This window comes from Microbacterium shaanxiense, from assembly GCF_054779995.1.
On record NZ_BAAGXE010000002.1, the window covers coordinates 219,725 to 276,044 of the forward strand.

Genomic DNA, 56,320 nt, shown 5'->3' on the forward strand with positions numbered 1-56,320 from the left:
TCAGTCCAGATCTCCGCCCATGGGTGAGATCTCCGCCGGAAGCGGAGAACCGTCCGCCGGTAGCAGCTGCGCGAGCCGAACCGCCGGTTTCCGGTACCGCAGGTCGGGATCAGCCGAACAGCAGCGACAGCACGGTCGAGCCGCCACCGATGAGGATCAGCGACACGATCGTCACCCAGGCCACGATGCGCATCCGGCGGGTGCGACGCTCGCCGAGCCGTCCGTAGTCCTCCTCGCCGGGCGCGGGGGCAGGGCTGCCCTGTCCGTGCCGCTCGATGTCGCTCACACAGGCTCCGAGACGGTCGGGCCGAAGGCTGCGGGAAGAGTCGCCTGCGAGCGCTCGCGCAGTTCGGATGCCGAGACCGTGAAGAGTCCGGTGACCTCGAGGTCGGAGACCGTGTCGGTCACGCCGATGCGCAGCACCGGGTAGCCGCGGCCTTCGCACAGGCCCTGGAACTTCACGTCGTCCTCGCGCGGCACCGTCACGATGACACGCCCCGTCGACTCGGAGAACAGAGCGGATGCCGCATCCACACCGTCGCGATCCATGAGTTCGGTGAGCCAGACGCGGGCACCGACGCCGAAGCGCATGACGCCCTCCGCGAGAGCCTGGGCGAGCCCGCCCTCCGACACGTCGTGGGCGCTGGAGATGAGCCACTCGTCGCGTGCCGCGGCGATGAGCCCGGCGAGGCGCTTCTCGCCTGCGAGGTCGACCTTCGGCGGCAGCCCGCCGAGGTGGTTGTGCACCGTCTCCGCCCAGGCCGAGCCGGACAGCTCGGTCGAGGTGGTGCCGAGCAGGTAGATGTTCTGGCCTTCGTCCTGCCAGCCTGACGGGATGCGCCGCGAGACGTCGTCGATGATGCCGAGCACGCCCACCAGCGGGGTGGGGTGGATCGGAGTGTCGCCGGTCTGGTTGTAGAACGAGACGTTGCCGCCCGTGACGGGGGTGCCGAGCTCGTAGCATCCGTCGGCCAGGCCGTCGACCGTCTGGCCGAACTGCCACATGACCTCGGGGTTCTCGGGGGATCCGAAGTTGAGGCAGTCGGTGATCGCCGTCGGGGTGGCGCCGGTGACGGCGACGTTGCGGTACGCCTCGGCCAGCGCCAGCTGTGCACCCGCGTACGGGTCGAGCTGGCAGTAGCGGCCGTTCGCGTCGGTGGAGATCGCGAAGCCGAGGCCGGACTCCTCGTCGACGCGGATCATCCCGGCGTCGTCGGGGAAGGCCAGCGCGGTGTTGCCGAGCACGTAGTAGTCGTACTGGTTGGTGATCCACCTCGTGTCGGCGAGGTTCGGGGAACCGACCAGGGCGAGGAACTGCTCACGCAGCACCTCGGCGTCGTCGGTGCGCGGCAGCAGCTCCGCAGCATCCGCCTGCAGCGCGTCGATCCACGTCGGGTACGCGACCGGACGGTCGTAGACGGGGCCGTCGACCGCGACCGTGGACGGGTCGACGTCGACGATGCGCTCGCCCTGCCAGTCGATGACGAGGCGGCCGTCTCCGGTGACCTCGCCGAGCACACTGGTCTCGACCTCCCACTTGTTCACGACAGCCATGAAGGCGTCGAGCTTCTCTGGGGCGACGATGGCCATCATGCGCTCCTGCGACTCCGACATGAGGATCTCCTCAGCGGTCAGGGTGGGATCGCGCAGCAGCACGTTGTCGAGCGACACCTTCATACCGCTGTTGCCGTTGGCCGCGAGCTCGGAGGTCGCGCACGAGATTCCGGCGGCACCGAGGTCCTGGATGGCCTCGACGAGCTCGCCCTTGTAGAGCTCGAGGCAGCACTCGATGAGCACCTTCTCGGCGAAGGGGTCACCGACCTGCACCGCGGGGCGCTTGGTCGGGCCGCCGTCGTCGAAGGAGTCGGATGCCAGGATGCTGGCACCGCCGATCCCGTCGCCGCCGGTGCGGGCGCCGAAGAGGACGACCTTGTTGCCGACGCCCTCGGCGTTGGCGAGTTTGAGGTCCTCATGACGGAGCACTCCGACCGCGAGCGCATTGACGAGCGGGTTGGCCTGGTAGACGGAGTCGAACACCGTCTCGCCGCCGATGTTCGGCAGGCCGAGGCAGTTGCCGTAGAAGCTGATGCCGGCGGTGACGCCGTGCACGACGCGCGCGGTGTCCGGGTGATCGATGGCACCGAAGCGGAGGGCATCCATCACGGCCACAGGGCGAGCGCCCATCGAGATGATGTCGCGGACGATGCCGCCGACACCTGTGGCCGCACCCTGGAACGGCTCGATGAAGGAGGGGTGGTTGTGCGACTCGGCCTTGAACGTGACGGCCCAGCCCTCGCCGACGTCGATGACGCCCGCGTTCTGGCCCATGCCCACCATGAGACGTTCCTTCATCTCGTCGGACACCTTCTGGCCGAAGCGGCGCAGGTAGTTCTTCGACGACTTGTAGGAGCAGTGCTCCGACCACATCACGGAGTACATCGCCAGCTCGCCCGAGGTGGGACGGCGACCGAGGATCTCGCGGATGCGCGCGTACTCGTCGGGCTTCAGCCCCAGTGCCGCGTACGGCTGCTCCTTCTCGGGAGTCGCCTCTGCGTTCGAGACGGAGTCGGGGACATGCTGACGAGTGGATGCTTCGGGGGTGGGGGTGGTCACGCGCACTCCAAGATCAGGGCCGGCGGGGCATGGTCAAGTCTACCGGCGGTCGCGGCAGCGATCGGCGGGGACGAGCACCCCTGCTGCACGACCGGACTAGAGGGCGCCGCCCTGCTGAGGAAGAGTCGCGTACGCGAACCGGACGAGGTAGTCGTTGAGGGCGAGCGACGCCTCTGCGGCGGCATCCACATCGCCACCGGCGACCGCATCCAGCACCGCCGCGTGCAGGGTCGCCGCTTCGGCGACGTCTGCGACAGGCTGCGACAGGTGCGAGAACCAGAACCGTCTGGATAGTCCCTGCAGTGGGGCCATCGCCACGGACAGGAATTCGTTGTGCGCCGCGGCGACGATGAGGTCGTGCGCATCGCGCAGGAACTGGGGGAAGTCCTCGAGCGGTATGTCGAGCGAACGGGCGCGCGTCATGAGGGCGGTGGCCCGGTCTCGCTGCTCGGCCGAGGCGCGCTCCGCCGCCAGTCGCACGGCGAATGGCTCGAGATTGCGCCGCAGTTCGAGCAGCTTCAGCTGGGCTTCGATGCTGCTCGGGGGGACGAGAACACCTCGTTGCGGGTGGATCTCCACCATCCGGTCCCGCGCGAGGCGTTGGAGGGCCTCGCGCACCGGTGTGCGCCCGATGCCGGTCGCCTCGGTGAGCTGCTTCTCGGAGATCAGGCTCCCCGGTGCGATCTCCTGCAGGACGATCATCCGCTCGATCTTCTCGAACGCGTCATCGGTCATGTTCCCAGCCATTTTCGCCTCCCTTATAGACAGTAGTCGAACAACCGATGTACGTTTAATACATGACTGATATCTCAGTTGGGCATTGGAGCCTCACCACACCCGTCATCGACACGGATCGCCTGCCGGTGATCGCCGACGTCGACGTGCTCGTCGTCGGAGCCGGCGCCGCGGGCGTCGCAGCCGCCACGGTCGCCGGCGAAGCCGGAGCGCGCGTGCTGATCCTCGAGAAGTACGGCTTCGCCGGTGGCGCGGCCGTCGCGGGAATGTCGGGGACCATCTGCGGCATGTACCTCGCGTCCGACTCCGGCGCCGCGCCCGAACAGGTCGTCCAGGGCTTCACGGAGCGCTTCGCCGGCGAGCTGCGGCAGCGCGGCGGGCTCACGGTTCCCCAGAAGTACGGCAAGACGTACACCAGCGCGCACGACCCGCTGAAATGGCGCGAGACGGCGGATGCGCTGCTCACCCGCGCCGGCGTCGAGATCCTGTTCCACACCGATGTCGTCGGGGTCATCAAGGACGCCGACGTGTATCAGGGCGTGGTCGTCGCCTCCAACGCGGGCCTGGGCGTCGTGCGTGCCGCACGCATCATCGATGCCTCGGGTGACGCCGCCGTCGTGGCCCGCGGAGGCGGTTCGTACCGGTTCGGTGCCAACGGCCGCATCCAGAACCCCACCATGTTCTTCCGGCTCGGCAATGTCGATCTTCCGGCCTTCTGGGACGCGTGGGGCGACGACACGATCAGCCCCCCGTGGGTCTCCGACCGGATCAGGGAGGCGCGGGTCGCAGGCATGGAGCTTCCGCGCGACAAGATCTGGATGTTCGACACCGGTCGCCCGGATGAGCTGCTCGTGAACGCCACCCGGTTGATCGGCGACGCCGGGCGAGTGCTCAACGTGATCGACCCGGCCGACTTCACGAGCGCCGAGGTGCGGGGTCGCGAGCAGGTGCGGGCGTATGAGGCGTTCCTGCGCCGGAACGTCCCCGGTTGCCGCGATGTCTTCGTCGTCGACACGGGCGTGGAGGTCGGCATCCGTCAGACGCGCACCGTCGAGGGCATCGCGACGCTCACGAACGATGATGTCGTGGGCGCGCGCAAGGCGGCCGACGGGATCTGCCGGTCGCCGTGGCCGATCGAGCTCCACGACGGCGAGCGGCCGAAGCTGCACTGGATCCTCGACGACTACTACGACGTGCCCTACGGCACCCTCGTGCCGGTGACGGGCGAGAACGTCATCGTCGCCGGTCGCTGCCTGAGCGCCGAGCATGAGGCGCTCGCATCCGCGCGGGTCACCGCGCAATGCTTCGAATACGGTCACGCCGCCGCCCAGGCGACGCTGCTCTCCCTGAGCACCGGCCGCGCATACCGAGACCTCGACGGACGCGAGGTCGCCACCAGAATGATCGCCGAGGGCAGCGCGCTGAGCGTTGATGCCCCGGCAACCGACAAGGAAGAAGTTCGACGATGAGCCAGGCGACACCGACCGAGACGCTGCGGAGCAACTTCACACCCGGCACCACGAGATGGGCGGTCCGGCGCGCGCAGTGGAGTGCCATGGGCATTCCCCTCGCGGATCAGGACAAGCCCAAGATCGCGATCGTGAACACCTCGTCCAAGCTGTCGGTGTGCTTCGCGCACCTCGACGACGTGGCGGTGCGCGTGGCCGACGCCATTCGCGAAGCGGGCGGCCTGCCCTTCGAGATCCGCACGACCGCCCCCAGCGACTTCGTCACCAGCGCGGGCCGGAAGGGCCGCTACCTGATGCCGACGCGAGACCTGATCGTCAACGACGTCGAGGCCGCGGTGGAGGGTGCCGTGCTCGACGGCATCGTGTTCCTCTCCTCGTGCGACAAGACCACGCCCGCCCACTTGATGGCGGCCGCACGGCTCGACCTGCCGAGCATCGTCGTGATCGGCGGATACCAGCGCGGCGGCACCTGGAACGGCTGCTCGGTCGACATCGACACGGTCTACGAGTCGGTGGGCGCGATCTCCGCCGGTGAGATGACGGCGCCGCAGCTCGGCGATCTCGCCGACTCGGCGATCCAAGGACCGGGGGTCTGCGCGGGACTGGCCACCGCGAACACGATGCACTGCATCGCCGAAGCGCTCGGGATGACGGTGGCCGGCTCCGCTCCGACCCGCGCGAACTCCGAGCAGATGCTCGGCAACGCGACAGCGGCCGGTCATCGCATCGTCGACATGGTCACCGAGGGCATCACCGCCCGTCAGATCATCACCGCCGAGTCGATCGAGAACGCGGTGGAGGTCGCGCTCGCCCTGGGAGGGTCCGTCAACTGCGTCCGCCATCTCACCGCGATCTCGGCCGAGGCCGATCTCGATCAGGATGTCGTCGCACTGTTCGAGCAGAAGGGGCGCGATGCCGTGCAGCTCGCCGCCATCCGCCCGAACGGCGCGCACCAGGTCTGGGATCTCGATGAGATCGGCGGGGTGCAGACCGTGCTGCGCACGCTGATGCCGCGACTGCACGGTTCGGCGCTCACTGTCGAGGGCGTCAGCGTCGCCGAACGCGCAGAGCGTGCGCGCGATGCCGACGGCGACGTGCTGCACACGCTCGACGATCCGGTGAAGCCGGAGCCCGGTCTCATCATCCTCCGCGGATCCGTGGCTCCGGACGGCGCGATCGTCAAGGTCGCCGGCGTCGGTGCGGCGCGGCGTCAGTTCGACGGCCCCGCGGTCGTCTTCACCGCTGAGGACGACGCCATCGACGCGCTCGGCGCGGGCGAGATCCACCCCGGCGACGTCATCGTGCTCCGCGGCATGGGCCCGAGGGGCGGCCCCGGCACCGTGTTCGCCGCGAGTTTCGTGGCGGCGCTGAACGGGGCGGGGCTCGGCGGTCAGGTCGCTGTCGTCACCGACGGCGAGCTGTCCGGTCTCAACCACGGCCTCGTCGTCGGCCAGGTCATGCCCGAAGCCGCCGACGGCGGACCTCTCGCCGGTATCGAGCAGGGCGATCTCATCCGCATCGACCTCGACGCCCGCCGCATCGACGCCGACCCCGCGCGGAACGGGGCGCCGGTGCGCGCCGGAGATTCCCGCGTCGAACGCGGCTGGCTCGGACAGTATGCGGCGCTCGTCGGACCGATTCAGAAGGGCGCCGTGCTGCGTCGCCCTGCTTCCTGAGGTCGCAGTGATGCGACCAGGAGTTCCCTCAACCAACGAAGGAGATGGACCAGTGACAGTAACCACCACTGCTGCGCCAACGGCGGCGCAGCGCAAACAGGCGAGGAAGGCCGGCATCGCCGCGCTCGTGGGCACCACCCTCGAGTGGTACGACTTCCTGATCTACGGGACCGCGGCGGCACTCGTGCTCAACTCGCAGTTCTTCCCGGGGACGGATCCCGTCGTGGGAACCCTGGCGGCGTTCGCGACGTACGCGGTGGGCTTCCTCGCCCGTCCGTTCGGCGGGATCATCCTCGGCAACATGGGCGACAAGGTGGGTCGCAAGAAGATGCTCGTCTTCACCATCGTCCTGATGGGGATCGCGACCACGCTGATCGGCGTCCTCCCCACATACGCGGCGATCGGGGTCGGCGCGCCGATCATGCTGATCGTGCTGCGCCTTCTGCAGGGCTTCGGTGCCGGTGGCGAGTACGCGGGTGCTGTCGTGCTCTCGGTCGAGCACGGCGACCAGCGCCGTCGCGGTCTCGCCGGGGCATGGGCGCCGATGGGTTTCGCTGTCGCGACGCTGCTGTCGACGGGCGTGTTCCAGCTGATGACGACCATCCTCTCGGAGGAGGACTTCCAGGCGTGGGGCTGGCGCGTGCCGTTCCTGCTCGGGGCTCTCCTGCTCGTCGTCGGGTACTTCATCCGCCGGACGATCGATGAGACCCCCGCCTACGAGGAAGCGGTCAAGGCCGAAGCGCAGGGCGTCGCCAAGCAGACGAAGATCCCGGTGTTCGAAGCCATCCGCCGCCACCCGCGGAACTTCCTGGTCGTCGTCGGCGCGCGGTTCGCGGAGAACGGGTTCGCGTACCTGTTCCCGGTCTTCGCCGTCGGCTTCGCGGTGAACTCGCTCGGTGTGCCGACCTCGGTCACACTGATGGCCGTGGTGATCGCCTCGGTCGTGCAGGTGATCGCGATCCCGCTGTGGGCGGCGCTGAGCGACAGAGTCGGTCGTCGCCCCGTGTACGCAGGAGGAGCGATCGCCTCGATCGTCTGGCTCGTGCCGTTCTTCATGCTCGTCGAGACGATGTCGCCCCCGCTTCTGGTGCTCGGGTTCGTCGTCGGGCTCGGAGTGCTGTACCCGGCGATGCTCGCCCCGCAGGCGGCCTACTTCGCCGAGCTGTTCGACACCCGCACGCGATTGTCCGGGTTCGCTTTCGCCCGAGAGATCGGATCCGTGCTCGCGGGAGGATTCCTCCCGCTGATCGCGACCGCGCTGCTCGCCGCGGTCGGGCACTGGTGGATCATCGTCGTGTACCTGCTGGTGCTCACGATCCTCACCCTCGTCGCTCTGGCCTTCGGCCCGGAGACGAGCAGCAACGACATCGAGGCGGTGCCGGAAGAGGCGCGCTGACGATGAAGAACGGGGCCGTTCGAAGCCAGATGCTTCGGGCGGCCCCGTTCTGCGTGGGCGCGGACGGATGCTGCGCGCATCCGGCATCCACCGGTCATGGTCAGCGGATCAGCTGCGCTCTCCCGACCGGTCAACGAGGCGCCAGGTCGCGGGCAGCAGGCCCGCCATCGCGACGATCTTCACGGCATCGCCGATGAGGAAGGGCAGCACGCCGAGGGTGAATGCCGTGACGAGGTCGATGCCAGCGAAAGCGGCAAGCCACGGCACTCCAAAGGCGTAGATCGTGAGTGACCCGATCGCGGCGAGGCCGAGCGTCGACCAGACCGAACGGTCGGATCGCCGCCGGGCGAGCGCACCGACGATCAACGCCGCGACGACGTAGCCCACGATGTAGCCGAACGACGAGAACGCCCAGCCGGCTTCACCGTGCGCGAACAGCGGCACACCGACGAGGCCCAGCACGAGGTAGAGCCCTGCGCTCGCCGACCCCCGGAGCGGGCCGAGCGCCGCACCGGTCAGCAGCACCGCGAAGGTGGCGAGGGAGATCGGGATCGGCGTGAACGGCAGTGGGATCGCGATGTAGCCGGCCACGGTGATGAACGCCGTGCCGATGATCGTCAGGACGACGTCGCGCACTCGTGCGCCGGGAATGAGGTCTGCCAGCACCGGGAAGGTGCGGCGCGGGGCTGTTGCGGTTGACATCGGTCTCCTTGGGGGAACTTCCTGAACAGTGCTCACTAGAACAGTGCTCACTAGAACAGTGTTCACCTGAACGGTGTTCTGTAGAGTAGCAGGATGAACGCCGTGCCTGCATCCGCCCGTAATGACCGCACCGGCGTCGTCGACGCCGCGATGCGGGTGCTCGCCGAGAACGGACTGCCCGGCCTGTCGATGCGGCGGATCGCGGACGTGCTCGACGTGCAGGTCAGCGCGCTGTACTGGCACTTCCCGAACAAGCAGAGCCTGCTCGCGGCGGTCAGCGCGCGGGTCGTCGCGCTGGGTGATTCGGATGCTGACGCAGACCTCGCCGCCATCGCGACGGGCCTGCGCGAGAGGCTACTCGCGCACCGCGACGGTGCGGAGCTCGTGTCGAGCTCACTCGCGCTCGGGCTGCTGGAGCTGCCGAGCCGGATGCGACTCGTGGCGGCAGCGGAAGCCTCGGGACTCGACGCGGTGTCGGCGCGGATCGCGGCCGACACCGTCGTGCACTACGTGATCGGCTACACGTTCCACGAACAGCAGCGCGTGCATGCGGCTGTGGTGGGCGCGGCGGATGCCTCGGCCGATCTCACGCCTTCGCAGATCGACGACGACGGCGACGCCTTCGACGCTGGGCTCGCGATGGTGGTCGCCGGTGTGCGGGCTGCGGCGGGAGCGCCGGCGCCCGGCCGTTAGTCGGCATCCGCCTCGCAGGCAAGGGGGTTCGCTGGTCGCCCGCGCCGTCGTAAGAAGGAAGCACCACGACGGAGGAAGGCGACATGGCTGCAGGAGACATCGAGACGTTCCGCCAGGACGGGCTGTGGTTCAACCGCATCGAAGGCGAATCGCGCACGCTCGGCCCCGGCTTCGAGAAGGAGAAGGAGGCGATCGCCGCGGGGCGTGAAGCCGCCGTCGCGCGGCAGGTCGAGCACAACCTCAAGTTCTCCGAGGGCCCGACCGACGACCGCGCCGCCTACGGCACGAACCCCCGCGACCTCGTCTGAGGCCGCGGGGGCGCGGTGCTTACTGCACCGACCACCCGCCGTCGCTCGCGACGATCGCGCCGTTGATGTTCACGGCGTCGTCCGAGAGAAGGAACGTGATCGAGGCGGCGAGCTGCTCGGCTGTCGCGACGGTCGGGATGGCCTGCTGGAACGGCGCGAGTCGCGCAGAGCCGACCTCGGACATGTTCGGCGGCATCGGGATGCCGGTGGCCACGCCGCCCGGAGCGACCGAGTTCACGCGGATGCCCTTCGGCCCGTACATGAACGCCGCCGACTTGGTGACGCCGATGATGCCGTGCTTGCTCGCCGTGTAGGCGTTGCCCGACGCGTTGCCGCGCAGACCCGCTTCGCTGGCGACGTTGAGGATCGCGCCGCGGCCGGCGGCCTCCATGAGGGGCAGCACCGCGCGCATGAGCTTGAACGGAGCGGTGAGGTTGATCGCGATCACGCGGTCCCACACGGCATCCGGAGTCTCGCCCGCCGGCGAGAAGTCGTCGTTGATGCCGGCGACGTTGGCGAGCCCGTCGATCTTCTCCCCGGCGGCGGCGACGACCGCGTCGACCGATTCCTGCTTGGTGAGGTCGCCGGCGACCGTGACGATGTCGGCATCCGCGAGCTCTGCCTTGAAGGCGTCGAGCTTGTCGGCCGCGATGTCGACGGCGACGACGCGGCCGCCTTCGCGGGCGATGCGCGATGCGGTCGCCTTGCCGATTCCGGATGCTGCGCCGGTGACGATGATCGTCTTCCCGGCGAAGCGGCCGGGGGTGGTCTTCTCGACCCAGCCGGTCGGCTCGGTGTCGGCGGGCATCTCGCCGTCGTTCGCGGCGCGGACGAGGTCGTCGACGACCGACTGCGCCATCGCGCCCTGGCTGAGCACGACCATCTGCTGCAGGGGAAGCCCGAGCACCGGCGTGAGGGAGTCGGCGTCGGCACCCGCCTGGGCGAGCATGCCGCGCACGAGCTCGCCGCCGATCGGATCGTTCAGCCACTCGCCGATGGTGGAGTGTGCGGTCAGTGCCATGATTCTCCCTTTCGTCCGTGTTTCGCAACGGTGCGTCTACTTATCTTCCATCGTACTCCTCGATACTCTGAAACGGTGCCGAGACCTCGTAGTGAGAAAGCGCGCCAGGCGGTGCTGGCCGCGATGCGTCGCGCCATCGCGGGCGAGGGCTACGCTGCGGTGACGATCGAGGGCCTCGCCGCTGAGGCGGACGTCGCGAAGCAGACGATCTACCGGTGGTGGCCGTCGAAGGCGGCCATCCTCGGTGAGGCGCTGCTCGAGGGTTCGCTCCCCGGTGGCGACGTCGCTCTGGCGGTCACCGACGACCTCGAGGCCGACCTGCGCGCCTGGTTCTCGGCGGCCTCGGTCGGGCTGGGGGAGCCGGAGTCCGTCGCGCTCGCGCGCGCGCTGATCGCCGTGACGGCGACGGATCCCGAGCTCGGCGCGGCTCTCAACGAGCGCTTCGCGAGCCCGATCGTCCGGTGGGTGGTCGCGCGGATCGCGGCGGCGAAAGAGGCCGGCGACGTGCGCGCGGATGCCGACGCCGAGGCCATCGCGGATCAGCTCGTCGCGACGGCGTCGTATGCCGCACTGCAGGGGCGTGCGCTGAGCGAGGAGCGCGTCCGCGTGACGGTCGAGCTGCTGCTGCACGGGATCGCCGCGTAGAACGCGCGCGCCCACCGCGTAAAGTCATGGGGTGTCCGCATTCGCCCTGAAGTACGCGCTGATCGCGTTGGCGATCCTTCTCGTCGCCGCCGGCGTGTGGTGGGCGATGAAGCGTCCGAACCGGTCCAAGCGGGCGCCGTCCCGGGTGCGGATGCCGATCTTCGTCCCGCTCGCCGGATGGCTGCTGCTTGCGGTCGGGTTCCTTCTGGCGCTGAGCGCATTCACCTCCCGCTACACGGCCGATCTGCTGCCGATGCGCATCGCCTCGCTCGTGATCGCCGCCGGCGGGGTGTTCTTCCTGGTCATGTACAACAACTGGTACGTCGATGCCCGGTCCGACGAGGTGCATTTCCGCACGATCCTGGGGCGCGAGCACGTGATCAGGTACGTCGACATCGTCGACTACCGGATGCGGCAGGTCAACGGGCAGCCGAGCTTCCGGGTGCGCTCGGCGTCCGGCGTGAAGTTCAGCATCAATCCGCGGATCTTCCCCGTCGAGCCGCTGTTCGACGCGATCCGGTTCCGCGAGCGCACCGGCCGCTGGCCGCTGGCGGGCGAGCGGCGCTAGCCGGAGGCGCCAGCGGTGGGCGCGCTCGCTGCAGTTCGGCCGTCCACGAAGCGCGCCTGCGCACGGTCGTGGCGCCTTCCCACCGCGACGTGCTCGGTGGCCTTCGCGAGCCCCATCGGTCTGGTCGACACGTAGACGCTCTCGGCGCGCTCGGCCAGGAACGTCTCGTGCCACACGCCGACGGCACCCGGCGCCTTGCGGGCCGCCTTGTTGAACGCGGTCCATGCCGGACGATGCTCCTGCGAGGGCGCGGATGCATATGCGTAGAGCTTCTCGATCGATGACCAGTACTGCACGACGTACGGACCGCCGTTGCCGAACAGCAGCTGGTACCCGAGGAGGCCGGAATCCTCGTCCATGGACAGCTCGCGCAGCATCCGGGGCATGGCCATGAATGCCGGCACCCAGAGATCCGGCCGCCACCAGCGGTTGATCTGCATACCGATGTGGAACACGACGAGCTCGCCCTCGTGGTGATGGGTCATGCGTCCGTTGACGACTTTCGACATGGCGTCCTCCCTACTGGATAGCTTCACTATCCATAATGGATAGCGCTACTATCGATGTCAAGAGGTGATCATGAGAATTTCTGAGCTGTCGGCGCAGACGGGTGTGCCGGTGCCGACGATCAAGTACTACCTGCGTGAAGGGCTGCTGCCGGAGGGTGAGCGCAGCGCCCCGACCCAGGCGGCGTACGGAGAGGCGCACGTGCAGCGGCTGCGCGTCATCCGCGCCCTCATCACGGCCGGGGTCAGCATCGCCGAGACGCGTCGGGTGCTCGATGCGCTGGACGATCCGCCAGAGGACGCCCACCGGCTGCTCGGCACGGCGCACGCGGCGATCACCCCGCCGGCCGATGAATCCCTCGACCTCGCCGCCGCGCAGGAGGCGGTCGCCGGGCTCGGATGGAAGCCGGGGATGTGCGACGATGCCGTGCTTCACGACGTCGCCCGCGCGCTGCAGGGTCTCGAGAACGCCGGGTTCGACCTGGCGAACGGGGCGCTGCCGGTCTACCTCAAGAGCATGCGCGATGTGGCGGATGTCGAGATCGCCGGCGTCCCGACCGAGTCAGTGGAGGCGGCGGTCAGATACGTCGTGCTCGGTTCGGTGCTCGTCGAGCCGCTGCTGCTGGCACTGCGCCGCGTGGCGCAGCAGGTCGCGTCGGCAGAGCGCTTCGGCGCACTGGACACCCAGTGAAGCCCGGATGCTGCGCGGTTAGGCTGAAGGCATGAACAAGAACAACGTGTGGACCATCGTCGGCGTCGTGGTCGCGGTCATCGTCGCGTGGTTCGTGGTCAGCGCGCTGTTCTCGGTGCTGTGGTTCATCGCCAAGCTCGCCCTCGTCGCCGTCGTCGCCGTGGTCGTGTACCTGGTGCTGCGCGGGGCGTTCAGCAAGCAGGAGTAGCGCCGGGGGCTCTCGCCGCGTCTGTGCGGTCGTCACCTGGTCACGCCGACCGGGTAGCTGTAGACATCCGTCACTTCGACGCGATGGGTCGGGCCGTCGTCGATGAGGCGTTGCAGCACGAGGTCGCGTTTCCCGATCGCCCACTCGGGGACGACTTCCGGCCATCGTGCGGCGCTGGGGAAGTACGTCACGAAGGGCCGTACGCCCCAGCCGCCGTCGAAGTGCAGGCCGCGGGATCCCTCCCAGTAGAAGACCTGCTCCTTCCAGCGGAACTCGATCTCGTACTCAGGCTCCGTGCTCACACCGTGAGCCTAACGGCGGCGCGCGCCCCCGCATGGGAGAAGACTTTCGGGGGTTCTCGCGCCTGAGAACCCCCGAAAGTCTTCTTTCCAGGCGTAACTCACCCGCGCAGCAGCGCGCGCAGGGTCTGGATGCTGTCGGCCTCTGCCGCGGTCTTGTCGGGGCGGTACCCCTTGACGCGCGCGAAGCGGAGGGCGATGCCGCCGGGGTAACGGGGTGAGTTCTGCACGCCGTCGATCGCGATCTCGACCACCAACTCGGGCCGCAGGAAGACCGTGTTCGCCGTGCGGCGTGACTCGTACGACGGGAAGGTGTCGGTCTGCCACCGCAGCAGTTCGTCGGTGAGTCCCTTGAAAGTCTTGCCGACCATCACGAAGCCGCCCGGTTCGCCGAACTCCCCGTCTGGATCGTAGGCACCGAGGTGCAGGTTCGAGAGCGTGCCCTGCCTTCGTCCGGATCCCCATTCGGCGGCGAGCACGACGAGGTCGTAGGTGAGCACCGGCTTGACCTTGACCCATGACTTGCCGCGCCGGCCCGCGGTGTAGGTGGATCCGATCCCTTTGACGAGCACGCCCTCATGCCCGGCGGCGAGGGCCTCGCGGGAGAGCTGCTCGGCGGCATCCGCGTCGGCGGTGACGATCCCCGGCATCCGCCACTCCGCCGCGATGCGCTCGAGTTCTTCGAGGCGCGTGGAGAGAGGTTCGTCGATGAGGTCGCGGCCGTCGACGTGCAGCAGGTCGAAGAACCACGGCCGCAGCACGACGTCGCGGGCGACGTCGGCGCCGAACCGCGACATCGTCTGCTGAAAGGGGCGAGGCCCGCCGTCTTCGTCGAGCGCGAGCGTCTCTCCGTCGAGGATGAAATCGGTGGCGGGCAGGCCGCGCACGATCTCGACGATCTCAGGCACGCGGTGGGTGATGTCGGCGAGGCTGCGGGTGTAGACGCCGACCTCGTCGCTGTGGCGGTGCACCTGGATACGGGCGCCGTCGAGCTTGTACTCCACGGATGCTTCGCCGGTGAGCTCGAGAGCTACCGTCGCGGTTGCAGCAGTGCCGGCGAGCATCGGCAGCACCGGCCGGCCGACCTGCAGCCCGACGGCATCGAGTTCCTCGGCGGTGCCGGTCAGAGCGACCAGCGCGGTGTCGCCGAGATCACCGGACAGCATCGCGGCGCGGCGCACACTCGCGACAGGGCGGTCGGCTGCGCGGGCTATCGCGTCGAGCAGCACGCCACCCAGCGCTCCGGTGCGCAGCTCGCCCAGCATCGCGCGAGCGAGGAAGTCCCACTCCGCGGCGGTCGCGCGAGAAGCGAGGTCGGTGAGCAGGCCGGTGCGGACGGCGGCCGAGCCTGATCCGGACGCCGAGGCGAGCGCGTCGAGCGCACGATCGACATCGGCGATGGTGAGGGTCGGGTCGGTGGCGGGTTCGACCACGAGCGCAGTGAGGCCGCGCCATCCCACGCCCAAGCGCCCCTGGCGAGGGGCGGCGAGCAGCAGGCCGATGAGTGGTGGGATCTCGTCGGTCTCGGCACGCCCGATCAACCGGGCGAGCGCATCGGTCTTCGCCAGTCGCGACGATGTGGCAGCGACCGCCTCCGCAGTGTCTGCGAGCTCGGAGAGCTTCATATCGGCATTCTCGCACCGGGGTGCGACGTTCGGGACGTGTCTGCCGTGAGGACCCGCGGCTCAGCGAGCGGTGGGCTTCCCGTCGGCTGCCCACGCCACGCCCAGGGCGAACAAGGTTGAGACGCCGTACTGCTCCATCGCCGCAGCGATTCGCCGCCGACCCGTTCGTGGGTTGATCCCCAGTCGTCGCGAAGCCGCGTCGAGCGTGACGCCCTGTTTCATCAGCGCAAGCAGCGGCGCCCACGACTGCTCCACCCCACCGAGCGGCTCGCCGCGATGCCAGAGCTCGCGGAACAGGCTTCGGCCCAATTCGGCGAGGGATGCGTTGCGGACACCGATCACACTGGTCGGCCAGCCCTCACCCCATTCGATCGGCAGGGCGACCACCTCGCCGTCGATCCAGAACCAACTCGGAAGGCCGTCGAGAACGCGGAACTCCACCCCGACGGCCTCGTAGCGCTCGGCGATCGCCACCAGTCGGGCATCCTCTGCCATCGAACGCGGGAGCAGGGCTCGCACCGATTTCTTGCCGGCGAACATCTCCGCGAAACGACCCGCGCGCGCGGGGTCGGTCTGCAGATAGCGCTCGAGATCCGGAAGCACCGCCCAGGCGGCGTCGCTCCCCTCGCGCGCGACGTCGTACCAGAGATCCTCTGCCGCCTGTGGTCCGTGCCGGACGAAGACGGGAACGAGATCTCCGGATGCTTCGCCCACTGTCCAATGACGCAGCAAGGCCGGCAGGTCAGCGACGAGCGACTCGATCCGGGAGGCGAACTCATCGGTGGTCTGCCGCATCGTGCGCACCTCGCGTTCGACGACGTCTGCGGTCCACGTCGCCGGAGTGGGGTAGGCGATCATGCCGTCATGCGACGAGAGCGCGCCTTCTCGCGCAAGTCGCGCGACGGCGACGGTCGTCTCGCTCTCATCTGCGTGGGCGGCGGTCGCGAGTTCTGCCACGGTCCTCGGGCGGCTGCGGTAGATCAGCTCGAGCAGTGCCCTGTCTTCCATGTCCACCTCCGACCGCGTGTAGAGACCATCATGGCGCATGTGGCCGCTTCCGGACGCCCTTTAGAGGTCGTGGCCGGAAGAGGAGCTTGTCCTGTCCTCTTCTGTCCATGCACACTGATGCTGTGGGGACCCGGGGCCGTGGCTTCGTACGTGCGCACGTGCGAGGCCGCGGGGGGCCGCCAACGTTCCATCGACGTTCGGCCTATCGGAAGCAGCGACATGAGAACCATGAGCAGCACGAAAAAGGGCATCGCACGCGTCGTCGCCGTCTCGACGGTGGCGGCACTCACGTTCGGGATCACGGCGTGCACGGCGGGTGATGCAGAGGGGTCGTCGTCGAGCGGTCCCGCTGTCGTACTCGGTGATGAGCCCAGCCAGGATGCCGTCGATCTCTACACGGATCGCGATACCGCGGTGGCCGCGGCCGTCGACGCGCTCCCGGAGTTCGTCGAGAAGGCGCTCGAACAGACCGGGGTGCCCGGCGCGGCCGTCGCGGTCGTCTCGAACGGCGAGGTCGTGTTCGAAGAGGGATACGGTGTGCGCGACATGACGACGCAGGATCCTGTCGATGCCGACACCGTCTTCCAGATCGCGTCCTTGTCCAAGCCGCTCTCGTCGAGCATCGTGGCCAAGGCGATAACCGAAGACGCCGATCTGTCGTGGGACGATCCGGTCGTCGAGTATCTTCCCGACTTCGCGCTGAAGGATCCGTACGTGACCGCTCATGCGAAGATCGGCGACTACTTCTCGCACCGCACTGGCATTCCGACCGGTGGCGGCGATGACCTCGAGGACATCGGCTTCGATGTCGACTACATCATGGCCCACATGGACCAGATTCCTCTGGCGTCGTTCCGCGACACCTACCAGTACTCCAACTTCGGACTGACGGTGGGTGGCGAGGCGGTCGCGGCGTCGCGCGGGCAGACGTGGGCAGAGACCGCGCACGAGCTGTTGTTCGAGCCGCTCGGCATGACCTCGACGACCACGGTCCATGACGACTATCTCGCGGTCGATGATCGCGCGGCGATGCACGCGCGTACCGGCGAGGGCGTGTACGAGCAGTTGTTCGACCGCGATGCTGATGCCGAGGCTCCGGCCGGCGGTGTCGCCTCCACTGCCGGCGACATCGCGAAGTGGATGAACATGGTGCTGGCGAACGGCGAGGTCGACGGCGAGGAGTTCATCGACCCGCTCGTGCTCGCGAAGACCTACTCGGCCCATTCGATCACCGGTGGAGACGCCAAGAACCTGACGACGCGCACCTCGCACTACGGCTTCGGCATGAACGTCGGTGCGACCGTGACCGGTCGTGTGAGCATCAGCCATTCCGGCGCCTTCGGCTGGGGTACCGCCACCAACGCCACGATGATCCCCGATCTGAACGTGGGGATCGTCGTACTGACGAATGGAGCACCGTCGGGAGTCCCGGAGGCGATCGCGTCGGAGTTCGTCGACCTCGTGCAGTTCGGAGAGGAGACGCGACCCTGGTTGGACATCTGGCCCACCGTCTTCGCGCACTTCTCCGACCCCGCAGGCGACCTCGTGGACGAGGAGCCCCCGGCGGATGCCGCGGCAGCGGCCCCGGCCGGCGACTACGTCGGAACGTACACGAGCCCCTACTTCGGCGACTTCGTCGTGACTGAGGAGAACGGCACCCTCACCGGCGCACTCGGGCCGGAGGGCGGCTACACGTTCGAGCTCGATCCGTGGGACGGAGACACGCTGTCGTTCGTGCCGACGGGTGAGAACGCGCTGCCCGGGTCACTCTCCTCGGCGGTCTTCGTCCGCGAGGGCGCGCAGATCACCGGGGTCACTCTGACGTACTTCAACAAGTTCCCGGCCGAGGGGCAGGAGCCGAACGGGCTCGGGGTCTTCGTCCGGGTGGGGTGATGCATCCGGGCTACGCGTGTGAGCTTCTCAAGCGATAGTCGGCAACCCGGTGTCAGCTGCCGACCGGGTCGTGCCGCGCACGAAGGCCTTCACCGTCGCGTGCGGCTCGCCGATGCCGGCTCCGTGGGGACGGATCGTGTACGCGCCGACGGCCGCCGGCACGATGAACGTCTCGGCGTAGTGCACGACGAAGGGCTCGAAGGCGCCTGACGGCGACTCGACGATGGCCTCGGAGCCTTCCACGAGATTGAGCACGTTGACCGTACCCTGCGTGTCGTGAGGGGCGGTGCCGGTGAACCAGTGCCGGCGCACCTCGATGAACTCGAGGTGGTGCAGGCCGGTGCGCTCCTCGCGCCACCCGTCGCCTTCGGTTACGGGCTCGACCTGGTCGACGAGGTTGTCGTTGGTCCACTCCGTCTCGCGGTCCCATTGGATGTTGGCCAGTGCGTGTTCGAGGTGGATCGGGCGAGGCGTGCCGTCGAGGCCGACGCGGTCCCAATCCCACATCTTGAAGGTGAAGATGTACGGCGTCGCCGAGATCTCGAGCACCATCGAGTTGCGCCCCGAGCAGTGCACGGTGCCGGCGGGGATGGCGAAGTGGTCGTGCTTCTTCGCCGGATACGTGTTGACGTAGGTCTCTGCGGGGAACGAGATCTCGCCGGATTGGGCACGGGAGAGATCCTCGGTGAGGCGCTGACGGTCGACGCCGGTCTTCAGCCCGAGGTACACGAGCGCATCGTCGCCGGCGTCGAGCATGTAATAGCTCTCGTCCTGGGTGTACGACATGCCGAACCGGTCGCGGATGTAGTCGGTCAGCGGATGCACCTGGAGTGAGAGGTTGCCGCCGCCCATGGTGTCGAGCAGATCGAAACGGATGGGGAACTCGGCCCCGAAGCGCGCGAAGGTGCGCTCGCCGAGCAGTTCGCGAGGGTGTGCGAACACGAGGTCGATCGCCGGAATCTGGAAGGTGGACTCACCGTCGGTCAGAAGCAGGCTGTTCTCCTCCGGAACCCCGTCGAACGACCAGGCGTAGTTCGGCTCGGACTCGTCGAGACCGCACACCTGCTTCATCCACTGCCCGCCCCACACGCCGGGATCGAAGTACGGCGCGACGCGGAAAGGACGCGTGGGCGCCGCGGCGAGTGCGCCTCGGAACGCCTCGCCGGAGATGAGCGAAGGATCATGCGGGTGATTCAGATCGAGCACGAAGTCGACGGTGTCGAAGAGAGGTCGCTTGTGCCGGTCGGCTGCTCGCCATTCGAGGAAGAAGCCGCGCTTGATCTTGCGGAGGGGATCCTCGTCGGCATTGTCGGCGTGCCAGTTGGCCATGCCTCGCCGGTACCGTTGCTGGATCTCCCATCGGGCCAGCTCGCCCAGCACGGTGACGTCGGCGTCCGCGACGGTGGCGGCGCCCCACCCGACGAGCACCGTCCCGACGCGACGCTGCTGCACGTCGACCTTGATGGCGGCGACGGCATCCTGATCGAAGAAGGCCTCGACGGTGGCGTGCGACATGACACCGAAGACGCGGTCATCGGTGAGGTTCTCACGGAACGACGTCTCCAAGCGCTCGGTCGAGAGCGCCGCGCTCTCGATGTCGATGATCTCGAAGCCGGGCATCGCGGCGCGCACCTGATCGATCAGCAGTGACAGGTCGGTGCCTGGATAGGTGTCGATGGCGACCAACGGTCGGTCTCCGTGCTCGGTCGCGGCTCCGCGCAGCGACTCCCAGAGATCGTCGCCCCTGAGCACGCGCTCGCCACGGGGGAGATCGATCGTGGGGGTGCGATCGTACGCCGATGTGATCGGCATGCCATCGCGAGCGGAGGGAAGGGGGTGCATCGTTGCCAGCCTTTCGTTACGGACTTCGACGCGCGCCTCAGTTCGGGCCGCCATCGCACTGGTATCGATATCAACCTACCTCACGAAAATGAGATCCGCATCCGGCGGTCCCTATCTGCGGAAGCGGGTGGGGAGCTGGATCATCTCCGACTCCCGCTCGTCATCCGCCTGCATCCGGCTCATGACCATGCGCGCGGCGGTACGGCCGAGCTCGCGCGGGTCGTGCTCGATGACAGAGAGCGTGAACGGCATGAGACTCGACAACTCGAAGTCGTCGAAGGCGACGATGTGCATCGAGTCGGCGGCACTGCGGTGCTCGGCCAGTGCGCGGAGCACGCCCACGGTGTTGCGGTTGTTGGCGCTGAAGATCGCCGTGGGCGGATCGTCGAGGGCGAGCAATTCGATCATGACGTCGTGTGCGGCGACGTCATCGTTCTGGCCGGCGCGGATCAGCGCAGGATCGAAGGCGACGCCGGCCTCGCGATGCGCGCGCTCGAACCCCTCCTGGCGTCGCCGGCTGGTGAAGACCGACACGCGGTTGCCGAGGAAGGCGATACGACGGTGGCCCTCGGCGAGGAGGTGCGCGGTTCCGTCTCGCGCTCCGCTCTCGTCGTCCACGAGCACGACGTCCGCCTCGACGCCGTCCACCTGGCGCGAGGCCAGCACGAGCGGGACCCCGGCAGCGGTCGCCGCCTGCAGATGCGTCACGTCACCGCCGGCGGGAACCACGATGAGTCCGTCCACCTTGCGCCCGATGAAGTCGTTGACCAGAGCGCGCTCGCGCTCCGTGTCCTCGCCGCTGTTGCCCACGAGAAGCCGCATCCCGTCGGACGTGACGATCTCCTCCACGCCCAACTGCACCTGCGCATAGTAGGGGTTCGCGACGTTGGTGATCACGACGCCCAGCAGTCCGGTGCGCTGTCCTGGTCGCAGGCTGCGGGCGTTCTCGTTGCGGCGGTAGCCCAGTGCGGCGGCGGCATCCATCACCGCCTGGATCTTCTCGGGGCGGACGTTCGGTCCCCCGCTCAGCACGCGCGACACCGTCATGGGGGAGACGCCGGCTGCTGCTGCGACGTCTTGCACAGTGGGAGCGGTCGCCCCCCGGTTCTTCACAGCGCGGGCGGACATGCCGTCATGGTATCGACAATCTTCGGATCGCCCTTGTTTCCCCGCCCGGCATACGGGCCCGGACCGCGGCCGGTATCGCGATTCCGTGCGATGCCGGCGCCTTGCTCTTTGGGGGAAAATCGTGTTAGTGTCCGATTCTGGTAACGATATCAATGCGGTCGGCTCGATCGCGCCCCTTGAAACCCGAACGAAGGAGTTCCGCGTTGAAGCTCTCACGAAAAGCGGCCACCGGTGCCGCAGCCCTGATCATCGTGGCGTCCGTCGCCGGATGCTCCAGCACGTCCGCGTCGTCGAACGAACTGAGTTTCGTCACTGACAAGAGCTGGGACTTCGAGAAGTTCTCCGCCGTGTCGAAAGACGACATCGATGTTGCGCTCGACCCCGCCTACTATGCCGACGTGAACGCCTTTCAGGCATTCATCAAGCAGTCGTTCCGGTCGAACAAGGCCCCGGGCCTCTTCACCTGGCACACGGGTTCGTCGCTCGAGGACCTGGTCGCCGAGGGTCTCGTCGCCGAGACCACCGAGATCTGGGACAAGGCCATCGCTGACGGCAACATCAGCGAATCGGTCAAGGACCTCTACACGATCGACGGCGCCCAGTACTGCACGCCGATCAGCGTCGACAACTGGGTGATGTACTACGACAAGCGCACGTTCGCCGATCTGGGTCTCGAAGTGCCCACGACCTGGGACGAGATGATGACCACCGCTGACACGCTGGTCGACGCGGGAGTCGCTCCGTTCTGGAACTCGGGCGGCAACCCCTGGGCGTTCGTATGGTTCCAGATCCTCACGGCGGGGACGGACGTCGACCTCTACAACGCGCTCATCGCCGGCGAGGCGAAGTTCACCGACCCCGAGGTCGTCGAGGTCATGAACATCTGGCTCGACATGAAGGAGAGCGGCTACTTCACCGATCCCGGGTCCAAGACCCCGGCCGAGACGCAGATCAAGGACCAGGAGGTGGCGATGATTCCGTTCGGCACCTGGTACTCGAGCACGCTCGACACCGTGGGCCTGGAGAGCGGAACGGACTGGGGCGTGTTCCCCATCCCCAACGTCAACCCCGAGCAGGAGACGACCCCCGTCGCGATCGAGACCGCCCCGGCGTGCGTGCCCGAGAAGTCGGCGCAGCGCGACCTCGGTCTGGAGTACTCGGAGTGGTGGATGGGTACGACTGCGCAGACCGCGTGGTCGGAGCAGCAGGGCAATCTGCCGTTCAACCCGAACGCCACCGCGGCGACGGAAGAGTTCCAGAAGATCGGCCAGGAGTACGCCGACCCGAAGTACGAGTTCTACCTGCGCTACTACGAGGCGGCCCCGGCTCCGATCCTCACCGCATCGCTCGACGAGTTCACCGGGTTCATGACGAACCCGGGTGACCCGATGCCGTTCCTGGAAGGCATCCAGCGCGTCGCGGACGAGTACTGGAGTGAGAATTGAGTCGGATGCCGGCTCGCACCGCGCGGCAGCGCGACGCCTGGGCCTTCATGGGCCCCGGCGTCGCGGTGGTCCTCCTCGCGCTGTACATCCCGGTGCTCTACACGGTCTACCTCAGCTTCACGGAGTACGACGGCCTCGGGGATCCGACCTGGATCGGCGTCGACAACTACGTCGAGATGTTCCACGACCCGGCCATCCTGCTCTCCATCGTGAACACGTTGGCATGGGTGCTGGGCACGCTGATCGTTCCGGTCGGTCTCGGTCTGCTCGTCGCCTATCTGGCCTACGGGCTGCGGGGCGCCGCATGGCTGCGTGTGCCGTTCCTCATCCCTTACGCCTTGTCGGGCGTCGCGGTCGGCGTGATCTTCTCGTTCGTGCTGCAGAACGGCGGCGCGCTCTCGCAGGCGCTCGCCTTCCTCAATCTTCCGGGGTCTGAGCTGCGATGGTTGCAGGATGCTCCGCTGAACACCATCGTCATGATCCTGGCCGCATCCTGGCAGGGGGTCGGCGTCAACGCCCTCCTGTTCACGGTCGGGCTCCAGTCGATCCCGAAGGAGCCGCTCGAAGCGGCCAGGGTCGACGGTGCCGGAGGATTCCGGCTCTTCGCCTCGATGGTCTGGCCACTGCTGCGTCCGACGACGACGATCGTGGTCGGACTCTCGATCGTGAACAGCCTGAAGACCTTCGACATCGTGCAGTCGATGACCCAGGGAGGACCCAACCGCGTATCGGAGACGCTCGGCGTGACGATGTACCGCGAGACCTTCCTCAACAACGAGTACGGGATGGGTTCGGCCGTCGCGATCTTCCTGACCGTCATCACCGTCGCGGCATCCCTGATCTATCTGCGGCGCCAGCTCTCGCTGGGTGATGCCGCCCCGAAGACGGATGCCGCCCCGAAGGGAGCGCGACGCGCATGACTTCCAAGATCATCCGCTATGTCATCCTCATCGCGATGGGCATCCTGTGGCTGCTGCCGATCTACCTCCTCCTCGCGAACGCGAGCAAGCTCACCTCCGAGTACTCCGGCAGCAACCTGTGGGCGCCCGGGAACTTCCCCGCGCTCGTCTCCAACGTCGTCGACGTATTCACGACGACCGACGTGCCCTCCGGCCTGTTCATCACCGTGATCTACGCGGTCATCGCCCCGTTCATCGCCGTCATCCTCGGTGCAGCCGTCGGGTACGCGGTCATCGCACTGAAGCTGAAGCACGGGTTCTTCTGGTTCTTCGTCATCTTCTGCGGCACGGTGTTCCCTCTGCAGCTGATGGTGATCCCGCTGTTCGCCGCGTACTCGCAGGTCGGGCTCTTCGACACCGCGGTCGGGATGATCCTCATCTACTCGGTCGTCTGCCTGCCGTTCTCGGCATTCGTGATGCGCAACTTCTTCGCCGGTATCGCCGAGTCCGTCTTCGAGGCCGCAGTGGTCGACGGTGCGAAGCCGTGGCGCATCTTCACGCAGATCTACCTGCCGATGTCGCGCAGCGCTCTGGTCGTGGTGTTCATCCTGCAGGCCACGTGGGTCTGGAACGACTTCCTGCTCGCGCTCATCCTCACGCAGAGCTCGGAGATACGGCCGGTGATGCCCATGCTGCAGGCGCTGCAGTCCGTGCAGGGCGGCGGCTCGGCGTTCACTGTGCTGCTCACGGCTGCTCTGCTCGTCTCGATCCCGACCGCGCTCCTGTTCGGCTTCAGCCAGAAGTACTTCCAGCGCGGGCTCGCGCTCGGGCAGTACTGAGGCCGCTACGCTCGCCGTGCCGACATGTGAAGGTGCTTGATCCATGAATGATGAGATTCGAGAGGATTCCGTGCGCGCTGACCCGACGGGCGATGTCTGGGTGCTGGACGTGGGCGGCAGCCACGCGACTGCGGCGTCGGTCGAGGTCACCGGATCGTCCGCTGCGGTGTCCGCATCGGACACCGAAACGCTCGACCCGTCGCTCTCGGCCGATGCCCTCCTCGACGCGTTCGCGGCACCGGCCCTCCGGCTCCTGTCCGGAAGCGAGATACCGCCGTCGCCCGACGGCTGGGTCGTGGCGATGCCCGGTCCGTTCGACTACGACAGCGGCGTGGGCCTCTTCGAAGCGGTGGGCAAGTTCGACTCGCTGCGGGGCGTGTCGATCAGAGCCGGACTCGCGCGCAGGCTCGACGTCCACGAGAGCCGCATCCACTTCCTCAACGACGCCGCCGCGTACGCGCTCGGCGAGTGGGCATTCGGATCAGCGACCAGGGCTGATCGCCATGTCTGCATCACCTTGGGGACGGGTGTCGGCTCCGCCTTCCTCGATCGTGGCCAGGTCGTCGACGAGGGGAGTGCGGTCCCGCCGAACGGGTGGGCGTACCTGCTCGAGTTCGACGGGCGCCCTCTTGAAGAGGCCGTCTCCACACGAGCGATCATGCGGCACTTCTCCCAGCGCACCGAGCGGGTTCAGTCCGTCAAGGAGATCGCGGAGGCGGCGCGCATCGGAGATCCGGATGCGTCGGCCTTCCTCGATCAGGCGATGTCCGCACTGGGAGAGACGCTCGCGCCCTGGCTCACGTCTTTCGCCGCCACCCGGCTGACGGTGGGTGGATCGATGGTGCGTTCCTGGCCCGTCCTTGTCCACGGGCTCGAAGACGGTCTTGCACGAGGCGGCGCACCCGCCGATCTCGAGGTTCTCCCCTCCGCCCTGCTCGACGCCGCGCCTGTTCTCGGGGCAGCGTTCTGGCTCAGCTCACACGAATCGTCCCCGAACTCACTGAGGAGTGACAACCGATGAAACCTGCCCTCATCTCCGCCAGCCCCTGGACAGGCGAGGAAGCCCGCGAGGGCCTGATCGAACGTGCGACCGCCGCTGTCGGCAGGATCGGAACGCACACCGTGCGGATCATCCCCGAGCCGCTGCAGCGCAAGGTCGACGGTCGGAACGCTCGAAGCGTGCGGGTGATCGTGGAAGGCGAGCAGGCTGACGTCGACGGACTCGAGGTACTCATCGCCGACGACGAGGGTGCACCGCTCAACCTCGGTCGTGCGGCGTCACCCGAAGGATCGATCCGCGTGATGGTGCCCGCATCCGACTCTCCGGCCGACGTCGAGGTGCGCATCCCGTCGCTCGGTGAGGAATCGGTGCCGGTGCGCCTCGACGGCGTTCGCCCGTGGAGTGTGCACGTCGTGCATCACTCGCACTTCGATTTCGGGTACACCGATCCGCAGGCGGCCGTCATCGCCAATCAGCGCTCGTACCTCGACTCCGCCGTCGATCTCATCCACCAGACCGCCGAATGGCCGGAGGCGTCGCGCTTCCGCTGGAACGCGGAAGCGCTGTGGGCCTTCAGCGATTGGGAGGGCAACCGCACGCGCGCCGAGATCGACGAGCTGGTGCGCCTGGTGCGCGAAGGCTCGATCGGGTTGAGCGCGATGCCGTACAACCTGCACACCGACACCTGCTCGACCGACGAGCTGCACGAGCTGCTCGCCTCAGCCCGTCGCATCCGCGACGAGTACGGCATCCCGTTCACGAGCGCGATGCAGACCGATGTCCCGGGGCAGGTCGCAGGCCTGCCCGATGCGCTGTCCGACTTCGGCGTGCGCTTCCTCGCCGTGGCGCACAACTGGGCCGGCCGCTCCGAGCCGCACAAGAACGGCGCGCTCGACATTCCGAGGCTGTTCCGGTGGCGCTCCGCCGCCGGCAACTCGGTGCTGGTCTGGATGACCGACAGCCCGCACGGGCTTGCATACCTCGAGGGACCGATGGTCGGCTTCACGGAGTCGTACGAGACGCTGGAGACGCTCTTCCCGGCGTACCTGACCGCGCTCTCGACGCGTGGCTACCCGTTCCCTCCCGGCGTCTTCGGAGCGCACGGCGAAGAGGACGAGGGCCGTCAGCCCTACCCCTGGGATGTGCTGCACGTGCGCACGCAGGGCTTCAACGGCGACAACGGCCCTGCTCGTCTGCACCTGTCGGAGCAGGTGCGTCAGTGGAACGAGACGTGGGAGTACCCGAAGCTTCGCGTGTCGCGCAACGAGGACTTCTTCGAGGAGGCTGAAGAGCGGTTCGGCGACGAGCTCGTCACCTTGGAGGGCGACTGGGGCGACTGGTGGGTCGAGGGCGTCGGATCCGGTGCGGTACCGCTCTCCCTGGCGCGCGAGGCCCAGGTGTCGGCACCGGCAGCCCGCACGATCTCGCAGCTGTCGAGGTGGAGCGGCGGCGAGGCCGTCGCCACGGAGGGCGCCGACGCCAGGGCCGCGTACGACTCGATCTCGATGTTCAACGAGCACACCTGGGGCGCGAGCAATTCGTGGACCCATGGCGACGAGGGCTACGACTCCGGCGAGCGGCAGTGGCAGTGGAAGGTCGGTCATGCGATCGCCGCGCATCAGCGCACGGAGGATGCCACCGAGCGTGCGCTGCACCATCTCGCGCAGGCCGTCGCTCCGGCGGATGCCGCGCTCGCGAGTTATCTCGTCGTCAACGCCGCGGGGCATTCCCGCTCGTCGCAGGCACGTGTGCTGGTCAAGGAGTCGCACGTACCGCTGGATGCGGACTTCGCCGTGCTCGACTCCCGCACGGGCGCGGTCGTGCCGCATACGGTCGAGGCGCAGGGCAACTCGCTTCACCGTGAGTCGGGCCGCTGGATCACGTTCCCGGTCGCTGATGCTCCTGGCGTCGGCTGGGTGCGCTTCGATCTGGTCGCTGCCGACGAGGCTGCGCCCGCGCCGGTGCAGCACTCGCTGCAGAGCACGCCGCGTGAGCAGCTTCTCGTCCTCGAGAACGAGCACCTCCGTGTCGAAGTCGATGACCGACGGTCCGTCATCCGATCGATCGTCGAGAAGTCCACCGGTCGCGATTGGGTGAACACCGAGTCGGCCGCGGGCTTCAACGCGTACGTCTACGACACGTACGGCAGCTCGGGCGCGGGCGTCAACCATCTCGCGAACAAGCTCTCCGTCTCGCCACGACTGGAACTGCTCGCCTCACGCACGCTCGCTCGCCCGTCGATCGTGATCGAGCGCGTCGATGATGCGGTCGAACAGCGTCTCGTCTACGAGTTCGCAGCCGACGGCGTCGACCGCGTGCAGGTCACCCTGCGGCTGCGTCACGGCGACTCGACGCTCCTGATAGAGAATCGGGTGTCGAAGCCTGTGACCCGTGTGAAGGAGAGCGGGTACTTCGCCTTCCCGTTCGCGGCTGCTGATCCGGTCGTGCGCTTCGAGGTCTCGGGCGGTGTGACAGGCGACGGCATCGCGCACATCCCCGGTGCACCGCAGCACATGCGCGCGATCCGCAACTGGGTGAGCATCGCCGACGGGGCGGATGCTGTCGCGTGGGCCACCAAGGATGCACCGCTGGTGCAGACCGGCTCGATCGCTCTGCCGTACTCGCCTTTCCCTGCCAGCACGTCGCCGCACGAGCCGTCGACCGTGTATTCGTGGTTCCACAACAACGTGTGGGACACCAACTTCCCGATCGAGCAGGGATTCACGGCAACGTTTACGTACACAGTCGGCGTACGTGCTCGTGAAGGGCAGAGCGTGCCCGCGCTCGCGATCGAGACAGCGTCGGCGGCAGCGCGTCCGTTGCTCTCGATCCCCGCAGCCGGTCGTGGCGCGCCGACGACCGAGGCCGCCTTCGTGCGCATGGACGACGACCGGGTCGCGCTCGTGGGCGTGGGCGCGGCAGATGAGACGGGCTGGTCGCGCGTGCGGCTGCAGTCGTTCGCCGACGAGCCGGTGCGGCTGGGTATCGAGGTCGCAGGGGTGGATGCTGCGCGGCGCACGACCCTGCTCGGAGATGTCCGCGGCGACCTCGCCGTGGACGGTGGGACGGTGACGCTGGAACTGGCGCCGTTCGAGACCACCGCTGTCGAGGTGCGCATCTCCTCAGACGACGTCTGAGCGCACACCCATCGAAAAGATCTGAGTGGGGTGGCGAGACGACCTCGTCATCCCGCTTTTTCGTCGGCGAGGTGCATTGCCGCGGCGGTACCGCACCTGTAGATTAAATATATCTATTGGAAACTGCGAATGGGTGGGCGTGCTCTACAAGCGAGTCTATGAATCGTTGCGCGAGTCGATCACGCAGGGGACGTACGCCGTCGGCGACAAGTTGCCCTCGGAGGCGGAGCTGTCGAAGCAGTTCGAGGTGAGCCCGATCACGGTCAAGCGCGCGCTGGAGCTGCTGCGCTCCGACGGCATGATCATGCGCAGGCCCCGTATCGGCACGGTCGTCACCAGCGCGGCGCCGGCGCCGACGGCGGTACGGGTCCCGGCCGAGCCCGACAGCAGATCCACGCTCATCGGATGCGTGCTGACGAGCTTCGACGACACGTTCGGCAACAAGATCATCGAGGGCATCCTGGCTGCTGCCGGCGCTGACACCCACGTGGTCATCAAACGGTCCGGGGGCGACCTCGACGAAGAGGATGCATGCATCCGCGCGCTCGTGGACGCGGGCGTGGACGGGCTCATCCTGCTGCCCAGCTCGTCGGAGTACATCCCGCCTGCAGCGCTCGAACTCGTCGCTAAGAAGTTCCCCGTCGTGATCCTCGACCGCCTCTTCGACGGCATCCCCGTCTCTGCGGTCTGCTCCGACAACCTCTCCGGTGGCCGTGCCGCCACCGAGCACCTCCTGGAACTCGGCCATCAGACGATCGGTTTCGTGAGCTCGACGAGCCACGTCTCATCGAGCGATGATCGGCGCAGCGGCTACATCCATGCGCACGCCATGAACCACCTTCCGCTGGAGAATAGCGCGGAGCTTCGTACCATCGGATCGACCGTGCCGGGCAGCTCGGAGACCACGGAACAGGACATCGCACGTCTGGTCGAGTTCGTTCAGCAGCATCCCGACATCACCGGCTATGTCGCCGCCGAGTACAACATCGCTCTGATGCTGCGCGAGGCGTGCGACCGGATCGGTCTCGAGGTGCCGACCGACATCTCGATCGTGTGCTTCGATCACCCCGACGCGTTCTTCGACGCCAGTATGTTCCGCTACAGCCACATCCGTCAGGAGCAGCACGATCTCGGCGAGAAGGCGATCGAGTCGGTGCGCCGCCAGATCGATGCGCCGCACGCGATCGAGAAGGTCGTCCTTCCGGTGGAGCTCGTGGTGGGCTCCTCGTCGGCAGCACCCCGGTCATGAGAACGCAGTTCCGCCCGCAAGGCCGAGGCCGAGCGGGCGGAACTGCGTTCGGGCTACTTCTACGCCGCGTTCTCCGTCGGCTCTGATGCGGCAGAGCGTGCCTCGAGTCGCGCACGCTGCTCGACCGCGAAGATCGCGCTCACCATCGTCGAATAGGGGATCCACTCGACAGGGGGCTTCGACCAGTCGTTCCCCGGGCGCAGGTGCTCGCCCGCGAACCCGTTTGCCCACAGCACATCCGTCCCCGCCCGCAGGAATCGCTCGAGTTCAGCCCGTTCCGCGGCGTACGAGTCGTCGGAATGGAGTACTGCCAGCAGCTCTCCGAGGTAGCGGTAGAAGACGCCCTTGAACAGGCCCTCGTCTCCGCCGTCGCCCTCGTCCGGAAACACGGTCCCGTCGCTCAGCTCGCGCACCGCCGTGTGAGCGGTCTGCACCGCGCGTCGAAGGTACGCCCGATCTTCGGTCGCGCCGAAGAGCTCGACCGCGGCGCCCACGTACAGACCCTGGTTGTAGGTGAACCGCCACTGGGTGTCGATCTTGCCGTCGTCCTCACGGTTGATGCCGTCCTCGACGAATCCGTCCTCGCCGACCAGGTTGGCCGTCAGCCAGTCGAAGGCACGCTGCGAGTAGGCGAGGTAGTCGCGCGTGTCGTCGCGGCGGCTGAGACGCACCCCCAGGATCGCGAGGGGACCGTTCGCCGGAGTGTTCTTGTATGCGAGTTGCTGCTTGCGCCAGGCCAGACTCCACCCGAGCGTCTCGTTCCACCCCTCCGCGATGACGTGATCCCAGATCGCGATCGACTCGTCGAGATACTGCCGCTCGCCGGTCGCCTCGTGCACCCGTTCGAGGGCCAGAGCGAACCACAGCATGTCATCGAAGTAGTCGTTGAAGAGCTCTCCGCCGTTGCGCTCCACGATGTTGCCGCGGGCGGCGAGCGCCTGAGAGCGCCAGGCCGGGTCGCCCGTGCGCTCCCAGGCATCGATGCGCGCATCGATCACGTGCGCCAGCCACCAGTAGTTGAACACCTCGGTGTTCCCCCGATCGTGCGGGTGGCTGTTCGCGAGGTACTGCGGACCGTTGACGTGGAAGAAGTGGTCGAGGCTCTGCTGCGCGATGTCGGCGTGGGCAGACCACGTCTGCGCGGTGGTACTGGTCATGATTCCTTTTCTTGATGAGGGACCGGATGCTGCGGCTCAGCCTCAGCGGTTCTGTTCGAGGATCTGGTCGCCCTGCTCCTGCGCCTCTTTCAATGCCTGCTCGGCCGTGATCTCGCCGGAGAGGAAGCGCTCGAGAGCGGGCACGAGGGCCTTGCCGTCGACATCGGAGTAGCCCTTCACGCTCGGTCGCACCTGCGCGTAGTTCATCGCTTCGATGAACGCGGCGTAGTGCTCGTTCTCGGTGAAGTAGGGGTCGTTCGCGGCTTCGATGTTCGCGGGGATCCATCCGGCGATCTCGCCGAACGCGACGCCGTTCTCGGCCTCGGTCGTCCACCACTTCATGAACTCCCACGCGCCATCGGCGTTCTTCGCCCCTTCGGGGATGACGAGGCCGAAGCCGCCCATGTAGGCACCGGTGTCGCCGTTCGGCCCGGCCGGGGGCGGCACGACGCCGTACTCGAGCCCCTCGACCTTGTCGAGAGTCGAGAGGGCCCACGGGCCGTCCAGCTTCATCGCGGTACGGCTCTCGGCGAAGGAATCCCCGGTGTCTCCGAAGCCCTGCTCGTAGACGTCCGCATCGAGCAGGCTCTGCCAGAACTCCAGCACCTCGAGGCCCTCCGGGCTGTTGAACGCCGTCTTGGTCTGGTCGTCGTTGAGCAGCTTCCCACCGGCCTGCGCCAGGTACATGTTGAACAGTCCAGGGTCACTGAGGTCGAGGCCGGCCTGGGTGAGCTTGCCGCCCTCCGAGACCGCCAGCGCCTCTGCGGCGGTCTTCAGCTCGTCCCAGTTCGTCGGCGCTTCGACGCCGGCATCTGCGAGCAGGGTCTTGTTGTAGAGCAGGGAGCGATTGTCCACCAGGAGAGGCAGACCGTACAGCTTGTCGTCGACCTGCATCTCACCCAGAGCCGGCTCGTAGAAGATGCTCGTGTCGACAGCATCCTCCTTCACGAACTCGTCGATCGGAGCCAGCGCACCCTTGGGCGCGTAGAGCGAGGTCTGATAGCGGTCCCAGAGCACGACGTCGGGAACCTGGCCGCCCGCGAGAGCCGTGAGCAGTTTCTCCTCGACGAGCTCCTGCGGCACGTACGAGACTTCGTAGTCGTCCTGCGACTCGTTGAACCGGGCGGCCTGCTCCTCGAGCTGGTCGACCTGGTCTCCCGACCAGGAGCCCCACATGACGACGGGCTCCGGCCCGTCTCCGCCGTCGCCAGATGCATCGCCTCCTGAGGCGCATCCAGCGACGGTGACGGCGAGCGCCGCTGTGGCGAACACGGAAAGGACCCGCAGGTGTTTCTTCATCGAACTCTCCTTGGTGATGGTGATGGTGATGGTGTTGGTGGTGTGAAAGGTCTACTTCGAGCCGACGTGCGCGACGCCCTCGATGATGTAGCGCTGCGCGAAGAGGAAGACGAGCAGCACGGGAAGGCTTGCGACGACGGTTCCGGCCATGAGGGGGCCGTACGCGGTCTCGTAGTTGTTGACGAATGACGCGAGCCCGACCTGGACCGTCATCATGTCCTGACTGTTGAGCACGATCAGCGGCCAGAGGAAGTTGTTCCACCCGGCCTGGAAGCTGATGATGCCGAGTACGGCGAGCCCGGCCTTCGCGAGGGGGAAGTAGATGATCGCGAAGATGCGGAACTCGCTTGCGCCGTCGATGCGCGCGGCTTCACCCAGCTCGTCGGGCAGCGTCTCGAAGAACTGCTTCATGAAGAACACCGCGAAGGCTCCGGCCGCACCGGGGATGATCACCGCCCAGTAGGTGTTGATCAGCCCGAGACCGCCCTGTCCGAGGGCGTCGTTGCCTCCGGCGAACGGGATCGACCGGAGGATCAGGAACGAAGGGATCATCGTGATGATGCCGGGGATCATGAGAGACGACAGGAACACCGCGAACACAGCGGTGCGCCCACGGAAGCGCAGTTTCGCCAGTGCATAGCCGCCCAGAGCTCCGAAGAAGATGTTCGTCGCCGCGCCACCGATGCCGAGCACCACCGAGTTGATGAAGTACCGCCCGAACGGCACTTCTTCGAACACCTGCAGGTAGTTCTCCAGCGTCGGGTTGGCAGGGATCAGGTTGAGTGCGCCGGAGAGGATCTCGGTCGCCGGCTTCAGCGACGTCGAGATCGTCCACACCAGGGGTGCGATGGTGATGATGCTGATCAGAACCACGCCGATGTACCAGGCGACCGCGGCGGTGCGCTGACGAGTGGTCTTCTTGCGGGCGCCGGGTCGGAGGCCGCGGGCGGCGCCGGCGGCCACGGCCGTTTCGATGGTGCGATTGCCGCTGAGCGTGTTCGTCATCAGGCGCCCTTCCGGTTCGTGAGCTTCGCGTTGAGCAGGGAGAACACGAGGATGATGAGGAAGAGCACGAAGGACAGCGCCGATGCGTAGCCCATCTCGAGCGAGCCGAAGCCCTTGTTGTAGATGTAGTAGACCATCGTCACGGTCGAGTTGCCCGGCCCGCCCTTGGTGAGCACGTAGGCCTGGTCGAACACCTGGAACGCGCCGATGATCAGCAGCGTCGACACGAGGAAGGTGGTGCGGGTCAAGGACGGCAGCGTGACGTAGCGGAACTGCTGCCACGCGTTCGCGCCGTCGAGCCGCGCGGCTTCGTAGAGGTCGTTCGGAATGCCCTGCAGGCCCCCGAGGAAGATGATCATGTTGGCGCCGAATCCGGCCCAGACGCTCATCATGACGATGGCGATCATCGCCCACTGCGACTCGTAGAGCCAGGCTGGTCCGTCGATGCCGAACCAGCCCAGCACGACGTTGAGCAGACCGCTCTGCGGGTTCAGCATCCAGAACCAGATGGTGGCGGTCGCGACGGTCGATGCGACGACGGGGATGTAGAAGAAGGTGCGGAACAGGCGCACCGCGCGGTACCGGCGGTTCAGCAACAGCGCGGTGGCGAGGGCCACGATGAGCCCGGCCGGCACGTAGAGGATCGTGTAGTACGCGGTGTTGCGCAGAGCGATCCAGAAGAACGGGTCGACGGCGATCTGGAAGTAGTTCTCCAGCCCCAGCCATTCGAATTCTCCGACGATGGCGTAGTCGGTGAAGCTGATCACCAGGGCCATCACGATCGGCAGGGCCATGAAGACCACGAACAGAGCGACCGGTACGAGCAGGAACAGCCAGGCGTTCCAGGTCATCTGCCTGGCGGAGGGATTGCGCGATCTCCGTCGGCGACCGGATCCCGGCGCAGCCGTGGGTTCCACGGGTGAGGTCGGCTTGGTGAGAGTCGGTGCGCTCATACGCTGCGGGCTTCCGTGAATGGCGCGCGCCGCAGGGTGCGCAGCCCGGTGATGTCGAGCACGAGCTCGCAGAACATCGCGTTCGCCCATGAGAACCAGGGGCGCGTGTAGATCTCGGGGTCGGTCGCGAGGAACGATTCGTGCATGAGGCCCGTGCCGGCGTCCGTCTCGAGCAGGAGGCGACGGATGCGGTCCTTCTCGTCGACGTCGTCGGTGGTGAGGCCCTCCACGCACAGGGCGATGGGCCAGATGTGGCCGTCCGGGGTGTGCGGGCTGCCGATGCCGGCCGCCTCGGTGCCCGAGGAGAGGACGCCCGAGACGAACGTCGGGTTTGAGGCGCTGAGCAGGAAGTCGCGGGTGGCGAGGTACAGGGGATCGTCGGGGCGGCACCAGCCGAGCAGGGGCAGAGACATGAGGCTGGGCACGTTCGCGTCATCGGTGAGGAGAACGCCGCCGCGCCCATCGACCTCGTACGCGTAGACGTCGCCATACTCGGGCGCCTCGACGACAGCGTGCTGCCTGATCGCCCGGGTGATGTCGATGCGGAGTTCTCGAGCGCTCGCCGCCAGCTCCGGGTCGCCGAGGACCTCGGTAGCGATGGTCTCGATGTGCTGCAGCTCGACGGCGGCGAAGATGTTGCCTGGCACGTTGTAGCCGTAGGTGCAGGCGTCGTCGCTGGGGCGGAAGGCCGACCAGGTGAGTCCGTTCGGTGCCGTCTCGCTGCCGCGTCCGTCGCGGACGAGGGTGTCGGTGGGAGGGCAGTCGAGGCGTTCGAAGCGGTAGGGGGACTGCTGTTCGTGGTGCTGCTCTGTGCGCCAGAGGTCGATGATCGTGCGAGCGGCGCGGGCGAACGAGTCGCCGATATGGTCGGTGCGGCCCGTGACGGCCCAGAGGTCGTGGGCGAGCTGCACGGGGTAGCAGAGCGAGTCGACTTCGTACTTGCGCTCCCACACCCACGGCGACTGCTCGGTGAGGTCGTTCTGATGGCCGTTAGCGTTCGCCTCGGCGTTGAACGCGTTGGCGTACGGGTCGAGGAGGATGTACTCGATCTGCCGACGCGAGACGGCTGCGATCATGTCGCCGACCGCTTCGTCTTCGGCGGCGAAGTGCAGGTACGGGGTGAGCTGCGCAGTCGAATCGCGCAGCCACATGGCGGGGATGTCGCCCGTGAGCATGAACAGCGTGCCGTCCGGCATCTCGCGCAGAGTGGTTCCGAGGGTGTTCTCGAAGCAGCGCGCGAACATGGCGGTGGTCGCCTCGTCCGTGCGTTCGCGTACGCGCTCCACGACGGAGTGAATGAAAGCCGAATGGGTCTGAGCCACGGTGCTCCTCGGTCGGTTCGTGTCATCGCCCTGCGTCGGGCGACGAGACCGAGTGTAAAACGGATTCGGCAATAAGTCTATTTATATCTTTAAATATATGGATGATGTCAGATTGGAAGGTGTTTCTCGGCATGTGCGCCGATCCACCCTCTTAAATAAGTATATGTATTTGGTTTCAGCGTTCAGTTTGACCTATATCGCACTATAGATCGCATGATGGGGGCATGAACGAAATCACTCTCCCTCCCGTCGAGGCAGATGTGCCATCGGGCGGCATGACGATCGGTGAGGTCGCACAGGCGACGGGGCTCAGCATTCAGGCCCTCCGCTACTACGAGCGTGAGGGTTTGATGCTCGATCCCGCGCCGCGCGATGGTTCCGGCCGCCGTCGGTACGGTGTCGGCGACCTGGCGTGGATCGGCGGCTTGCTGATGCTCCGCGACACCGGTATGTCGGTCTCTGATATGCGCGCGCTCGCGGACCTGTCGCGCACCGAAGGTACCGAGAGTGAGCGGCTGCGAGTCCTGGAGGCGCATCGCGAGCGCGTCCTCGAGGAGCTCGCTCGTACCCGTCAGCACCTCCTGGCGCTGGACACGAAGATCAACGCGTATCGCGATGTGATCGCTTCGCAGAGGGGCGCGCTCGCACAGGAAGGATCGACAATTGAATGAAATGCATCTTGGTGACGGCCTGAACGTCTCGTCCATCGGCCTGGGGGTCATGGGCATGAGCGCGTACTACGGCCCCACCGATGAGGCAGAGGCGATCGCCACCCTGCGCCATGCGGTGGACATCGGTGTGACGTTCATCGACACGGCCGAGGCATACGGGCCGTTCGAGAATGAGAAGCTCATCGGCCGCGCACTTGGTGACCGCCGCGACGAGATTGTCATCGCGACCAAGGCTTCGGCAGAGATGGATGACGACGGCACCATACGTGGTCGCAACGGCACTCCGCAGTACATCCGTCGCGCGTGCGAACGTTCGCTGCGCCATCTGGGCATGGATGTCATCGATCTGTACTACCTGCACCGAGTCGACCCCGCGGTTCCGATCGAGGAGAGCGTCGGCGGTCTGGCCGAGCTCGTCGCAGAAGGAAAGGTCAGGCACATCGGGCTTTCCGAAGCGTCTGCCCCGACTCTGCGCCGCGCGCACGCCGTGCATCCGATCGCCGCCGTGCAGTCGGAGTTCTCGCTCTTCGCCCAGGACATGCTTCGCAATGGGGAGAAGGTGACGGCGGACGAGCTCGGGATCGGTGTCGTCGCGTTCTCTCCATTGGGCAGGGGCACGCTCACCGACGGGCTTCGGTCACTCGATGAGCTTGCATCCGACGATGCGCGTCGCGGTCTGCCGCGGTTCCAGCCCGACGCCTTCGCAGCCAATCGCCGTCTGGTCGACCAGGTGGAAGAGATTGCGCGCGGGCGCGATGCCACGACCGCTCAGGTGGCGCTCGCGTGGATCATGTCTGAGGGGGTCGTGCCGATTCCCGGTACACGTCACCGGGCTCGCCTCGATGAGAACGCCGCGGCGGCCGGGATCGTGCTCAGCGACGATGAGCGTGCTCGATTGCGCGCGACGCTTTCGGAGGACGCAATAGCCGGGTCGCGGGATGGGATCGACGCGGCAATTGGCGTCGATCGCTGACCGGAACCACGCGCGCCAGCGCCCAGGATGCTGCCGGTACGTGCGGCACATCCTGGGAGCCGGCGTCGGTGGGCATCGTCAGCTGATGTCAGCCAGGTCTCGTCGATCCCACGCGAGCATCGCGAAGATCTGGATCATCCCCGCGTTGTCGAGCGTCGCGGCCGGACGCGTCGGGTTGTAGTCGCCGCCGCCCGAGGGCTGGAAGTGGAACAGTCCGGTCTCGGGGTCGCGGTTGGAGTCCCAGGTCGACTGGGCGTACTGCTCGATCGCGTCGCGGTAGGCGGAGTTCTTGCGCACCGAGTCGAGCAGCAGGAGGTCTCTGAAGTAGAACGCGTTGAAGATCGCCGGCTGCTGCTGCAGACGGTTCTCTGCGGTCCAGTACTCCAGCGACCCTGCGGCGGCGGCTTCGGCTTCCTTCACCCAGGCGACGTCGCCGGTCGCGCGATACAGGATCGTCGCGGTGGCGATCATGGATCCGGAGTTGTACGTCCAGAGGGTCGGGTTGATCTCCCCGGCGTCGTTGATGCTGTTGGCGTAGAGACCCGGCGAAGTCTTGAGGCAGTCGTTGTTCCAGTCGTAGAGCTTCTCGCTCCATTCCAGGTAGCCGGCCTCGCCCGTCTGCTCGTACAGGTGTGCGGCGAGCTGCGCGCCGAGTCCCGTGATGTTCGCGCCGCGGTCGGCGTTGTCAGCCCTGTCGATCCAGTCCATGCCGCCGGGGCAGGTGAGGCTCTCGTCGGTGTTCCATCCGCGGATGACGATGTCGAACGCGCCTCGGGCCTTGTCGAGATAACTGGCGTCGTCGGTCTTGCGGAACTGCCTGATGTTCGTCAGGCCGACGATGGCGTTGTCGTCGTAGAAGACGTCTCCGCCTGTGCCCAGCGGGGCGGGCAGGTAGGACTCGTATCCGGCGCGGTCTCCCTCGCGCACGTTGTAGTACAGGTCGAAGTTGGCGACGCGCTGCTGAGCGAGGTTGTCGTACGCGGCACCGAAATCGCGCACACCCTGCAGGTCGGCGGTGGCCTGCGATGCCTCTCGGTACTCCCAGAGGTACGAGTAGGGGTTGCCTTCCGTGCCGGTGTTCAGCTTGTAGAGCTGGTGCCCGGCGGCCCCGAGGTAGAGGTGGTCCTGCATCGCGTCGTACGTCGACACGGCTCGTTCACCCCAGATCGGCTCGGGGGCTGGCGGTGCGGCCTGGGCCGAGAGCGGCGCGGCCGCGAGTGCGGCCACGGTCGCGAGCCCGAGGGCTGCAGCGCGCTGTCTTTTGGATCGAAGCGGGGAGTGCAACTTCATCGTTATTCCTGTCTCTTCGGTTGATATCGTTACCAACAAGACAAGGGTGGTGCATGGCGAGGGGTGAGTCAACCCCCGAGGAGAGCTCGTCAGGTGGAGCGCGGTCGCTTCGCTCTGGTCGCCGGCATCCGCGGCACCACGATCTCCGCATTGCTCAGTGACATCAACGCCTCACGGAACAGGACTCGATAGTCCTTTTCGTGATCGCCCTTCCAGTGCTCGTCGACCCGGTAGAAGATGTCCAGTGCGATACCGACGGTGATCTGCACGACGTGGTCGGTGGGCTGCCGGTTCATCCGCTCGGCGAGGGCGTGCTCGAAGTCCGCACGGCTGTTGAGGAAGAAGTCCCACAGACGCGCTCGGGGCACTGCTGATGCGTCGATGATGCGACGGATCTCGGTGATGCGCCGCGAAGGGTCCGCGAACTCGTCCGCCAGATCCATGAGGGCACCCGCAAGAGCTTCCTCGACAGGTTCGTCCGCAGGGCGCGCGCGAAGGAAGCGGCCGAAGTCGAGCACTTCGGCGAACGGCTCGAGGATCAGTAGCTCTTTGCTGGGGAAGTATCGATAGAGCGTCGAGCTGCCGATCTCGGCGGCTTCAGCGATCTGCTCCATCGTGGTCTCGTCGTATCCCTGCTCGATGAACGCCGACACGGCGACCTCCGCGATCTGGCGTCGCGTGCGTGCTGCCTTCATCTCCCGGAGTCCCACAGCCCCGAGTCTAGATCGACCGAGGCAAATGCTTGACAAGAAACTGGGCGATCCTCCATATTGGGAGTCACTTCCATTTCGGAACGACTCTCACGCACACAGGAGTGCACATGACCCGACCCGACATCGCCGTCGACGAACAGATCGTTCGACCGGCAACACCTCTCCCACGCCTGATCGCGACGATGTTCTCGTCGAATGTCGGCGCGCTCATCGCACTGTTGACGCCATTGCAACTGCTGCTCACACTGCAGACCACGCGGATCGCCGGGCCGGACGCCGCCGCAGCGTTCGGGTTCATCACGGGCGTGGGTGCGCTGTTCGCTCTCGTCGCCAATCCACTCGCCGGCCGCATCAGCGATCGCACCGCTGCACGCTTCGGACGCAGGCGCACATGGATCCTCACCGGATCCATCGGAGGATCGCTCGCGGTGTTCGCGATCGCCTTCACCACCGAGATCTGGCAGGTCGCGGTCATCTGGTGTCTGACGCAGTCGCTGTTCAACTTCCAGCAGGCGGCGACCAACGCCCTCCTCGCCGACCAAGTGCCCACGCACCGTCGCGGCACGGTCTCGGGCTTCATCGGTCTCGCCGGCGCGGTCGGGCCGCTCGCCGGAATCGCCGCGGTGAGTGCGCTGACCGACCCGCTGATGCAGTGGGGGCTCATCGCGGCGATCTCGGTCGTCCTCGGAGTCATCGCCGTCTTCCTGCTGCGTGATCCGCAGCACATCCCCGCGGAAGACCAGGCCGGTCTGAACCTGAAGCAACTGCTCCTGTCGTTCTGGCTGAATCCCCGTAAGCATCCTGCGTTCGGATGGGCGTGGCTCGTGCGGTTCCTGCTCACGTGCGCCTATGCGAGCGGCACGTACAACGCGTTCTTCCTGATGGATCGTTTCGGTGTCGCGCCGGAAGAGGTCGGTGGCAGCGTCCTGATGCTCTCGCTCATCTCGGTGGGGCTGCTGGCGGTGACGAGCGTCGTCGCCGGGCCGATCTCCGACCGGGTGCGCCGCCAGAAGCCGTTCGTGATCGCCGCGGGAGTGCTCGCGGCCGCCGCCCTCACCCTGCAGGCGTTCGCGCCGACCATCGAAGTCGTGTACCTCGCCGTCGCGATCCTCGGCATCGGCACCGGGCTGTTCTTCTCGATCGATAGCGCGATGTGCGTGCGCATGCTGCCGAGCGCCGAGAACGCAGGCAAGGACTTCGCGATCATCAACATGGCCAACACGCTGCCGCAATCGTTCGTGCCGTTCATCGCGCCGCTGCTGCTGGGAATCGGCGGCTTCACCGCCCTGTACGTCACGCTCGCGGTGATCGCCATCGTCGGAGCCCTGTTCGTGCTTCGACTTCCCGAGCTGGGTCGCGAGGGCGACCCCCGATGGGCGTTGATCACACGCGAATCCGTCAGCACGCCAACAGTCGTCTGACCAGCACCTGCCACACCGAAGGAGAAAAGAATGACCACGCTCGCCATGTCTTCGTACAGTGTCCGAGAGCACCTCGGGCCCGTCGAGTTCAGCTTCACCGATCCCGAGGGGGAGACGCGAACGTTCGCGTTCCCGTACGAGAGCCTGACGACCCTTGCCGAGTTCCCCGCACGTGCGAAGGATGCTTTCGGCGTCGACCAGATCGAGACGGTCGCGTTCCAGTTCCGTGACGGACTGGGAGATCCAGAGCTCGATGCCTTCGCTGAGGCGCTCGCGGCATCCGGTGTGCGGCTGCTCAACGTCGCCATCGACACCGGTGATCTGCTCGAGCGGGACGACGCCAAGCGTGCGGCCGACGTCGCGGAACTCAAGGAATGGATCGCGCGGTTCGCCGACATGGGAGCACAGTTCGTGCGCGTCAACCCGGGATCGCCGTTCAGCCCGCACCACGGCGAGCAGCCGCCGGCTCATCTCGTGAACGCGCTCGTCGAGCTGGGCGAGTACGCAGCCAGTCGCGGAAGCCGCCTGCTCGTGGAGAATCACGGTGGTCCCAGCAGCGACCCGGCGTGGATGCTGAGCCTGCTCGATTCCGTGGGAAGCGAGCACCTGGGTCTGCTGCTCGATCTCGGCAACTTCGACGCGCTCATGCAGCCGGTCATGGCGCTGATGTTCCAACCGCCAGGAGCTCCTGCCGTCGATCCGGTCACGCTGCTCGAGAACGTGGATCTGAGCCCGGTCTACGCGGGCATCGAGCAGCTCGCACCACGCGCCGAGCTCGTGCATGTCAAGGCGCACGACGTGGACGAGTCGGGCGTCGTGCGGCCCATCGATCTCGAACGTGCGATCGGCATCCTGCGTTCGCACGGATTCGACGGTCCACTGACCGTCGAGTACGAGGGGACCGGAGGCGATCCGTGGGCGAAGAGCTCACGCGTCCTCGACGTCACGCGCCAGGCGGCGGAGGTGCACGCATGAGCGCCCGTGACGAAGATGTCGACGTTCTCATCATCGGCAGCGGCCCTGCGGGGTCGATGTACGCGCGCACCATCGGAGAGCACGTGCCCCATGCACGCATCCTCATGGTCGAGCTCGGTCCGCGGGTTCCGGGGATCCGCGGCAATCACACGCAGAACATGACGGACGAAGAGCGTGCGGCGGTCCAGTTGCTCACGCAAGGTCCGGACGCCGGAGTCGAGCGTGCCGCTGCGCTGCAGGACATCGCCGAGGGGCTCGACCCCAGCCTGGAGTTCCGTCAGACGATTCTGCCCGGCCTCCATTTCGTCGATCCGCGTCCGGCGCTGCGAGACGGCGAGGTCGGCTTGCCCGCCGCGAGCATGTCCACCGGCGTGGGGGGAATGGGCATCCACTGGGGTACCTCGACGCCGCGGCCGCATCAGTCCGAGCGCATCCCGTTCATCCCCGAGGAGGAGATGGATGCTGCGCTGACGCATGCGGAGTCGGTGCTCGGAGTCACCGCGCAGATGCCCCCCGGCGATGGGCTCGCCGCAAAGCTGTACGGTGCGATGTCCGAGGAGTTCGACGGACCCGGCCTGACTCCGGTCGGCTTCATGCCCAGCGCGACCCGCTGGGAAGGCGAGCGTCTGACGTTCTCGGGGACCGGTCAGATCCTGGGAGAGATCGAGGAGTCCGTCGCAGGGTTCGAACTGCGGCCGGAGACGCTGGCTCGGCGGGTGATCGTGGAGGACGGCGTCGCGATCGGCGCCGAGCTGGAAGACCGTGCGACCGGGGAGCGCTACACGGTGCGCGCCGCCCGCGTCGTCGTCTGCGCCGACGGGCTGCGTACTCCGCAGGTGCTGTTCGCGTCCGGCATCCGCCCCGCTGCACTCGGGCACTACCTCAACGAGCACTTCCAGATGGCGTCGTTCGTCATGCTGTCCGATGAGTTCGATCCGGCGGGATTCGACCGCGATCCGAAGAAGCTCGGCTACGTCTTGATCCCGTTCTCGGACGAGCGGCCGATGCAGGGCGGCGTGATGGCGCTCGCGGGGTCACCGTATGCTCTCGGCATCGGCGATGACGCGGCCGCGATGCGCCTCGGCATCCTGGCTTGGTATGCGGCGAAAGACGTCCGCTACGAGGACGCCGTCGAGTTCACCGACTCGGATGTGGACTTCTACGGCATGCCCAAGATGTCCATCCGGTACGCGCGTACGGAGCGCGACCTGGAGACCATCGAGCAGATGCGCATGAACTCGATCCGCTCGGCCGAGCGCATCGGCACGCTCACCGAGGAGCCCGCATTGGCTGCGGGCGGATCATCGTTGCATTACCAGGGGACGGTGCGTATGGGCGAGACGGATGATGGCGCCTCCGTCTGCGACGACCACCTCCGCGTGTGGGGCATCGAGAACCTGTACGTCGGCGGCAACGGAGTGATTCCCACCGCGACGGCGGCGAACCCCACCTTGACGACGGTTGCTCTCGCCTGGCGCGCGGCGACAGCCTTGGCGGCGTCGCTGGCGGATGAACTCGCGGAGGCTTCAGCCGGCCGCTGATTCAGACCGGGGCGGGTGCTCCTCCTTGTGCCCGCCCCACTTCCAACCGGCCAGTTCTCCGTCAGAAGGGGATGGTCAGGCTGCCGTCGGCCGCGACGACGATGACCTTCTTGTCGATCAATCGGTTGATGACCGCGGGAGCGTCGATCGGCGCAGAACCGTCCAGCATGGCGCCGTCACGATCGGGATCATGACGATACGCCGCCTCTAATCGCTCGCGCGGCACCGGACCGCCATGCTCCTTCATCAGCCGTACGAGAGTCCCTGCGACATCGCCCTCATCGGGTTCGAGGCGGGTGATCTTCTCGGCGATGCCGCGGAACTGCGCGATCCCGGCTCCGACAGAGAGGAACGCCTGACCCGTCGCCAGGGAGATGAGCCCGACCAACAGCTGCCAGAGCGCGTCCTTATGCAGCTTGGTGACATCGATATGCCATCGTTCGTCTGCGGTGAGCAGCTCCCTCACGACCGGGCCACCGGGAGCACGACGTGGCGATCGGAGATCGTAACTGACAGTGAGGCCGTCGACGTGCATCGCATGTGCCTCGCGGTACAACGCGCTGATCTCGTCGGGAGTGAGCCGCCTCGCGAGATCTGGCTCGATCATCGCCAGCGCTTCGGGCAGGTCCCTTTCCGAGAAACTCTTCACGGGGCACAGCGTATCGATGAGCGGCACTCAAGATGAGATCGGCCGGGGGCTCGGCTCACTGCGGCGCAGGCTCATTCCGGATGCTGTGCATGATCCTCGACGTCGGGTTCCGACCGGAGCAGGTCAGCGAGTTCCTCCTCCAGGCGGGGCGCGATGTTCTCGTCGAGCTCGATGTCCGGCACCGTGGCCTCGCTCGGACCGGGGATGTGCTTCCGATGCGACTGATCCTCGGGGGAATTCATGGCGGCTCCTTCGTTCTGCGCAGCCGGCGGTCATCGCGCCCGTCAGCCTCAGAGATCCACTTTGCCGCTTTCGCCGCCGTCGTAGCGCTCACCGGTGATCTTCGACTTCACGAAGCTGAACGCTGTGGCGATCTTTCCGCCCGGGGTGTCCCAATACTCGGCCGAGTCCGCGCTGAACTTGAGCACGCCGACAGCGGGGTCATCCGGACCATCGGGGAACCAGGCCTCGACCACCGGGTTCCACAGCTCGTCGATCTTCTCGCGGTCCTCGATGAGTCGTGCCGTACCCGAAAGCGAGACCCAGGCGTCATTCGAACTGAGCGAGACGTTGGCGCTTGAGTCAGTGGCGAGATCTTTGATCGGCGACGAGTTCTTCGAGACGAGGAACCACAGGTCGCCGTCGAACTCCGCCTCCTGCACTGTGAGCGGGTGCGCGACGAGCGTGCCGTCGGTGTGACGGGTGACGAACATCGCGAATCGGAACTTCTTGACGAGTTCTGCGACCTTCGCGCGATCGTCCGTGGAGTCAGCCATATCGTTCACCTTTCTCTTCCGTTCCATCTGTCGCAGCCAACGATGCGCTCTGTGTGCATTTGTGGGAACGGGGTTGAAAGCGACGAGGGTCCGGGATATGGCGGGGAGATCAGTGCTCAGCGATTCTTGGCTTCATCAAGTGGTGAGCTGGTCCGGCCGAAGTTGCTCGCCAACCAGCTCTCGATCGACGCAAAAGGGAACTCCCGGGGCGAATGCGCGCCCGGAAGGATGCTGGTCGACTGCATCCGATCCAGTCGGAACAGGCGCCAATCTCCTCGGTCGATGTCGAACCCGACGACGTACCACTGCCGGCCCCGTAGGAAGTGGCGGTGCGGCTCCATCACGCGCGTGGACTGCCGCCCGGACTGATCGGTGTAGTCGAAGCCGACGCGTGCACCCTGGGCGACCGCATCCGACAGGACACCGACGAGCGTCCAGTCCACGGGCGCGGGCGGTTCGTGCAGGATCTGGGTCGAGATCGCGGTGGCGGCCGCACGTCGGCGCAGGGCGGGCGGCAGCGCCTGCTCGAGCTTCGAGCGGGCGACGGATGCCGACGGGTCATCGGGGCTCCACGTCTCGAGCACCAGCAGACTCGTGATGATCGTGGCGACCTCATCAGCGCTGAGGAGCAGTGGCGGGATCTTCGTCCCTGGCCGCAGGTGATATCCGGCGCCTGGACCCGGTCGGGACTGCACGTCGTACCCGAGCTCCCGTAGTCGTTGCGTGTCTCGCCGTACGGTTCGCTGGCTCACTTCCAGTCGCTCAGCGAGTGCAGCAACGCTCCAATCGCCGCCTGCCTGGAGCAGCGACAGCAGATGCAGGGTGCGATTCGATGGCGAGTCCACGAATCCATGATTACGCAGGATGCGGCCAAAGACAGGCCGCATCTGCATCTAACGTGGCCAGTCACAGACGAAAGGACTAGTTATGCGAATCGCTGTCACCACCCCCAACGGCAACGTCGGACACCACCTCACGCGGATGCTGGTGCGCTCAGGGATCCGGCCGCTGCTGCTCACTCGATACCCGGAGCAGATATCCCCGGAGCTGATCCCCTACGTCGACGTGGCGCGCGCGGACTCGCAGAATGCCGATGAGGTCGTGGACGCGACTCGCGGCGTGGACGCCATCTACTGGGTCGATCCGTCGGTCATGTCGGAGGATCCGCTTGCGGATTACGCCCGCGCCACGGAGGCTCTCGTGCGTGCGGTCGCCGAGAACGGGATCGGTCGTGTCGTGTTCCAGAGCAGCGTCGGCGCCGAGAAGCGCCACGGTGCCGGTGAGATCGACGGACTTGCGGCGACCGAGGTCGCGCTGGACCGTCTCGACACCGACGTCACTCATCTGCGGTGCGGCTACTTCTTCACGAACCTGCTGCTCGACATCGAGTCGCTGAAGTCTGGCAGGCTGCAGACGGTACTGCCGATCGACGCGCCGATGGCCTGGGTGGCGCCCCGCGACATCGCCGAGGTGGCGGCCCTGACGCTGCTCAACCGTGAATGGACGGGACATCGCGTGCAGGCTGTGCACGGACCTGAAGACCTGAGCTGGTCGCAGGTCGCCGGGATCTTGACGCAAGAGCTCGGGCGAGATGTGATCGTCGAACGGGTCGCGGATGAGGAGATGCTGCAACAGTACGTCGACGCCGGGATGCCGGCGGCGATGGCGGATGCCGTGCTGGGGATGTCGACTGGATTGCGTGATGACTTCACGCCCGAGCAGGAGCGGTCGGTCGTGACGACCACTCCGACGACGTTGCGGGCGTGGGTGCGGGAGGAGCTGGTGGGGTGAAGATCCGGCGATGGTGCGTGCAGCGCACTCATCGGGCGCGCCGCGTGTGGCACCGGCGCCGGCAATGTCGTTGCGTGAGTTGTCGGGTGACGCTGGGCATCACGAGCGGACCCCGGCACGATCGATGACGAGGCGCCGAAGCGCGACGGGGGCTGGGAGCTTCCGTTCTCCGGCACTTCGATCAGTTGGATGCTGCGATCGAAAGAGGGATATTCGTTAAGGAAAGTTGAAGCCGGGGGTTCGGTTGGCGACCTAGCCGTCTTGTGTTGCGTCGCTGGATCTCAGTCGCAAGCGATACCGTCTCCATGTCGGTCGAGATCGTAGATATCGGAGCCGACGATTCGCACGGGGCCCTGGACATAGGCGGGCCCGTTTCCGCTTCCTCCTGCACGGTCAACATCGCTGGCGATAGGGACGCACGCATCCACGTAGTTGAATCGCAGCCGCCGTTTTGCTGAATAAGGGGGACAGGTGCTGGTGCAGGCGGTGGGGGTGGCGGCACGCGACTCCCGACCGTGATGACCGGGTAGAGATCATGCAGCGACGGTATCAGGTAGGTCATGACGCCCCGAGTTCAGCTACTAGTAGGGGAACTTCAGTCAGCAACAGCGGGACCGAAGTTCGGGCAGGGCGCGGCGCACCACGCGCCATCGATTACGACAAGCCAGCGGGCGGTAGCGTGATCACATCAGCGATGCAAGTGAGAGGTAAGGGCACAGTGAAGGCAGTTGAGCTATTCGCGGGAGCTGGAGGCATGAGCCAGGGTGCCATCAATGAAGGTTTGACGTTGCTTGCTGCGTTCGACAACTGGGCTCCTGCGGTCGAGACATACTCTGCCAACTTTACGCACGGAGCCACCGAGTTGGATCTAGCGGACGAACCAACGGTGTTAGCCGCACTAGATGCGCATTCTGCCGACATCGTTCTCGGCGGGCCTCCTTGCCAAGACTTCTCCAATGCTGGGAATCGATCGGAGGGTGCCCGTGCCGGGCTGACAACTACTTTCGCCCGATACGTTTCGCACATGCGTCCGACGGCGTTCATCATGGAAAATGTTCCAGCGGCTCTGCGGAGCGCGGCATACGCAGAGGCGCGAGCGGTCTTCGAACTCGACGACTATGGCATCACCGAGCTCATCCTGAACGCATCGCTGTATGGCGTACCTCAAAACCGAAAGCGTGCCTTCGTGATTGGCATACGAGGCGCTGAGCACGACTCGGTTCGCGGACTGATCCAGTCGGAGCAAAGCGTCTTTCCGCTTTCCGTTCGACGAGGCGTGAGCGCGTTGCCGGTCGAGCACTACTATCGGCATCCACGAAGTTATGACCGTAGGGCCGTGTTCTCGATTGATGAACCATCCCCAACGGTCCGAGGAACGAATCGCCCCCGACCCGCGACTTACCGCTACCACCCAAACGACTCAACGGATGACATCTGGGTGCGCTCCCTCACGTCATCGGAACGCTCACAGATACAAACGTTTCCCACATCTTTCAAGTGGATCGGGCCATCGTCAACGGTCGAACAGATGATTGGAAACGCGGCACCACCGAAGCTAGTTCAGGCAGTGGTCCGAGCAACTGTGAGAAGACTATCCGGCACCTACAGTGAGCCAAAATCACTAATCGACGTTCTCGCCGAGGAAACTGGAAACTCCCTTCGCTTTCAACAGACGCTGAAAGCGGGCCGTCGGTTGCACCGAGCCGTTCCACTCGGCGCTTCCGAGACCGCGTCCACCTATCGGGACCGCGTGAAAAATCACGTCCAGTATGGGGGGCTCCCCCTTTCGGATAAAGCTAAGGTCGATCTATTGCTTGGGATCCAGGTTCAACACGAGAAAATCGGGGTGTGACAAGAATGCCGAATGATGCCAACGAAGTCGAGGAGTTTTCTTTCACCTGGCAGGCCCTCAAGCTCTTGGGTAAGAGTCTGTACTCTAACCCATGGGCGGCTATATCCGAACTCGTCGCAAATGGATTTGACGCGGATGCCAACAATGTTTGGGTGCTACTTGACCTGTCTGAAGGCAAGGACGATGCCACCCTTCAAGTGCGCGATGACGGCGTCGGAATGGACCGCGAGGGTGTTCGGAACTATGTGCGTGTAGGACGAAATAAGAGAGAACAGAGCCCAGATAGTCCAGTGGCGAAGCCAATGGGGAGAAAAGGTATCGGGAAGCTGGCTGCACTCTATTTATCGGACGAGTTCTACATGGAAACCACACGTGAAGGTGCGACATCGACGTGGAGTCTGGTCATCGATCCTGAGAGGGCCGACGATTCTAAACCTCAAATGCGCCAGCGTTCGGACCCCCTTGACTTAATCGGTGAATTCTCGAACGGTGGGGTCTCTGGGACAACCCTACAGATTCTGCACATTGATTTGCGTGGGTCGGGCGCAGCATCGCTCGATGCCCTCGGCATGAAGCTCGCAAATCAGTTCTTGCTCTCGGCAATGTCAGATCGCCGAATATGGTTCGCAATACGATCTGATGCTAGCGAAACAATCGAGTATCGCGAAGTTGAAAAGCAAGTTGCATTTGGCAATTATATGATGGCGTACAGCAACTTCGCTTTGAGTGGAGCTGCACCCGCGGAGCTAACGAGGATTGAAGGTAGATCGGTTCAGCTGAAGGTAGGGGAGACAATCAAAGACTTGCCGGTCGCGGTAGGTACTTTCGCGCAGCTGGACCCGGGTGCAGCAGCTGACGCTTCGGGTGAGATAGCAGTCGATGATGGCTCCGACGAGTCTCGTGTCCTGCCCTACGAGCTGAGTGGGTGGCTGGCAGTCCATGCGACGATCGATAATGAACTCGCAAAAACGAACGATGATCGGTTCGTGAAGAACCAGTTTTACAATCCATCGCAAATTCGATTGTACGTCCGCAACAAGCTGGCAGCCGAGAATGTTCTCGGGATGCTCGGCATCACTCAAGCCTACGCGAACTACATTGAGGGTGAAGTGAGTTTTGATATCCTCGACGAAGACGTACTAGCCGATATCGCAACGACGAATCGCCAAGGATTCGACGAGAACGACCTACGTATGCAGCGTCTTAAGGAACTGTTGCGCCCGCTGGTTCGCGCTTTGATTCGAAAGCGAGAAGCGGTTATGAACGAACTCAAGACCGCAGAGCGTAAACGCCTAGAGGATATCCAGAGTCGAGCAAAAGCACAATTTGTGTCGGAGTTGCGAAACGAGTTAGAACAGGCAGACGTGTCGGGCGATGAGATCGAAAACTTGATTCTGCCCATCGAGAACAAGCTGGTTGGTTCCGCCGTGGCAGCGAAGGTCGATCACAGAATATTCCTTTCTCACGCAGGCAAAGATAAGGCGTTAGCCGACTTTTTCTACTATTTGCTCCGCGAAAAGGGTGTGACTGAAGATGAAATTTTCTACACCTCGAAAGATCGGGAGCGAGACGATGCACAAAACCTTGCGCAGTTGAAGGATCGAATGCGGGAATGCATAACAGATGTGAAAACTAGAATCTTCTACCTCGCGTCTCCAAATTTTGGGGAGAGTACTTATTGTCTTTTTGAAGGCGGTGCCGGTTGGGCCACTCGAGGTGTCAGTGATTTTGATCTCGTGACAACGAGGTTTGCTGACGCGCCTGTATTTCTGCACAACAATCAGCCCATGGTCGGATTGCTAGATTCTGATTCGATGCTTTCACTCGATCGCAACCTTTATTTTGAAGTGGGTGCGGCCCTAAACCGCCTAATTGAGCATATTAATGCCGGACGAGAGATCCTCGGAGCGGAAGAAAGAGCGGTTTCGATCGATCTGGTCGAGATACCACCTCCGCATCAAATCCCGAGCGGTAGCTCGGTTCGTGAGTACATGGATGCGGAGTTCGTGGGACTGTGGGATGCTTATGTAGCGCCCGCGGCCGATCATTTCGTTGTAGCGACCATCTGAAGGTTGCTTGACCTTATCAAGCGGTGTACGTGGCCCGGGAGCGGTTGAGCAAGGCAACATGCACCGCCGCCAGATACGCCGTCGAGATCGCGCACAAGTCGGTCCAGGCATCACGTCCTCGTCCACACGCGTGGGGCGGTACACGGATGGATCTCCGAGACGCGGCCCCTTAGCGCAACTCTGCTCCCGGCGGGCTATTGTCGCTATGTGAACTCTGGCGAATGGACACCCCAACAGATGGCTGAGCTCTTTGTTCAGTTGACCGTCGGAATCGGAACTATCCTTGTTGCGCTCGCTGCGTTCTTCGTCGCGAGGGGTACTCACAGGACGGAGAAAGAAGCGTTCCTCGTCGGCATCAGGCGCGAGTGGGAGAACCTCCGTCCCACCTGGAGCCACGTGCTGATGTATCTGTACGGCCCGGCTTTCTATTACCACGAGGTGGCCGAAGCCGAGCGTGAAAAGCACAATTCGAGTCCGATAGCACTTCAAGAACAACGCGCCTTGGTGTCCCGAGTTTCTCGCTTTTTGGTTTACGCGAGCGACGCCCTCTTGACGGGGCGATGGACATTGAGGGAGGCTTACGCTCTTTTCGGGCCGGATCTCGCTCGGTTTTACCACGTGATCCTCTGGATGTCTCATCGCAAGGAGGGGGCCACGGTGCTATTCGTGCCAAGAGCAACGGGCGACGACGTCGATCATCTCACCGAGTTCGGTTTTTACGACAGCCAGGACGCACTCGTCGTCCTAGGGTTCCTGCTGAGAGCAGAACAGTGTCGTCGAGGTGACCTGCATCCGTGGTTCGTCACCGACCTCGCGACCGAGCTCACTGGTGAGTGGAACAAGCCAGTTCGTGCTGCAGTTCGCCGTGCTTCTCGGTCTCGAGGGCGTTTCTATCCCCGGCCATCACTCTTGTTGAGTTTGCACAGAGCACGTCATCCCTGGAAGCGTTCCGGCTACCAGTTCGAGAAAGGCGCCTACGACCTAAGCCCCAAGGTGATGCCCAAGCGTGCCTTTCGCCGGCCGTGGGAGACAATGAAGGGCAATGAGTCCCACATCAAACGTGTGTCTCGAGACGCTGAGTTCTAGACGGTGTCGCATAACCGTGTCCTGTCGACGGTGTCACGGAGATTGTTAACGGAATCCGCCCTGAGCGCGGTGCCCACGACATATCGATCAACTGCGGAAACTACGAGTTGAATATGATGATCGCCGGCACGTTGACGAACCCGACCAACCCGAGCATCACCTGGAACACCCTCGCAATGAAGTAGTCCAGCCCGTATCTGGAGCGACCGGAGCGATCGCCAGCGCCGGACACCCACAGAGTAATGCGGTCGCCTCGGGAATGAGCGCTAGCCCGATGATGGCCAGGTAGTACCTCGGGGACAGCATCCGCGGAGACTTCAGCGCGGGATTCGCCCGGTGGCGGGCACGATCTTCGATTGCAGACACGGTACGTCCAGGGATGAGCACCTCGATGGCGTCGCGTCCTTCCGCATGCGTAATCCAACGCACAGGTGGTATTTCGTCTAGACCTCGCTAGTCGCAGGCAATCCCATCGCCATCGCGATCCAGGTCGTACTCGTCGTGGCCGACGACCCGAAGCGGGCCGCTGACGTACGACGGCCCATTGCCGCTGCCGCCTGCGCAGTCGACGTCGGAATCGACCGGTACGCACACGTCGGCGTAGCTGGAGTGGCAGTTGCTAGGCGCCTGAACAAGCGGCACGGGAGCGGGCGGCGGGGGTGGTTGCCGAGTCCCGGTGGACGTGACCTCGTTCACCGGCGCGACGGTCACGAGTTCGTTGGCGACTTCCCTCGAGACCTCCTTGCCATCCACATACTTCACGCGATACGTCGTCACCTTCGTGCCGTCGACTCCGGCGGTCGTGACCAGGACCTGTCCGACGTCGATGTTCGGATCATCCGCCGCGGACCGTTCGAACGGAATCGTGGTGGACTCCTCGACCTCCTCAAACGTGGTCGGTTTGGGCGACGGGGACGGCTTCTCAGTCGGGGTCGATGCGAACGGCTTGGCGTCCGCGGTGTTCGCGTTGTCGGCGTTCGAGCCCGGACCGCCGAGTGCCGCGTTGGCTCCGCTCCCCACAAACATCAGCACGAAGGCGATACCGAGCGCGGCCCATGCGGCGCCCCGCGAGCGCACGCGGAACAGCTTGGCGGAACCGCGCACGATTCCATAGATCGCGATGAAGAAGAGGAAGAACCCGGCGAGCATGAGAATCGCGCCTAGGCTGCGCGTGAGCAGCGTGATCACCAGAGCGACGGCGCCTACGATCAGCGCGACCTTCACCTTCGATGACTTCGTCGGTGGTGCCTCCGTCGCGACCACGGGGGCCTGGCCGACCGGAGCAGTGTGCTGCGTCCATTGCGAGCCGTCCCACCATCGTTGCTGCGCGGGTTCGTCCGGGTCGGTGTACCAACCCTGAGGTGTTTCTGGCATCATTGCCGGCTTTCTGATCGGGTATGGCTGAGACTACCGATATATCGGAAGCGCGAAGTGTCGATCTGATGCCGACTCCACGTATCAGGAGGGTACGAACCGGCTCCTGATACGAGAGACGAACAATTCGGCCCGACGATGCAAAGGAGCACCATGCGAGTCCCCGCCTACCATTCGAGCAATCCCAGCAATCCGGACGTTCACCACGTGTACAACGACTGTCCCAGCGGCGTCCAGATTCCACCGCGGAACCGCGTAGCCGGAACCGGGGGCAACCGTATGTGCGATCACTGTCGCCAGCGTTGATCCCGTCGACGGATCGTCGCGTACAGCTCGACGATCCGTCGGCACCGAAGTCTCTTCTCAAGACCCTTTCGCCAGCTCCTGGAATGAAGATCCGCGCACTCGATGAGCATGTTGCTGAGTTCCGCTGGGCGTTGCAGCTCTGCGAACTAGGCTCATCCCCATGCCCTGGAAGACCATCGACGTCCACGTCGACCGCGACAGCGTCGCTATGGGCGACGACGCCAAGTCGCACGCCAACACGACCACCATTTCCGGAGGCACGCTGCTCAGCGCCGCCATCGAGCAGTGCTCACCCGAAATCAAAGCACAAGGGTGGTCATGGGTCGTCGTCGTCGACGGCGCGGCAGCCGCAGTCTGGTCGGTCGATCACGGTGTGCAACTTCTCGTCGAAGACCGCAAGCTCAGACGCGGCCCGGTCGACATCCACGTCCGCTACTTCCTTCAGATCGATCCCGGCTGGCTCTTCGACCGTCTCGCCCACGGTGCCCGCGCCAACCTGCGAGAACTCGAACGCGAATACGCCCTGATCGCGCGCGAGAAGTACCGGGCCGAACTTCTCCGCCGCGAGCGCGAGATCGACGCCCGGCTGCTGACCTCCGAGTGCGTCGATGCCATCCAGCACTATGGCGCTGACGTGACCCTGCACGCCGACGTCGCCTGCGAGTTCACGCACCCGGGCAAGCCGTGGGTAGTGAAGCGCGCTGACACCATGTTCCAAGTGTTCGTCGGCGGCGCGCCGGTCGCGTCGATCCGGCCTCACACACTCGGAGAAGCATGGCTCGTCGGGATGCTTGGCGCCGAAAACCGCGTCGCCGCGGGTCTTCCTGACCTGCCCGATGCAGACCCCCGGCCAGGCCTCGAGCTCACACAACAGGGTGGACGCTGGATGTCGCACGGAGCGACCGTCGTCCAGGTCAGAACAGAACTCGCCGCACGCGTCGCCCGACTCGCCTTCGGGCGTTCGGTCGCCGAAGTGCGCACACTTCTCGAGGTCTGAACCCTCTACCCGACGTCCCCGAACTCCACCACCCCACCGACGACCGTCGTCGTGACTTCCTGCTCCGCGATCCGCTCCGCGGGAACCGAGTACAGGTCGTCGCTGAGCGCGATGAAGTCCGCGAGCATCCCGACCTTCAAGGTCCCCTTCGAGCGTTCCTGACCGACGGCATACGCCGAGCCGTAGGTATACGCCCGCACGGCCTCGTCGATCGAGATGCGCTCGCGCTCGCCCAGCACGTTTCCGCCGCTGGTTCGCCGCAGCACCATGTCGCGCAGCGATACCAGCGGGTTCGCGTCCGACACGGGGGAGTCCGTCGAACCGTTCAGCACGATCCCGGCATCCGCCAGCGACTTCACACGGTAGATGTCGTCGCGACGATCCTCCGCCACGGCCGCGGCCATGCCGTCGCCGAAGTCCGAGAGGAACACGCCCTGCGGCACCGGAATCACCCCGAGACGTGCGGCGCGCGCGATATCCGCATCGCTCGCCAGCGCGAAATGCTCGATGCGGTGGCGCACGTCGGACCGCGGCGCGATGCGCTGCGCCTCTTCGACAGCATCCAGAACATGCGTGATCGCGCGATCACCGATCGCGTGCGTCGCGACCGTCCACCCGGCGCGATGCGCGCCGACGATGTAGTCACGAAGTTGGGAAGGCTCGTGCAGCAGCACACCGAAGTTGTCGGCCTCGCCGTGGAAGCACGCGTGCATGGCTGCTGACCGCCCGATGAACGAACCATCGGCCACGATCTTCACCGGCCCGACACGCAGCATGTCGTCGCCGAGCCCGGTGCGGATGCCGAGATCCAGCCCCAGCACGTCCTTGTCGGGCAGATCCTCGAACGGATGCAAGACAGTGATGTACGGCATCAGAGTCGTCCGCACCTGCAGCATCCGCTGTTCGACCGCCGTCTGATACGCGTGATAATCGAGCGGGCTGTTACCGACCACGCGGATCTCGCCGACCCCGGGCTCGGTGACCGAAGTGAGCCCGTAGCGCAGCGCCTGATCGCTCGCCAGCTGCAGATTCCGCTGCACCTCGTCCAGCTCGACGGGCCGCACCAGCGCATTGATCGGGCCCATCGCCGACTCCTGTAGCAGACCCTGCGGTCGTCCGTCAGCATCGCGCGGGATGCTGCCACCCGCGATGTCCGGATAGCCCTCCCTGCGCGGATAACCGGCGAGCTCGAACGCACGCGTGTTGGCCACGAGCATGTGCCCGGAGACGTGCTCCAGAATGACCGGCCGGCCTCCCGCAGCCCGATCCAGCGCCTCGGCGGTCGGATGATCCTCGAGGAAGTTCTGGTCGTACCCGGATCCTCTTACCCACGCATTCGGTGCGAGACCGTCCGCATATTCGCGGACCGCGTCGTACAGCTCAGCCAGCGAGTTCACCGCCCCAGGACGCAGGTTCAGCGACGCGAGCCGGAACCCGGTCAGCGAGAGGTGGTGATGCGCGTCGTGGAACCCGGGGAGCACGGGATGCCCGCCGAGGTCGACGATGCGGTCAGCATCCAGGCCGTGCAGGTCGTCGTCGAAGCCGATGATGCGGCCGCCCAGCGTGCCGATGCTGTGCGCGAACGGCCGCTCGGGGTCGAGGGTGCGGATGCGGGCGTTGGTGAAGATCGCGTCGATGTGCATGTCAGGCCGCGCTCTCCCGCTCCACCTGCCGCACGATCTGACGCTGCAGACCCCACACACCGGCGATAGTGACGAGGATCATCACGGCGTAGAACACCGCGACCGCCCAGACGCTGCCGCCGCTGGAGTTCAGGATCCACTGCGCGACCAGCGGGGTCGAACCGCCGAACACCGTGGCGCACAGCTGGTAGGCGAGCGAGACGCCCGAGTACCGGATGCGGGCGGGGAAGGCCGACGCGAGGAACGTGGCCAGCAGCGCGTAGTACGCCGTGCTGCCGAGGATCGTGGCGTAGAGCGTGACGGTGATCCACAGCGCTGACGCCGCCTGGATGGCCAGGAAGTACGGCACGGTCAGCAGCACGCTGAACACGAGGCCGGTGAGCATGACCTTCGCGATGCCGAAGCGCTCGGCGATCTTCGCGGCGATCGGCTGCCAGATGAATTGGAGCACCGCCATGCCCAGCAGGATGTTGAGCATCAGTTGTCGGTCGAGGCCCAGCGACCCGGTCGTCCACGACAGCAGGAACGTGTTCGAGAAGTAGGCGTTGGAGATGCCCATGACGGATGCCAGGACACCGAGCCCGATGAAGAGCGGAGCCGTGCGCAGAGCGACGAGCACGGGCGCGCTCACGACCTCCTGCTTCTGCTTCGCCGCGACGAAGTCGGGCGACTCCTCCACCTTCAGGCGGATGACGAGACCGACGACCACGAGGATCGCGGAGAGCAGGAACGGGATGCGCCAGCCCCACGTGATGAACTGCTCATCGGGCAGCAGTCCCACGAGCAGGAACATCAGGGTGGCGAGGATGGATCCGGCGGGCGACCCCTGCTGCACCCACGCACCGGCGAGACCCTTCTTCTC

At 65.8% G+C, this 56,320-nt stretch carries 51 protein-coding genes (1 of these 51 only partly in view); 26 read left to right on the forward strand and 25 right to left on the reverse strand.

The genetic code is table 11. The features are described 5' to 3' along the window. Positions 1-109 precede the first annotated feature (109 nt). The 3 genes from ACYVG2_RS05975 to ACYVG2_RS05985 form a co-directional block, all read right to left on the reverse strand. On the reverse strand, positions 110-286 hold the full coding sequence (locus ACYVG2_RS05975; RefSeq protein WP_460780128.1) for a hypothetical protein: 177 nt from the start codon (positions 284-286) through the stop codon (positions 110-112). Further along, entirely contained in the window at positions 283-2,613 is a 2,331-nt protein-coding gene (gene purL, locus ACYVG2_RS05980) for a phosphoribosylformylglycinamidine synthase subunit PurL (protein WP_460780129.1), read from the reverse strand. Before purL ends, ACYVG2_RS05975 begins: the two co-directional genes overlap by 4 nt. 96 nt (positions 2,614-2,709) lie before the next feature. Beyond that, positions 2,710-3,348 carry a GntR family transcriptional regulator gene (locus ACYVG2_RS05985; protein ID WP_460780130.1) on the reverse strand — a complete coding sequence of 213 codons (639 nt, stop codon included), beginning with the start codon at positions 3,346-3,348 and terminating at the stop codon, positions 2,710-2,712. Positions 3,349-3,410: 62 nt separating this feature from the next. Here ACYVG2_RS05985 and ACYVG2_RS05990 point away from each other — a divergent pair, with 62 nt between their 5' ends. From ACYVG2_RS05990 to ACYVG2_RS06000, 3 genes are read left to right on the forward strand one after another with little or no spacing between them, the layout of a single operon-like run. Continuing rightward, positions 3,411-4,817, forward strand: coding sequence for an FAD-dependent oxidoreductase (locus tag ACYVG2_RS05990; RefSeq protein ID WP_460780131.1), 1,407 nt, complete (start codon positions 3,411-3,413; stop codon positions 4,815-4,817). Beyond that, positions 4,814-6,493 (forward strand): dihydroxy-acid dehydratase, encoded by a 1,680-nt coding sequence (ilvD, locus tag ACYVG2_RS05995; RefSeq protein WP_460780132.1) that lies wholly within the window; start codon positions 4,814-4,816, stop codon positions 6,491-6,493. Before ACYVG2_RS05990 ends, ilvD begins: the two co-directional genes overlap by 4 nt. A gap of 52 nt (positions 6,494-6,545) precedes the next feature. Next, positions 6,546-7,889, forward strand: a complete 1,344-nt coding sequence (locus tag ACYVG2_RS06000) for an MFS transporter (RefSeq protein WP_460780133.1) — start codon at positions 6,546-6,548, stop codon at positions 7,887-7,889. 108 nt (positions 7,890-7,997) lie between these two features. On the opposite strand, the gene ACYVG2_RS06005 is transcribed toward ACYVG2_RS06000, so the two are convergent. Further along, entirely contained in the window at positions 7,998-8,591 is a 594-nt protein-coding gene (locus ACYVG2_RS06005; protein WP_460780134.1) for a biotin transporter BioY, read from the reverse strand. 93 nt (positions 8,592-8,684) lie between these two features. On the opposite strand from ACYVG2_RS06005, the gene ACYVG2_RS06010 reads away from it, so the two are divergent. Together ACYVG2_RS06010 and ACYVG2_RS06015 are read left to right on the forward strand one after the other, a co-directional pair. Beyond that, on the forward strand, positions 8,685-9,284 hold the full coding sequence (locus ACYVG2_RS06010) for a TetR family transcriptional regulator (protein WP_460780135.1): 600 nt from the start codon (positions 8,685-8,687) through the stop codon (positions 9,282-9,284). Positions 9,285-9,367: 83 nt separating this feature from the next. Then, positions 9,368-9,592 (forward strand): DUF2188 domain-containing protein, encoded by a 225-nt coding sequence (locus ACYVG2_RS06015; protein WP_448966983.1) that lies wholly within the window; start codon positions 9,368-9,370, stop codon positions 9,590-9,592. A 19-nt stretch (positions 9,593-9,611) separates the two neighbouring features. Here ACYVG2_RS06015 and ACYVG2_RS06020 read toward each other — a convergent pair whose 3' ends face one another. Next, positions 9,612-10,613: an SDR family NAD(P)-dependent oxidoreductase gene (locus ACYVG2_RS06020; RefSeq protein WP_460780136.1), complete on the reverse strand. Its 1,002-nt coding sequence runs from the start codon at positions 10,611-10,613 to the stop codon at positions 9,612-9,614. A 75-nt stretch (positions 10,614-10,688) separates the two neighbouring features. Between ACYVG2_RS06020 and ACYVG2_RS06025 the strand changes: the two genes are divergently transcribed. Continuing rightward, a complete protein-coding gene (locus ACYVG2_RS06025) occupies positions 10,689-11,258 on the forward strand; it encodes a TetR/AcrR family transcriptional regulator (protein WP_460780137.1) in 570 nt (189 codons plus the stop codon). A gap of 31 nt (positions 11,259-11,289) precedes the next feature. After that, positions 11,290-11,826 (forward strand): hypothetical protein, encoded by a 537-nt coding sequence (locus ACYVG2_RS06030; protein ID WP_460780138.1) that lies wholly within the window; start codon positions 11,290-11,292, stop codon positions 11,824-11,826. Here ACYVG2_RS06030 and ACYVG2_RS06035 read toward each other — a convergent pair. Then, positions 11,823-12,335 (reverse strand): DUF4188 domain-containing protein, encoded by a 513-nt coding sequence (locus tag ACYVG2_RS06035; RefSeq protein ID WP_460780139.1) that lies wholly within the window; start codon positions 12,333-12,335, stop codon positions 11,823-11,825. The genes ACYVG2_RS06030 and ACYVG2_RS06035 overlap by 4 nt on opposite strands. Before the next feature lie 70 nt (positions 12,336-12,405). Between ACYVG2_RS06035 and ACYVG2_RS06040 the strand changes: the two genes are divergently transcribed. After that, a complete protein-coding gene (locus ACYVG2_RS06040) occupies positions 12,406-13,023 on the forward strand; it encodes a MerR family transcriptional regulator (RefSeq protein WP_460780140.1) in 618 nt (205 codons plus the stop codon). Positions 13,024-13,054: 31 nt separating this feature from the next. Beyond that, entirely contained in the window at positions 13,055-13,231 is a 177-nt protein-coding gene (locus tag ACYVG2_RS06045) for a hypothetical protein (RefSeq protein WP_448966976.1), read from the forward strand. Positions 13,232-13,263: 32 nt separating this feature from the next. Here the strand turns inward: ACYVG2_RS06045 and ACYVG2_RS06050 are convergent, their stop codons facing one another. The 3 genes from ACYVG2_RS06050 to ACYVG2_RS06060 form a co-directional block, all read right to left on the reverse strand. Then, positions 13,264-13,533: a hypothetical protein gene (locus tag ACYVG2_RS06050; RefSeq protein WP_460780141.1), complete on the reverse strand. Its 270-nt coding sequence runs from the start codon at positions 13,531-13,533 to the stop codon at positions 13,264-13,266. 98 nt (positions 13,534-13,631) lie between these two features. Next, positions 13,632-15,155 carry an ATP-dependent DNA ligase gene (locus ACYVG2_RS06055; RefSeq protein ID WP_460780142.1) on the reverse strand — a complete coding sequence of 508 codons (1,524 nt, stop codon included), beginning with the start codon at positions 15,153-15,155 and terminating at the stop codon, positions 13,632-13,634. Positions 15,156-15,215: 60 nt separating this feature from the next. Further along, complete coding sequence (locus ACYVG2_RS06060) at positions 15,216-16,163, reverse strand: hypothetical protein (protein ID WP_460780143.1); 948 nt, start codon at positions 16,161-16,163, stop codon at positions 15,216-15,218. 228 nt (positions 16,164-16,391) lie between these two features. On the opposite strand from ACYVG2_RS06060, the gene ACYVG2_RS06065 reads away from it, so the two are divergent. Next, positions 16,392-18,056, forward strand: a complete 1,665-nt coding sequence (locus ACYVG2_RS06065; RefSeq protein ID WP_460780144.1) for a serine hydrolase — start codon at positions 16,392-16,394, stop codon at positions 18,054-18,056. A 27-nt stretch (positions 18,057-18,083) separates the two neighbouring features. On the opposite strand, the gene ACYVG2_RS06070 is transcribed toward ACYVG2_RS06065, so the two are convergent. Continuing rightward, positions 18,084-19,868, reverse strand: coding sequence for a class I mannose-6-phosphate isomerase (locus ACYVG2_RS06070; RefSeq protein ID WP_460780145.1), 1,785 nt, complete (start codon positions 19,866-19,868; stop codon positions 18,084-18,086). A gap of 141 nt (positions 19,869-20,009) precedes the next feature. Next, positions 20,010-21,026 carry a LacI family DNA-binding transcriptional regulator gene (locus ACYVG2_RS06075; RefSeq protein ID WP_460780146.1) on the reverse strand — a complete coding sequence of 339 codons (1,017 nt, stop codon included), beginning with the start codon at positions 21,024-21,026 and terminating at the stop codon, positions 20,010-20,012. Between the two features lie 203 nt (positions 21,027-21,229). On the opposite strand from ACYVG2_RS06075, the gene ACYVG2_RS06080 reads away from it, so the two are divergent. The 6 genes from ACYVG2_RS06080 to ACYVG2_RS06105 all read left to right on the forward strand — a co-directional run bounded on the left by ACYVG2_RS06080 (position 21,230) and on the right by ACYVG2_RS06105 (position 29,595). After that, positions 21,230-22,471 carry an ABC transporter substrate-binding protein gene (locus ACYVG2_RS06080; protein ID WP_460780147.1) on the forward strand — a complete coding sequence of 414 codons (1,242 nt, stop codon included), beginning with the start codon at positions 21,230-21,232 and terminating at the stop codon, positions 22,469-22,471. A 5-nt stretch (positions 22,472-22,476) separates the two neighbouring features. Beyond that, positions 22,477-23,391 carry a carbohydrate ABC transporter permease gene (locus ACYVG2_RS06085; protein WP_460780148.1) on the forward strand — a complete coding sequence of 305 codons (915 nt, stop codon included), beginning with the start codon at positions 22,477-22,479 and terminating at the stop codon, positions 23,389-23,391. Further along, positions 23,388-24,209, forward strand: coding sequence for a carbohydrate ABC transporter permease (locus ACYVG2_RS06090; RefSeq protein WP_460780149.1), 822 nt, complete (start codon positions 23,388-23,390; stop codon positions 24,207-24,209). The genes ACYVG2_RS06085 and ACYVG2_RS06090 overlap by 4 nt, the downstream gene beginning before the upstream one ends. A 43-nt stretch (positions 24,210-24,252) precedes the next feature. Beyond that, complete coding sequence (locus ACYVG2_RS06095) at positions 24,253-25,230, forward strand: ROK family protein (protein ID WP_460780150.1); 978 nt, start codon at positions 24,253-24,255, stop codon at positions 25,228-25,230. Beyond that, entirely contained in the window at positions 25,227-28,346 is a 3,120-nt protein-coding gene (locus ACYVG2_RS06100) for a glycoside hydrolase family 38 N-terminal domain-containing protein (RefSeq protein ID WP_460780151.1), read from the forward strand. Before ACYVG2_RS06095 ends, ACYVG2_RS06100 begins: the two co-directional genes overlap by 4 nt. Before the next feature lie 139 nt (positions 28,347-28,485). Then, positions 28,486-29,595 carry a GntR family transcriptional regulator gene (locus ACYVG2_RS06105; protein ID WP_460780152.1) on the forward strand — a complete coding sequence of 370 codons (1,110 nt, stop codon included), beginning with the start codon at positions 28,486-28,488 and terminating at the stop codon, positions 29,593-29,595. A 59-nt stretch (positions 29,596-29,654) separates the two neighbouring features. Here the strand turns inward: ACYVG2_RS06105 and ACYVG2_RS06110 are convergent, their stop codons facing one another. Genes ACYVG2_RS06110 through ACYVG2_RS06130 form a run of 5 tightly spaced genes read right to left on the reverse strand, consistent with a single transcriptional unit; the run spans position 29,655 to position 35,331 of the window. After that, positions 29,655-30,752, reverse strand: a complete 1,098-nt coding sequence (locus tag ACYVG2_RS06110; protein ID WP_460780153.1) for a glycoside hydrolase family 76 protein — start codon at positions 30,750-30,752, stop codon at positions 29,655-29,657. A 42-nt stretch (positions 30,753-30,794) separates the two neighbouring features. Then, positions 30,795-32,051 carry an ABC transporter substrate-binding protein gene (locus ACYVG2_RS06115; RefSeq protein ID WP_460780154.1) on the reverse strand — a complete coding sequence of 419 codons (1,257 nt, stop codon included), beginning with the start codon at positions 32,049-32,051 and terminating at the stop codon, positions 30,795-30,797. 51 nt (positions 32,052-32,102) lie between these two features. Continuing rightward, on the reverse strand, positions 32,103-33,056 hold the full coding sequence (locus ACYVG2_RS06120) for a carbohydrate ABC transporter permease (RefSeq protein ID WP_460780155.1): 954 nt from the start codon (positions 33,054-33,056) through the stop codon (positions 32,103-32,105). Further along, complete coding sequence (locus ACYVG2_RS06125) at positions 33,056-34,009, reverse strand: carbohydrate ABC transporter permease (protein WP_460780156.1); 954 nt, start codon at positions 34,007-34,009, stop codon at positions 33,056-33,058. The genes ACYVG2_RS06120 and ACYVG2_RS06125 overlap by 1 nt, the downstream gene beginning before the upstream one ends. Then, positions 34,006-35,331, reverse strand: coding sequence for a glycoside hydrolase family 125 protein (locus ACYVG2_RS06130; protein ID WP_460780157.1), 1,326 nt, complete (start codon positions 35,329-35,331; stop codon positions 34,006-34,008). The genes ACYVG2_RS06125 and ACYVG2_RS06130 overlap by 4 nt, the downstream gene beginning before the upstream one ends. A 224-nt stretch (positions 35,332-35,555) precedes the next feature. Here ACYVG2_RS06130 and ACYVG2_RS06135 point away from each other — a divergent pair, with 224 nt between their 5' ends. Together ACYVG2_RS06135 and ACYVG2_RS06140 are read left to right on the forward strand one after the other, a co-directional pair. Next, positions 35,556-36,002, forward strand: coding sequence for a MerR family transcriptional regulator (locus ACYVG2_RS06135; RefSeq protein WP_460780158.1), 447 nt, complete (start codon positions 35,556-35,558; stop codon positions 36,000-36,002). Between the two features lies 1 nt (position 36,003). Then, positions 36,004-36,975 (forward strand): aldo/keto reductase, encoded by a 972-nt coding sequence (locus tag ACYVG2_RS06140; protein WP_460780746.1) that lies wholly within the window; start codon positions 36,004-36,006, stop codon positions 36,973-36,975. A gap of 78 nt (positions 36,976-37,053) precedes the next feature. On the opposite strand, the gene ACYVG2_RS06145 is transcribed toward ACYVG2_RS06140, so the two are convergent. After that, positions 37,054-38,265, reverse strand: a complete 1,212-nt coding sequence (locus ACYVG2_RS06145; RefSeq protein WP_460780159.1) for a glycoside hydrolase family 76 protein — start codon at positions 38,263-38,265, stop codon at positions 37,054-37,056. Between the two features lie 89 nt (positions 38,266-38,354). Further along, positions 38,355-38,975: a TetR/AcrR family transcriptional regulator gene (locus tag ACYVG2_RS06150; protein WP_460780160.1), complete on the reverse strand. Its 621-nt coding sequence runs from the start codon at positions 38,973-38,975 to the stop codon at positions 38,355-38,357. Positions 38,976-39,085: 110 nt separating this feature from the next. Between ACYVG2_RS06150 and ACYVG2_RS06155 the strand changes: the two genes are divergently transcribed. From ACYVG2_RS06155 to ACYVG2_RS06165, 3 genes are read left to right on the forward strand one after another with little or no spacing between them, the layout of a single operon-like run. Beyond that, positions 39,086-40,399, forward strand: coding sequence for an MFS transporter (locus ACYVG2_RS06155; RefSeq protein WP_460780161.1), 1,314 nt, complete (start codon positions 39,086-39,088; stop codon positions 40,397-40,399). Between the two features lie 30 nt (positions 40,400-40,429). Then, positions 40,430-41,374, forward strand: a complete 945-nt coding sequence (locus ACYVG2_RS06160) for a sugar phosphate isomerase/epimerase family protein (protein ID WP_460780162.1) — start codon at positions 40,430-40,432, stop codon at positions 41,372-41,374. Then, entirely contained in the window at positions 41,371-42,915 is a 1,545-nt protein-coding gene (locus tag ACYVG2_RS06165; protein ID WP_460780163.1) for a GMC oxidoreductase, read from the forward strand. Before ACYVG2_RS06160 ends, ACYVG2_RS06165 begins: the two co-directional genes overlap by 4 nt. Positions 42,916-42,976: 61 nt before the next feature. Here ACYVG2_RS06165 and ACYVG2_RS06170 read toward each other — a convergent pair whose 3' ends face one another. The 4 genes from ACYVG2_RS06170 to ACYVG2_RS06185 all read right to left on the reverse strand — a co-directional run bounded on the left by ACYVG2_RS06170 (position 42,977) and on the right by ACYVG2_RS06185 (position 45,185). Further along, complete coding sequence (locus ACYVG2_RS06170; protein WP_460780164.1) at positions 42,977-43,564, reverse strand: hypothetical protein; 588 nt, start codon at positions 43,562-43,564, stop codon at positions 42,977-42,979. Positions 43,565-43,635: 71 nt separating this feature from the next. Continuing rightward, positions 43,636-43,806 carry a hypothetical protein gene (locus tag ACYVG2_RS06175; protein ID WP_460780165.1) on the reverse strand — a complete coding sequence of 57 codons (171 nt, stop codon included), beginning with the start codon at positions 43,804-43,806 and terminating at the stop codon, positions 43,636-43,638. Positions 43,807-43,854: 48 nt separating this feature from the next. Further along, entirely contained in the window at positions 43,855-44,340 is a 486-nt protein-coding gene (locus tag ACYVG2_RS06180) for a pyridoxamine 5'-phosphate oxidase family protein (protein ID WP_460780166.1), read from the reverse strand. Positions 44,341-44,456: 116 nt separating this feature from the next. Next, positions 44,457-45,185, reverse strand: a complete 729-nt coding sequence (locus ACYVG2_RS06185; RefSeq protein ID WP_460780167.1) for a helix-turn-helix transcriptional regulator — start codon at positions 45,183-45,185, stop codon at positions 44,457-44,459. An 82-nt stretch (positions 45,186-45,267) separates the two neighbouring features. On the opposite strand from ACYVG2_RS06185, the gene ACYVG2_RS06190 reads away from it, so the two are divergent. From ACYVG2_RS06190 to ACYVG2_RS06205, 4 genes are all read left to right on the forward strand, one after another. Beyond that, positions 45,268-46,131 (forward strand): NAD(P)H-binding protein, encoded by an 864-nt coding sequence (locus ACYVG2_RS06190; RefSeq protein WP_460780168.1) that lies wholly within the window; start codon positions 45,268-45,270, stop codon positions 46,129-46,131. A 694-nt stretch (positions 46,132-46,825) separates the two neighbouring features. After that, positions 46,826-47,983 (forward strand): DNA cytosine methyltransferase, encoded by a 1,158-nt coding sequence (locus tag ACYVG2_RS06195; protein WP_460780747.1) that lies wholly within the window; start codon positions 46,826-46,828, stop codon positions 47,981-47,983. 5 nt (positions 47,984-47,988) lie between these two features. Further along, the gene (locus ACYVG2_RS06200) at positions 47,989-50,052 is read left to right on the forward strand and encodes an ATP-binding protein (protein ID WP_460780748.1); all 2,064 of its coding nucleotides are present in this window, start codon (positions 47,989-47,991) and stop codon (positions 50,050-50,052) included. A 207-nt stretch (positions 50,053-50,259) separates the two neighbouring features. Continuing rightward, on the forward strand, positions 50,260-51,138 hold the full coding sequence (locus tag ACYVG2_RS06205; protein ID WP_460780169.1) for a hypothetical protein: 879 nt from the start codon (positions 50,260-50,262) through the stop codon (positions 51,136-51,138). A gap of 453 nt (positions 51,139-51,591) precedes the next feature. On the opposite strand, the gene ACYVG2_RS06210 is transcribed toward ACYVG2_RS06205, so the two are convergent. Further along, positions 51,592-52,512: a G5 domain-containing protein gene (locus tag ACYVG2_RS06210; RefSeq protein ID WP_460780170.1), complete on the reverse strand. Its 921-nt coding sequence runs from the start codon at positions 52,510-52,512 to the stop codon at positions 51,592-51,594. Positions 52,513-52,978: 466 nt separating this feature from the next. Here ACYVG2_RS06210 and ACYVG2_RS06215 point away from each other — a divergent pair, with 466 nt between their 5' ends. After that, on the forward strand, positions 52,979-53,815 hold the full coding sequence (locus ACYVG2_RS06215; RefSeq protein ID WP_460780171.1) for a hypothetical protein: 837 nt from the start codon (positions 52,979-52,981) through the stop codon (positions 53,813-53,815). Between the two features lie 5 nt (positions 53,816-53,820). Here ACYVG2_RS06215 and ACYVG2_RS06220 read toward each other — a convergent pair whose 3' ends face one another. Next, the gene (locus ACYVG2_RS06220; RefSeq protein ID WP_460780172.1) at positions 53,821-55,458 is read right to left on the reverse strand and encodes an amidohydrolase; all 1,638 of its coding nucleotides are present in this window, start codon (positions 55,456-55,458) and stop codon (positions 53,821-53,823) included. A gap of 1 nt (position 55,459) precedes the next feature. Then, positions 55,460-56,320: the 3' portion of an MFS transporter gene (locus ACYVG2_RS06225; protein WP_460780173.1), read on the reverse strand. It continues 399 nt past the right edge of the window; only the last 861 of its 1,260 coding nucleotides appear in the window; its start codon lies off the right edge, out of view; its stop codon occupies positions 55,460-55,462.

What these genes read in the sequence shown, in the direction of transcription:
- ACYVG2_RS05985 (WP_460780130.1), bottom strand. Translation starts at nt 3,348, where the DNA reads ATGACCGATGACGCGTTCGAGAAGATCGAGCGGATGATCGTCCTGCAG.
- ACYVG2_RS05990 (WP_460780131.1), top strand. Translation starts at nt 3,411, where the DNA reads ATGACTGATATCTCAGTTGGGCATTGGAGCCTCACCACACCCGTCATC.
- ilvD (WP_460780132.1), top strand. Translation starts at nt 4,814, where the DNA reads ATGAGCCAGGCGACACCGACCGAGACGCTGCGGAGCAACTTCACACCC.
- ACYVG2_RS06005 (WP_460780134.1), bottom strand. Translation starts at nt 8,591, where the DNA reads ATGTCAACCGCAACAGCCCCGCGCCGCACCTTCCCGGTGCTGGCAGAC.
- ACYVG2_RS06010 (WP_460780135.1), top strand. Translation starts at nt 8,685, where the DNA reads ATGAACGCCGTGCCTGCATCCGCCCGTAATGACCGCACCGGCGTCGTC.
- ACYVG2_RS06015 (WP_448966983.1), top strand. Translation starts at nt 9,368, where the DNA reads ATGGCTGCAGGAGACATCGAGACGTTCCGCCAGGACGGGCTGTGGTTC.
- ACYVG2_RS06020 (WP_460780136.1), bottom strand. Translation starts at nt 10,613, where the DNA reads ATGGCACTGACCGCACACTCCACCATCGGCGAGTGGCTGAACGATCCG.
- ACYVG2_RS06035 (WP_460780139.1), bottom strand. Translation starts at nt 12,335, where the DNA reads ATGTCGAAAGTCGTCAACGGACGCATGACCCATCACCACGAGGGCGAG.
- ACYVG2_RS06040 (WP_460780140.1), top strand. Translation starts at nt 12,406, where the DNA reads ATGAGAATTTCTGAGCTGTCGGCGCAGACGGGTGTGCCGGTGCCGACG.
- ACYVG2_RS06045 (WP_448966976.1), top strand. Translation starts at nt 13,055, where the DNA reads ATGAACAAGAACAACGTGTGGACCATCGTCGGCGTCGTGGTCGCGGTC.
- ACYVG2_RS06055 (WP_460780142.1), bottom strand. Translation starts at nt 15,155, where the DNA reads ATGAAGCTCTCCGAGCTCGCAGACACTGCGGAGGCGGTCGCTGCCACA.
- ACYVG2_RS06060 (WP_460780143.1), bottom strand. Translation starts at nt 16,163, where the DNA reads ATGGAAGACAGGGCACTGCTCGAGCTGATCTACCGCAGCCGCCCGAGG.
- ACYVG2_RS06065 (WP_460780144.1), top strand. Translation starts at nt 16,392, where the DNA reads ATGAGCAGCACGAAAAAGGGCATCGCACGCGTCGTCGCCGTCTCGACG.
- ACYVG2_RS06070 (WP_460780145.1), bottom strand. Translation starts at nt 19,868, where the DNA reads ATGCCGATCACATCGGCGTACGATCGCACCCCCACGATCGATCTCCCC.
- ACYVG2_RS06075 (WP_460780146.1), bottom strand. Translation starts at nt 21,026, where the DNA reads ATGTCCGCCCGCGCTGTGAAGAACCGGGGGGCGACCGCTCCCACTGTG.
- ACYVG2_RS06085 (WP_460780148.1), top strand. Translation starts at nt 22,477, where the DNA reads ATGCCGGCTCGCACCGCGCGGCAGCGCGACGCCTGGGCCTTCATGGGC.
- ACYVG2_RS06090 (WP_460780149.1), top strand. Translation starts at nt 23,388, where the DNA reads ATGACTTCCAAGATCATCCGCTATGTCATCCTCATCGCGATGGGCATC.
- ACYVG2_RS06095 (WP_460780150.1), top strand. Translation starts at nt 24,253, where the DNA reads ATGAATGATGAGATTCGAGAGGATTCCGTGCGCGCTGACCCGACGGGC.
- ACYVG2_RS06100 (WP_460780151.1), top strand. Translation starts at nt 25,227, where the DNA reads ATGAAACCTGCCCTCATCTCCGCCAGCCCCTGGACAGGCGAGGAAGCC.
- ACYVG2_RS06110 (WP_460780153.1), bottom strand. Translation starts at nt 30,752, where the DNA reads ATGACCAGTACCACCGCGCAGACGTGGTCTGCCCACGCCGACATCGCG.
- ACYVG2_RS06115 (WP_460780154.1), bottom strand. Translation starts at nt 32,051, where the DNA reads ATGAAGAAACACCTGCGGGTCCTTTCCGTGTTCGCCACAGCGGCGCTC.
- ACYVG2_RS06120 (WP_460780155.1), bottom strand. Translation starts at nt 33,056, where the DNA reads ATGACGAACACGCTCAGCGGCAATCGCACCATCGAAACGGCCGTGGCC.
- ACYVG2_RS06125 (WP_460780156.1), bottom strand. Translation starts at nt 34,009, where the DNA reads ATGAGCGCACCGACTCTCACCAAGCCGACCTCACCCGTGGAACCCACG.
- ACYVG2_RS06135 (WP_460780158.1), top strand. Translation starts at nt 35,556, where the DNA reads ATGAACGAAATCACTCTCCCTCCCGTCGAGGCAGATGTGCCATCGGGC.
- ACYVG2_RS06140 (WP_460780746.1), top strand. Translation starts at nt 36,004, where the DNA reads ATGCATCTTGGTGACGGCCTGAACGTCTCGTCCATCGGCCTGGGGGTC.
- ACYVG2_RS06145 (WP_460780159.1), bottom strand. Translation starts at nt 38,265, where the DNA reads ATGAAGTTGCACTCCCCGCTTCGATCCAAAAGACAGCGCGCTGCAGCC.
- ACYVG2_RS06155 (WP_460780161.1), top strand. Translation starts at nt 39,086, where the DNA reads ATGACCCGACCCGACATCGCCGTCGACGAACAGATCGTTCGACCGGCA.
- ACYVG2_RS06160 (WP_460780162.1), top strand. Translation starts at nt 40,430, where the DNA reads ATGACCACGCTCGCCATGTCTTCGTACAGTGTCCGAGAGCACCTCGGG.
- ACYVG2_RS06165 (WP_460780163.1), top strand. Translation starts at nt 41,371, where the DNA reads ATGAGCGCCCGTGACGAAGATGTCGACGTTCTCATCATCGGCAGCGGC.
- ACYVG2_RS06175 (WP_460780165.1), bottom strand. Translation starts at nt 43,806, where the DNA reads ATGAATTCCCCCGAGGATCAGTCGCATCGGAAGCACATCCCCGGTCCG.
- ACYVG2_RS06180 (WP_460780166.1), bottom strand. Translation starts at nt 44,340, where the DNA reads ATGGCTGACTCCACGGACGATCGCGCGAAGGTCGCAGAACTCGTCAAG.
- ACYVG2_RS06190 (WP_460780168.1), top strand. Translation starts at nt 45,268, where the DNA reads ATGCGAATCGCTGTCACCACCCCCAACGGCAACGTCGGACACCACCTC.
- ACYVG2_RS06195 (WP_460780747.1), top strand. Translation starts at nt 46,826, where the DNA reads ATGCAAGTGAGAGGTAAGGGCACAGTGAAGGCAGTTGAGCTATTCGCG.
- ACYVG2_RS06200 (WP_460780748.1), top strand. Translation starts at nt 47,989, where the DNA reads ATGCCGAATGATGCCAACGAAGTCGAGGAGTTTTCTTTCACCTGGCAG.
- ACYVG2_RS06210 (WP_460780170.1), bottom strand. Translation starts at nt 52,512, where the DNA reads ATGCCAGAAACACCTCAGGGTTGGTACACCGACCCGGACGAACCCGCG.
- ACYVG2_RS06215 (WP_460780171.1), top strand. Translation starts at nt 52,979, where the DNA reads ATGCCCTGGAAGACCATCGACGTCCACGTCGACCGCGACAGCGTCGCT.
- ACYVG2_RS06220 (WP_460780172.1), bottom strand. Translation starts at nt 55,458, where the DNA reads ATGCACATCGACGCGATCTTCACCAACGCCCGCATCCGCACCCTCGAC.